Source organism: Nesterenkonia sp. AY15, from assembly GCF_022565855.1.
Classification (GTDB): Bacteria; Actinomycetota; Actinomycetes; order Actinomycetales; family Micrococcaceae; genus Nesterenkonia.
In genome coordinates this window covers 57,672-113,584 of record NZ_JAJOYV010000006.1, presented here as the reverse complement: position 1 = coordinate 113,584, position 55,913 = coordinate 57,672, and the positions used below count along the sequence as shown (strand labels likewise).

At 67.4% G+C, this 55,913-nt stretch carries 55 protein-coding genes and 1 tRNA gene (2 of these 56 cut by a window edge); 31 read left to right on the top strand and 25 right to left on the bottom strand.

Annotation, left to right across the window (positions count from 1 at the left end; genetic code table 11):
* On the top strand, window positions 1-178 hold the 3' portion of the coding sequence (locus tag LSI54_RS10260) for a hypothetical protein (protein WP_241470418.1). It extends 56 nt beyond the left edge of the window; the window shows 178 of its 234 coding nt (coding positions 57-234); the start codon falls outside the window, past its left edge; its stop codon occupies window positions 176-178.
* A gap of 117 nt (window positions 179-295) precedes the next feature.
* Here LSI54_RS10260 and LSI54_RS10255 read toward each other — a convergent pair whose 3' ends face one another.
* A complete protein-coding gene (locus LSI54_RS10255) occupies window positions 296-751 on the bottom strand; it encodes a Fur family transcriptional regulator (protein WP_241478299.1) in 456 nt (151 codons plus the stop codon).
* Window positions 752-915: 164 nt separating this feature from the next.
* On the opposite strand from LSI54_RS10255, the gene glyA reads away from it, so the two are divergent.
* Genes glyA through LSI54_RS10240 form a run of 3 tightly spaced genes read left to right on the top strand, consistent with a single transcriptional unit; the run spans window position 916 to window position 4,193 of the window.
* On the top strand, window positions 916-2,193 hold the full coding sequence (glyA, locus tag LSI54_RS10250) for a serine hydroxymethyltransferase (protein WP_241465203.1): 1,278 nt from the start codon (window positions 916-918) through the stop codon (window positions 2,191-2,193).
* 8 nt (window positions 2,194-2,201) lie between these two features.
* Window positions 2,202-3,119 (top strand): bifunctional methylenetetrahydrofolate dehydrogenase/methenyltetrahydrofolate cyclohydrolase, encoded by a 918-nt coding sequence (locus LSI54_RS10245; RefSeq protein ID WP_241465202.1) that lies wholly within the window; start codon window positions 2,202-2,204, stop codon window positions 3,117-3,119.
* 51 nt (window positions 3,120-3,170) lie between these two features.
* Window positions 3,171-4,193, top strand: coding sequence for an LLM class flavin-dependent oxidoreductase (locus LSI54_RS10240; protein WP_241465201.1), 1,023 nt, complete (start codon window positions 3,171-3,173; stop codon window positions 4,191-4,193).
* A 95-nt stretch (window positions 4,194-4,288) separates the two neighbouring features.
* Here the strand turns inward: LSI54_RS10240 and LSI54_RS10235 are convergent, their stop codons facing one another.
* Together LSI54_RS10235 and LSI54_RS10230 are read right to left on the bottom strand one after the other, a co-directional pair.
* Window positions 4,289-5,296, bottom strand: a complete 1,008-nt coding sequence (locus LSI54_RS10235; RefSeq protein ID WP_241476540.1) for a PDR/VanB family oxidoreductase — start codon at window positions 5,294-5,296, stop codon at window positions 4,289-4,291.
* A gap of 6 nt (window positions 5,297-5,302) precedes the next feature.
* Window positions 5,303-6,421, bottom strand: a complete 1,119-nt coding sequence (locus LSI54_RS10230) for an aromatic ring-hydroxylating dioxygenase subunit alpha (protein ID WP_241465199.1) — start codon at window positions 6,419-6,421, stop codon at window positions 5,303-5,305.
* A 158-nt stretch (window positions 6,422-6,579) separates the two neighbouring features.
* Here LSI54_RS10230 and LSI54_RS10225 point away from each other — a divergent pair, with 158 nt between their 5' ends.
* On the top strand, window positions 6,580-7,215 hold the full coding sequence (locus LSI54_RS10225) for a PadR family transcriptional regulator (protein ID WP_241478298.1): 636 nt from the start codon (window positions 6,580-6,582) through the stop codon (window positions 7,213-7,215).
* A gap of 20 nt (window positions 7,216-7,235) precedes the next feature.
* Here the strand turns inward: LSI54_RS10225 and LSI54_RS10220 are convergent, their stop codons facing one another.
* The 7 genes from LSI54_RS10220 to LSI54_RS10190 all read right to left on the bottom strand — a co-directional run bounded on the left by LSI54_RS10220 (window position 7,236) and on the right by LSI54_RS10190 (window position 14,784).
* Window positions 7,236-8,792, bottom strand: coding sequence for an acyl-CoA synthetase (locus LSI54_RS10220; protein ID WP_241478297.1), 1,557 nt, complete (start codon window positions 8,790-8,792; stop codon window positions 7,236-7,238).
* Complete coding sequence (locus LSI54_RS10215) at window positions 8,789-9,793, bottom strand: ABC transporter substrate-binding protein (RefSeq protein ID WP_241478296.1); 1,005 nt, start codon at window positions 9,791-9,793, stop codon at window positions 8,789-8,791. Before LSI54_RS10215 ends, LSI54_RS10220 begins: the two co-directional genes overlap by 4 nt.
* 122 nt (window positions 9,794-9,915) lie before the next feature.
* The gene (locus LSI54_RS10210; RefSeq protein WP_241478295.1) at window positions 9,916-10,920 is read right to left on the bottom strand and encodes an ABC transporter substrate-binding protein; all 1,005 of its coding nucleotides are present in this window, start codon (window positions 10,918-10,920) and stop codon (window positions 9,916-9,918) included.
* Window positions 10,921-11,017: 97 nt separating this feature from the next.
* Window positions 11,018-11,491: a MaoC family dehydratase gene (locus LSI54_RS10205; protein WP_241465194.1), complete on the bottom strand. Its 474-nt coding sequence runs from the start codon at window positions 11,489-11,491 to the stop codon at window positions 11,018-11,020.
* A gap of 114 nt (window positions 11,492-11,605) precedes the next feature.
* Complete coding sequence (locus LSI54_RS10200) at window positions 11,606-12,802, bottom strand: acyl-CoA dehydrogenase family protein (protein WP_241478294.1); 1,197 nt, start codon at window positions 12,800-12,802, stop codon at window positions 11,606-11,608.
* On the bottom strand, window positions 12,795-13,769 hold the full coding sequence (locus tag LSI54_RS10195; protein WP_241478293.1) for an amidohydrolase family protein: 975 nt from the start codon (window positions 13,767-13,769) through the stop codon (window positions 12,795-12,797). Before LSI54_RS10195 ends, LSI54_RS10200 begins: the two co-directional genes overlap by 8 nt.
* A gap of 91 nt (window positions 13,770-13,860) precedes the next feature.
* The gene (locus LSI54_RS10190) at window positions 13,861-14,784 is read right to left on the bottom strand and encodes an SDR family NAD(P)-dependent oxidoreductase (RefSeq protein ID WP_241478292.1); all 924 of its coding nucleotides are present in this window, start codon (window positions 14,782-14,784) and stop codon (window positions 13,861-13,863) included.
* 132 nt (window positions 14,785-14,916) lie between these two features.
* Here LSI54_RS10190 and LSI54_RS10185 point away from each other — a divergent pair, with 132 nt between their 5' ends.
* Entirely contained in the window at window positions 14,917-15,417 is a 501-nt protein-coding gene (locus LSI54_RS10185) for a MarR family winged helix-turn-helix transcriptional regulator (protein ID WP_241465190.1), read from the top strand.
* Window positions 15,418-15,445: 28 nt separating this feature from the next.
* Here LSI54_RS10185 and LSI54_RS10180 read toward each other — a convergent pair whose 3' ends face one another.
* The 5 genes from LSI54_RS10180 to LSI54_RS10160 form a co-directional block, all read right to left on the bottom strand.
* Window positions 15,446-16,243, bottom strand: coding sequence for an ABC transporter ATP-binding protein (locus LSI54_RS10180; protein ID WP_241465563.1), 798 nt, complete (start codon window positions 16,241-16,243; stop codon window positions 15,446-15,448).
* A gap of 174 nt (window positions 16,244-16,417) precedes the next feature.
* On the bottom strand, window positions 16,418-17,191 hold the full coding sequence (locus LSI54_RS10175; protein WP_241465189.1) for an ABC transporter permease: 774 nt from the start codon (window positions 17,189-17,191) through the stop codon (window positions 16,418-16,420).
* Window positions 17,188-18,237 (bottom strand): ABC transporter permease, encoded by a 1,050-nt coding sequence (locus LSI54_RS10170; protein ID WP_241465188.1) that lies wholly within the window; start codon window positions 18,235-18,237, stop codon window positions 17,188-17,190. The genes LSI54_RS10175 and LSI54_RS10170 overlap by 4 nt, the downstream gene beginning before the upstream one ends.
* Before the next feature lie 169 nt (window positions 18,238-18,406).
* Window positions 18,407-20,227, bottom strand: coding sequence for an ABC transporter permease (locus LSI54_RS10165; RefSeq protein WP_241478291.1), 1,821 nt, complete (start codon window positions 20,225-20,227; stop codon window positions 18,407-18,409).
* A complete protein-coding gene (locus LSI54_RS10160) occupies window positions 20,217-21,224 on the bottom strand; it encodes an ABC transporter ATP-binding protein (protein WP_241465186.1) in 1,008 nt (335 codons plus the stop codon). The genes LSI54_RS10165 and LSI54_RS10160 overlap by 11 nt, the downstream gene beginning before the upstream one ends.
* 208 nt (window positions 21,225-21,432) lie before the next feature.
* Here LSI54_RS10160 and LSI54_RS10155 point away from each other — a divergent pair, with 208 nt between their 5' ends.
* The 4 genes from LSI54_RS10155 to LSI54_RS10140 all read left to right on the top strand — a co-directional run bounded on the left by LSI54_RS10155 (window position 21,433) and on the right by LSI54_RS10140 (window position 25,790).
* Window positions 21,433-22,140 carry an ABC transporter ATP-binding protein gene (locus LSI54_RS10155; RefSeq protein ID WP_241465185.1) on the top strand — a complete coding sequence of 236 codons (708 nt, stop codon included), beginning with the start codon at window positions 21,433-21,435 and terminating at the stop codon, window positions 22,138-22,140.
* The gene (locus LSI54_RS10150) at window positions 22,137-23,432 is read left to right on the top strand and encodes an ABC transporter permease (RefSeq protein ID WP_241465184.1); all 1,296 of its coding nucleotides are present in this window, start codon (window positions 22,137-22,139) and stop codon (window positions 23,430-23,432) included. Before LSI54_RS10155 ends, LSI54_RS10150 begins: the two co-directional genes overlap by 4 nt.
* 58 nt (window positions 23,433-23,490) lie before the next feature.
* On the top strand, window positions 23,491-24,150 hold the full coding sequence (locus LSI54_RS10145) for a DUF4064 domain-containing protein (RefSeq protein ID WP_241470406.1): 660 nt from the start codon (window positions 23,491-23,493) through the stop codon (window positions 24,148-24,150).
* Between the two features lie 122 nt (window positions 24,151-24,272).
* Entirely contained in the window at window positions 24,273-25,790 is a 1,518-nt protein-coding gene (locus tag LSI54_RS10140) for an MFS transporter (RefSeq protein ID WP_241476549.1), read from the top strand.
* Here the strand turns inward: LSI54_RS10140 and LSI54_RS10135 are convergent.
* The gene (locus LSI54_RS10135; RefSeq protein WP_241465181.1) at window positions 25,774-26,115 is read right to left on the bottom strand and encodes a hypothetical protein; all 342 of its coding nucleotides are present in this window, start codon (window positions 26,113-26,115) and stop codon (window positions 25,774-25,776) included. The genes LSI54_RS10140 and LSI54_RS10135 overlap by 17 nt on opposite strands.
* Window positions 26,116-26,281: 166 nt before the next feature.
* On the opposite strand from LSI54_RS10135, the gene LSI54_RS10130 reads away from it, so the two are divergent.
* The 4 genes from LSI54_RS10130 (at window position 26,282) to LSI54_RS10115 (ending at window position 30,113) form a co-directional block, all read left to right on the top strand.
* A complete protein-coding gene (locus tag LSI54_RS10130; protein ID WP_241465180.1) occupies window positions 26,282-26,917 on the top strand; it encodes a hypothetical protein in 636 nt (211 codons plus the stop codon).
* A 161-nt stretch (window positions 26,918-27,078) separates the two neighbouring features.
* Complete coding sequence (locus tag LSI54_RS10125; RefSeq protein ID WP_241470663.1) at window positions 27,079-27,840, top strand: exodeoxyribonuclease III; 762 nt, start codon at window positions 27,079-27,081, stop codon at window positions 27,838-27,840.
* Window positions 27,841-27,977: 137 nt separating this feature from the next.
* Window positions 27,978-28,985, top strand: coding sequence for a tryptophan--tRNA ligase (gene trpS, locus LSI54_RS10120; RefSeq protein WP_342357815.1), 1,008 nt, complete (start codon window positions 27,978-27,980; stop codon window positions 28,983-28,985).
* 18 nt (window positions 28,986-29,003) lie between these two features.
* A complete protein-coding gene (locus LSI54_RS10115) occupies window positions 29,004-30,113 on the top strand; it encodes a YihY/virulence factor BrkB family protein (protein WP_241465179.1) in 1,110 nt (369 codons plus the stop codon).
* A 17-nt stretch (window positions 30,114-30,130) separates the two neighbouring features.
* Here LSI54_RS10115 and LSI54_RS10110 read toward each other — a convergent pair whose 3' ends face one another.
* From LSI54_RS10110 to sdhC, 5 genes are all read right to left on the bottom strand, one after another.
* Window positions 30,131-31,132 (bottom strand): hypothetical protein, encoded by a 1,002-nt coding sequence (locus LSI54_RS10110; protein WP_241478290.1) that lies wholly within the window; start codon window positions 31,130-31,132, stop codon window positions 30,131-30,133.
* Between the two features lie 97 nt (window positions 31,133-31,229).
* A complete protein-coding gene (locus LSI54_RS10105) occupies window positions 31,230-32,018 on the bottom strand; it encodes a succinate dehydrogenase iron-sulfur subunit (protein WP_241465177.1) in 789 nt (262 codons plus the stop codon).
* Window positions 32,018-33,805, bottom strand: coding sequence for a succinate dehydrogenase flavoprotein subunit (gene sdhA, locus LSI54_RS10100; RefSeq protein ID WP_241465176.1), 1,788 nt, complete (start codon window positions 33,803-33,805; stop codon window positions 32,018-32,020). The genes LSI54_RS10105 and sdhA overlap by 1 nt, the downstream gene beginning before the upstream one ends.
* Window positions 33,806-33,884: 79 nt before the next feature.
* Window positions 33,885-34,391: a succinate dehydrogenase hydrophobic membrane anchor subunit gene (locus LSI54_RS10095; protein ID WP_241465175.1), complete on the bottom strand. Its 507-nt coding sequence runs from the start codon at window positions 34,389-34,391 to the stop codon at window positions 33,885-33,887.
* A 2-nt stretch (window positions 34,392-34,393) separates the two neighbouring features.
* Complete coding sequence (gene sdhC, locus LSI54_RS10090) at window positions 34,394-34,780, bottom strand: succinate dehydrogenase, cytochrome b556 subunit (protein ID WP_342357756.1); 387 nt, start codon at window positions 34,778-34,780, stop codon at window positions 34,394-34,396.
* Window positions 34,781-35,255: 475 nt separating this feature from the next.
* On the opposite strand from sdhC, the gene LSI54_RS10085 reads away from it, so the two are divergent.
* The 14 genes from LSI54_RS10085 to LSI54_RS10020 all read left to right on the top strand — a co-directional run bounded on the left by LSI54_RS10085 (window position 35,256) and on the right by LSI54_RS10020 (window position 49,273).
* Complete coding sequence (locus LSI54_RS10085; RefSeq protein ID WP_241465174.1) at window positions 35,256-36,386, top strand: mannose-1-phosphate guanylyltransferase; 1,131 nt, start codon at window positions 35,256-35,258, stop codon at window positions 36,384-36,386.
* A gap of 19 nt (window positions 36,387-36,405) precedes the next feature.
* Window positions 36,406-37,623: an amidohydrolase gene (locus LSI54_RS10080; RefSeq protein ID WP_241465559.1), complete on the top strand. Its 1,218-nt coding sequence runs from the start codon at window positions 36,406-36,408 to the stop codon at window positions 37,621-37,623.
* A 71-nt stretch (window positions 37,624-37,694) separates the two neighbouring features.
* A complete protein-coding gene (locus tag LSI54_RS10075) occupies window positions 37,695-38,159 on the top strand; it encodes a cytidine deaminase (protein WP_255727359.1) in 465 nt (154 codons plus the stop codon).
* Window positions 38,156-39,505, top strand: a complete 1,350-nt coding sequence (locus tag LSI54_RS10070; RefSeq protein WP_241478289.1) for a thymidine phosphorylase — start codon at window positions 38,156-38,158, stop codon at window positions 39,503-39,505. The genes LSI54_RS10075 and LSI54_RS10070 overlap by 4 nt, the downstream gene beginning before the upstream one ends.
* 10 nt (window positions 39,506-39,515) lie before the next feature.
* Entirely contained in the window at window positions 39,516-40,265 is a 750-nt protein-coding gene (locus tag LSI54_RS10065; RefSeq protein ID WP_241478288.1) for a DedA family protein, read from the top strand.
* Window positions 40,266-40,325: 60 nt separating this feature from the next.
* The gene (locus tag LSI54_RS10060; protein WP_241478287.1) at window positions 40,326-41,477 is read left to right on the top strand and encodes an adenosine deaminase; all 1,152 of its coding nucleotides are present in this window, start codon (window positions 40,326-40,328) and stop codon (window positions 41,475-41,477) included.
* Between the two features lie 2 nt (window positions 41,478-41,479).
* Window positions 41,480-42,268: a MazG nucleotide pyrophosphohydrolase domain-containing protein gene (locus tag LSI54_RS10055; protein ID WP_241478286.1), complete on the top strand. Its 789-nt coding sequence runs from the start codon at window positions 41,480-41,482 to the stop codon at window positions 42,266-42,268.
* 109 nt (window positions 42,269-42,377) lie between these two features.
* Entirely contained in the window at window positions 42,378-43,658 is a 1,281-nt protein-coding gene (eno, locus tag LSI54_RS10050) for a phosphopyruvate hydratase (RefSeq protein WP_241465169.1), read from the top strand.
* A gap of 230 nt (window positions 43,659-43,888) precedes the next feature.
* A complete protein-coding gene (locus LSI54_RS13195) occupies window positions 43,889-44,458 on the top strand; it encodes an FtsB family cell division protein (protein WP_241465168.1) in 570 nt (189 codons plus the stop codon).
* A gap of 53 nt (window positions 44,459-44,511) precedes the next feature.
* The gene (locus LSI54_RS10040) at window positions 44,512-45,162 is read left to right on the top strand and encodes a DUF501 domain-containing protein (RefSeq protein ID WP_241478285.1); all 651 of its coding nucleotides are present in this window, start codon (window positions 44,512-44,514) and stop codon (window positions 45,160-45,162) included.
* A gap of 76 nt (window positions 45,163-45,238) precedes the next feature.
* Entirely contained in the window at window positions 45,239-46,222 is a 984-nt protein-coding gene (locus LSI54_RS10035) for a Ppx/GppA phosphatase family protein (RefSeq protein ID WP_241470404.1), read from the top strand.
* Window positions 46,219-47,676 carry a S8 family serine peptidase gene (locus LSI54_RS10030; protein WP_241478284.1) on the top strand — a complete coding sequence of 486 codons (1,458 nt, stop codon included), beginning with the start codon at window positions 46,219-46,221 and terminating at the stop codon, window positions 47,674-47,676. Before LSI54_RS10035 ends, LSI54_RS10030 begins: the two co-directional genes overlap by 4 nt.
* Before the next feature lie 72 nt (window positions 47,677-47,748).
* Window positions 47,749-49,140, top strand: a complete 1,392-nt coding sequence (locus tag LSI54_RS10025) for an NAD(P)/FAD-dependent oxidoreductase (RefSeq protein WP_241478283.1) — start codon at window positions 47,749-47,751, stop codon at window positions 49,138-49,140.
* A 59-nt stretch (window positions 49,141-49,199) separates the two neighbouring features.
* Window positions 49,200-49,273: transfer RNA gene (locus LSI54_RS10020), tRNA-Leu, on the top strand.
* Between the two features lie 320 nt (window positions 49,274-49,593).
* Here LSI54_RS10020 and LSI54_RS10015 read toward each other — a convergent pair.
* On the bottom strand, window positions 49,594-50,202 hold the full coding sequence (locus tag LSI54_RS10015) for an energy-coupling factor transporter transmembrane protein EcfT (RefSeq protein WP_241478282.1): 609 nt from the start codon (window positions 50,200-50,202) through the stop codon (window positions 49,594-49,596).
* Window positions 50,203-50,257: 55 nt separating this feature from the next.
* Window positions 50,258-50,887: a biotin transporter BioY gene (locus LSI54_RS10010; protein WP_241478281.1), complete on the bottom strand. Its 630-nt coding sequence runs from the start codon at window positions 50,885-50,887 to the stop codon at window positions 50,258-50,260.
* Between the two features lie 191 nt (window positions 50,888-51,078).
* Here LSI54_RS10010 and LSI54_RS10005 point away from each other — a divergent pair, with 191 nt between their 5' ends.
* The 3 genes from LSI54_RS10005 (at window position 51,079) to ilvA (ending at window position 54,879) form a co-directional block, all read left to right on the top strand.
* The gene (locus LSI54_RS10005; RefSeq protein WP_241470400.1) at window positions 51,079-51,996 is read left to right on the top strand and encodes a Bax inhibitor-1/YccA family protein; all 918 of its coding nucleotides are present in this window, start codon (window positions 51,079-51,081) and stop codon (window positions 51,994-51,996) included.
* Window positions 51,997-52,141: 145 nt separating this feature from the next.
* Window positions 52,142-53,596: an AI-2E family transporter gene (locus LSI54_RS10000; protein WP_241465160.1), complete on the top strand. Its 1,455-nt coding sequence runs from the start codon at window positions 52,142-52,144 to the stop codon at window positions 53,594-53,596.
* Window positions 53,593-54,879, top strand: a complete 1,287-nt coding sequence (gene ilvA / locus LSI54_RS09995; RefSeq protein WP_241465159.1) for a threonine ammonia-lyase — start codon at window positions 53,593-53,595, stop codon at window positions 54,877-54,879. The genes LSI54_RS10000 and ilvA overlap by 4 nt, the downstream gene beginning before the upstream one ends.
* Window positions 54,880-55,006: 127 nt before the next feature.
* On the opposite strand, the gene greA is transcribed toward ilvA, so the two are convergent.
* Both greA and LSI54_RS09985 read right to left on the bottom strand, forming a co-directional pair.
* On the bottom strand, window positions 55,007-55,507 hold the full coding sequence (greA, locus tag LSI54_RS09990; protein ID WP_241465158.1) for a transcription elongation factor GreA: 501 nt from the start codon (window positions 55,505-55,507) through the stop codon (window positions 55,007-55,009).
* A 145-nt stretch (window positions 55,508-55,652) separates the two neighbouring features.
* A protein-coding gene (locus LSI54_RS09985) for a molybdate ABC transporter substrate-binding protein (RefSeq protein ID WP_241478280.1) crosses the window boundary here: on the bottom strand, window positions 55,653-55,913 show its final stretch. The gene runs 597 nt beyond the window's last position; the window shows 261 of its 858 coding nt (coding positions 598-858); its start codon lies beyond the right edge, outside the window; the stop codon is at window positions 55,653-55,655.

Sequence of the window (55,913 nt, the reverse complement as noted above, 5' to 3'; positions counted from 1 at the left end):
CTCCCTGGCACTCTTCGGTGCCACCGCCTGCGACGATGGCGGAACCGACACTGAAGAGCCGGCAGAGAACGGCGAAGTCGAGGATCCGGGCACAGAGGAAGACACCACAGAGGAAGACACCATGGAAGAAGAGCCCATGGAAGAAGAGACGATGGAGGAAGAAGAAGACGACGTCTGATCGACTTCTTCTCTTCAAAGACACCCCCGCGAGGAACCCCGGTTCCCTGCGGGGGTTTCTTGTGCGTGGGCAGGACGCGTCAGGGGCCGGGGGAGCGGTCGGGCCGGGCGGGAGATGTCAGGCTCCAGCGGAGCCGGAGCCGACGAGCTCCTCCGAGCCTTCCGTGCAGGTGCGGCACACGCCGCGGAAGACGACGTCGGCGACCTGGATCTGCATTCCCAGGCTTGCAGGCGCCTGCAGGCAGGGTGCCTCTCCATGGACGCATTCGACATCTTCGATCCGGCCGCAGCGGGTGCAGATCGCGTGGTGATGGTTGTCGTGGGTGCGGGTCTCGTAACAGGCCGGTGAACCCGGCGGGTCGAACCTGCGCAGCAGCTCGCGCGCGGTGAGATCATGCAGCACGGTGTAGACCGACTGCACCGTGATCTCGGGCAGCTGTTCGCGGACGGCGGCGTGGACCGCGTCGGCCGGTCTGTGCGGCTGGGCGGACACTGCCTCCAGGACTGCGAGGCGCTGGCGCGTCACGCGGAGTCCGCGTTCGCGCAGCCGGGCAGGCCAGTCGGAGGAGGTCATGCTCCCAGTGTGCCGCACATATGAGTCATTCACAATAAACCGGGTGCGTGTCACATCCCCGTTCTGGCGGGAGTCCAGCGCGGCCATCCGGCGTGGGCCGACCCGGCTGAGCGATAGACTGGCTCACGCTGCCACGTATTCATCCGCAAGGAGAGCTTCAGAGCATGAGCACATCGGATATCAACAACGCCCCATTGGCCGAGGTCGATCCAGAGATCGCTCAGGCGATCTCGGATGAGCTGGGACGCCAGCGCGACACCCTCGAGATGATCGCCAGCGAGAACTTCGTCCCGCGCGCCGTCCTCGAGGCCCAAGGCTCGGTGCTGACGAACAAGTACGCCGAGGGCTACCCGGGACGGCGCTACTACGGCGGCTGTGAATTCGTCGACGTCGCAGAGAACCTCGCGATCGAACGCGCCAAGGCGCTCTTCGGGGCTGACCACGCCAACGTCCAGCCGCACGCGGGCGCCCAGGCCAATGTGGCCGTGATGACCGCCTTCCTGAAGCCGGGCGACAAGCTGATGGGCCTCTCCCTGGCCCACGGCGGGCACCTCACCCACGGCATGAAGCTGAACTTCTCCGGCAAGTTCTACGAGATCGCCGCCTATGAGGTCGACGCCGAGACCGGCATCATCGACATGGACAAGGTCCGCGAGCAGGCCATCGCCGAGAAGCCCGACATGATCGTCGCCGGCTGGTCCGCCTACCCGCGCCAGCTCGACTTCGCACGCTTCCGCGAGATCGCCGACGAGGTCGGAGCGATCCTCTGGGTGGACATGGCTCACTTCGCCGGCCTGGTGGCCGCCGGACTGCACCCGAACCCGGTGCCCTACGCCGACGTCGTCACCACCACCGTGCACAAGACCCTCGCCGGCCCGCGGTCAGGCATCATCCTGACCAAGGAAGAGCACAAGAAGAAGATCAACTCCGCAGTCTTCCCCGGCCAGCAGGGCGGCCCGCTGATGCACGCCATCGCGGCCAAGGCCATCGCCTTCAAGATCGCCGGCACCGAGGAGTTCGCCGAGCGGCAGAAGCGCACCATCGAAGGCGCCCAGATCCTGGCCAAGCGACTGATCGCCCCGGATGTGACCGAGCATGGCGTCTCGGTGCTCACCGGCGGCACCGACGTGCACCTGGTGCTGGTGGACCTGCGCGACTCCGAGCTCGACGGGAAGCAGGCCGAGGACACGCTCCACGAGGTCGGCATCACGGTCAACCGCAATGCCGTGCCGAACGACCCGCGCCCACCGATGACCACCTCCGGCCTGCGCATCGGCACCCCCGCCCTGGCCACCCGCGGCTTCGCGGCGAAGGAATTCAGCGAGGTCGCCGACATCATCGCCGAGGCGCTCAAGCCTGACGCGGACCTGCACGGGCTGAAGTCCCGGGTCGCCGCGCTTACCAAGGACTTCCCGCTCTACGAAGGCCTCGAGGACTGGTGAACCCGCCGATGAGCGACGCCCCGCAGCAGGCCCGGGTTCCGCAGCAGGCGCAGATCCTCGACGGCAGGGCCACCGCCAAGGCGCTCAAGGCCGACCTCGCCGAACGGGTCGCGAAGCTGAAGGCCCGCGGGGTCACCCCCGGGCTGGGCACGGTGCTGGTCGGCGCCGATGCCGGCAGCCAGTCCTATGTGGCGGGCAAGCACCGCGACTGCGCCGAGGTGGGGATCAACTCCATCCAGGTGGAGCTCGACGCCGACACCACCCAGGAGCAGCTGCTCGCCGAGCTGGAGAAGCTCAACGAGGACCCGGCCTGCACCGGCTACATCGTCCAGCTGCCGCTGCCCAAACAGCTGAACACCCAGCAGGTGCTCGAGGCGATCTCCCCGGAGAAGGACGCCGACGGCCTGCACCCGATGAACCTGGGCCGGCTGGTCGCCAACGTCAACGAGGAGATCACCACCCCGCTGCCGTGCACGCCCAAGGGCTGTGTGGATCTCCTGGACCGCTACGGCCTGGACCTGCGCGGCAAGCACGTCGTCGTCGTGGGACGCGGGGTCACCATCGGTCGGCCGATCGGGCTGCTGCTGACCCGGCGCGACGTCAACGCCACCGTGACCCTGTGCCACACCGGGACCAGAGATCTCGCCGCGCACCTGGCCGGCGCCGACGTCGTCGTCGCCGCCGCCGGGGTCAAGCACATGATCGATCCGGCGGACCTGAAGCCCGGCGTGATCGCGCTCGACGTCGGAGTCACCCGTGAGGTGAACCCGGAGACCGGCAAGGCGAAGATCTACGGTGACCTCGCTCCGGGCATCGAGTCGGTGGCCTCCTGGTATTCACCGAACCCCGGCGGCGTCGGCCCGATGACCCGCGCGGAGCTGCTGGCCAACGTGGTGCTCACCGCGGAGCGTCAGCTCGCGGAGTAGTCCGCGCAGCAGGCCAGGAATAGTGGTGCCGCCGAGGGTGTTCCTTCAAATGTGAAGAACATCGGATTTCTCTCCTTCGGACACTGGACGCCCTCACCGCATTCGCAGACCCGTTCTGCCTCTGATGTGTTGCTGCAGTCCATCGACCTTGCCGTTGCGGCTGAGGAGCTGGGCGTCGACGGCGCCTACTACCGGGTGCACCACTTCGCCCGGCAGCTGGCCTCGCCGTTCCCGCTGCTCGCCGCCGTCGGCGCGAAGACCGATCGCATCGAGATCGGCACCGGCGTGATCGACATGCGCTACGAGAACCCGCTCTACTTCGCCGAAGATGCCGGCGCCGCGGATCTCATCGCCGAGGGCAGGCTGCAGCTCGGCATCTCCCGAGGCTCACCGGAGCAGGCCGTGGAAGGCTGGCGGCACTTCGGCTACCAGCCCGCCGAGGGCGAGTCCGACGCCGACATGGGGCGCCGGCATACCGAGGTGGCGCTGCAGGTGCTCTCCGGCCAGGGCTTCGCCGAGCCCAGCCCGCGACCGATGTTCCCCAACCCGCCGGGGCTGCTGCGCCTGGAGCCACACTCCGAGGGTCTGCGTCAGCGCATCTGGTGGGGTGCCGGTTCCGATGCCACCGCGCGCTGGGCGGCCTCACGCGGGATGAACCTGATGAGCTCCACGCTGAAGGATGACGAGACCGGCGAGCCGTTCCACATCCAGCAGGCCAAGCAGATCCAGGCCTTCCGTGATGAATGGGCCAAGCACGACCACGGCTTCGCTCCCAGGGTCTCGGTCTCGCGTTCGATCCTGCCCATCGTCTCGGACCAGGACCGGGCCTACTTCCTGGGCCAGCGCGACTCCAAGGACCAGATCGGCATGATCGACGAGAAGACCCGCGCGATCTTCGGACGCAGCTTCACTGCGGAACCCGAGGTGCTCGTCGAGGAGCTCGCCAAGGACGAGGCAGTCCAGGCCGCGGACACGGTGCTGGTGACCGTGCCCAATCAGCTCGGCGTGGACTACAACGCCCACATCCTTGAATCCCTGGTCGAGCACGTGGCCAAGCCGCTGGGCTGGAAGTAAGACCCACCTGACGCGTCGAGCGGCGGATTCTCCGAACAGCTGCGGCCTCTCGGCCCATGAGACGTCCGGGGAAGCCGCCCCTCAACGGTGGGGGATCAGGGAAAGTCGAGGGTCAGCGTAGCCCGCGTCGAGGCTGAATCCTCGGCACCGGCTCCCGCTGAGTTCGCGCAGGAGGCCACCCGGGAGACGCAGACGCAGAGCTTGGTGTCGGTGCTCTTCTCCGCCTCGCTGAAGAACACATCACGGTGGTCGATGACGCCGTTCAGCTGCTCGGCCTTGACCACGCACAGCCCGCATTCGCCCTTGCGGCAGTCGTACATGGCCTCCACGCCGACCCGCTCCAGCGCCTCCAGGATGGACTCGTCCGGAGAGACGACCGTGTGGCGCTCGGAGCCGCGGATCCGCAGCTCGAACTCCTCCGGGTCGAACCAGCCGCTGTTGCCGAAGGTCTCGTAGCGAAGGTTCGGCATCGGCAGCTCGCGCTCGATCCAGGCCCTCCGCACGGCGTCCATCAGTCGGATGGGACCACACATGTAGAACTCGGTGGAGTGATCCACCTGCCCGAGGAGCCCCTTGACGTCGAGGACGTCGCCCTCGTCATCGACCGAGAGCCTCAGCCGCGGTCCGTGCTCGCGATGCAGCTCGTCGAGGAAGGCCATGGCCGGGCGGGAGCGTCCGACGAAGATCAGCTGGTAGTCCGCGCCGAGCCGCTTGAGCACCCGGGCCATCGAGTGGATCGCCGTGATGCCCACTCCGCCGGCGAGGAGCACGTAGCGCGGCGCGCCCACTCGCAGCGGGAAGTTCTGCAGCGGCGAGGTGACCTCGAGGGGATCACCGGGTTCAAGGGCGTGCATGAACCGTGATCCGCCGCGCGAGGTGGGGGAGCGGCGCACCCCGATCTTCACCCAGCTTCCGTCCACCGCACCCTCGACCACCGAGTAGGAGCGGACCATGTCCGGGGCGATGCGCACGTCGATATGCGCGCCAGGCTCGGTGAACAGCGGTCGTTCCCCGGCGAGGACGATCTCGGCGATCTCATCGGCGGCGGCGCGGCGCGACTTCACCACGGCTCGCTGCCAGTGCAGCTGGGTTCCCTGTGACACCTGGCATCAGCCCTTGGCGTCGGAGAGGTCGGCGTCGGAGGCGAGCATCGTGCGCTCGGCCTCCACGGCGCGCTGGATCAGCCGGCGCACCCACATGCCGCCGGCGTCGATGTTGAGGTTGTAGAACTCGTGGTCCGGGTTGTCCACGATCGCCTGCTGCTGGGCGGTGAGCATCTCCTCGTCCTCGGCGAAGACCCCGTGCACGCCGTCGCGCAGCTCGGTGGTGATCCGCTGGCTCTCCAGCCGGTAGTTGCGCATGAAGGCCCAGTAGTACATCGCGTTGGCCTGATCGACCGGGGAGATCGTGTTCATCACGTACCCGTTCACACCCTGGCTGCGATCACCGGTGAGCCCGCCCGTGCCCGCCTTGGCCACCCCGACATCGATGCAGATCGTGGAGGGCATCTGGAACTCGATGATCTGCCAGCGGTCGACCTTGCCTTCGAAGTCTGGGAACTTGTCTCGCATGTTCTTCAGCCAGAACGGTGGGGCGTCGATGTTCTCCATGAACCGGGTCACGGTGACCGTGCGGTCGTCGTGGGTGACCTCGATATCGGACTCGCTGAGCTCCTTCTGCCCGATCGAGGAGGAGTGCAGGAACTCCTCATGGGTGAGGTCCATCAGGTTGTCCAGCACCAGCTGATAGTTCGCGCGCACATCGATGGTCTTGCCGTCGCCGGCCCACTCGTCGGAGCCCATCTGGTGCATGTCCGGGATCAGGGCGGCGTCGGCGAGCATCGGGTCTCCGGGCCAGACCCAGATGAAGCGGTGCCGCTCCACCACGGGGAAGGAGTTCACCATCGCCGAGGGGTTGATCGTCTTCTGCGCCGGCATGAAGGTGCAACGACCAGCGGAGTTGTACTGCAGGCCGTGATACGGACACTGGACTCCGTCCGGACCCACCAGGGAGCCCATGGAGAGGGGGGCGAGTCGGTGCCAGCAGGCGTCGGTCAGCGCGACGGGCCGGCCCTCCTCGGTGCGGTAGAGCGCCATGGGGCGGTCGGCGATCTTCCGGGAGAGGATCTTCTTCCGATTGACCTCATGATCCCATCCGGCCACATACCAGGCGTTGAGCGGATAGGCCATGTTCTTCGCGGTGGCGCCGCTCGGGCTGAGATCTGTCATGTCCGCCTCCTGGGACTCGAGGACGCCGTGGAGACCGGTCTCGGTCCGCTCGTCGACGCCACTAGCTATCTACATAGTTATATGTGCTGTGGGTCACAGAATAGCTCTGGATATAGTGGAGGGCAAGCACCTGCCCCTTTTCGAGAGGTTCCAACGCCTTGAGCCTGCGCTACGCCATCCTGGCGATCCTCACCGCGGCCCCGCTGACCGGTTATGAGACCGCCAAGCGCTTCGAGGGTTCGGTGGGGCACGTCTGGCACGCCCCGGATTCGCAGATCTATCCCGAGCTCCGGCGGATGGAGACGGAGGTGCTGGTGGAGGGCCGTGAGGAGCGCTGGGGCCCGAACAGCACCAAGACCAGGTACTACATCACTGCGGCCGGGGAAGCGGCGTTCCGTGAGTGGATGGCCACTCCGTTGAAGTACGCGCCCTGGCGCGATGTGGCCCATATGCAGGCCGCGTATTTCGAATGGACCGATCCTGAGAATGTGCGGATGCACCTGCAGAAGCACGCCGTGCACTACAACGAGCAGATCGCGCAGTGGAGCAGCCAGATCCAGGCGATCGAATCCCACGAGCACCCGATGATCGCCGCCCGGCTGGAGCGCTATCCCGCCGAGCAGCATGAGCGCATCGTCGCCTTCAAGGCGTTCGCCTACGACGGACTGATCCGGCTGGCCCAGGCCGAGGTGGACTGGGCGCACAGCGGCCTGGAGCTGCTCGAGCAGCTCGAGCAGCACGACGACGCCGCGCCGACCCCCGACGTCGACGCCGCCCCCGACCTCCAGGGCTGAACGGCTCCGATGTTCAGCGCCTAGGCATATTGTCGGCGCAGGTCGGGTTTGCGGATCTTGCCCGAGGCGGTGCGCGGCATCGATTCCACGAAGACCACCGACTTCGGGATCTTGTACCGGGCGAGCTTGCCGTGGAGGTGGTGCAGCACCTGCTCCTCGGTCAGCGCGTGGCCATCGCGCACCACGATGACCGCGCGCGGGACCTCGCCCCAGCGGGCATCCTCTACCCCGATGACAGCCACGGCGGCGACGGCCTCCAACGCTGCGATCTGCTGCTCCACCTGCGCCGGGTAGATGTTCTCCCCGCCGGAGATGATCATGTCCTTGAGCCGGTCGGAGATGAACAGGAAGCCGTCCTCATCGAAGTAGCCCATATCCCCGGTCTTGAGCCAGAGGCCATCTTCTTCGTGCACGAAGGAGCCGGCGGTGGCCTCGGGCCGGTTCCAGTATTCGGCGATCACGTTTGGTCCGTGCACCTGGATCTCACCCACCTCGCCCATCGGGCAGGGCCGGTCCGCCGGGTCCACCACTCTGACGTCGGTGTGGAAGTGCGGGAGCCCCCCGGAGCCCTGCTTTGTCCGTGAATAGGCCGGAGGCAGGGTCGTGGCGCCCGGTGAGGTCTCCGTCATCCCGTATCCCATGGTGAACGCGAGCCCGCGGCTCTCATAGGCGTCGAGGACCCGCATCGGCACCGCGGAGCCGCCGCAGGTGAGGTTGCGCAGCGAGGAGATGTCGGTGCTCTCCCACTGTGGATGCTCACAGATCAGCTGGAACGTGGTGGGCACCCCGGAGATGTTGGTGACCCGGTGTTCCTCGATCAGCGACAGCACCCGCCCCGGCTCGAAACGCTGCTCCAGGAGGATGCTCCCGCCCTTGAGCAGCACCGGCAGTGCACCCTGTCCCAGGGCGGCGACGTGGAACAGCGGCGCGATCATCAGCGCGACGTCCTTGCTGGAGAGGTCGAAGTCGGTGAGCACGTTGATGGCGTTCCAGGTCAGGTTCCCGTGGCTGAGCATGGCGCCCTTGGGGCTCCCGGTGGTGCCGGAGGTGTAGAGGATCACCGCGAGATCCTCCAGCTCCACCGCGACGTCCGGCCGCTGCTCGGCTCCTGAGGCCAGAACCGCTTCGAACGTCTCCGTGGGCACCGGAAATGCTGCAGGCTCCTCGGGTGGAGCCGCTCCCTCGACCACGATCAGCACCTGCTCCACCGCGGTGTCCCGGCAGGCCGGCGCGGCGACCGGTGTCAGCGGATGTGAGGTGACCAGCAGCCGGGCCCCCGAGTCCTGCAGCGCGAACTGGACCTCGGGCGGTGCCAGCCGGGTGTTCAGCGGGACGAACACCGCGCCGAGACTTCCCGCGGCGAAGAGCGTCTCGAGAAACGCCGCGGAGTTCTCGCCCAGATACGCCACTCGGTCACCGGAGCTGATCCCGCGGTCGGCCAGGGCGTTGGCGAGCTTGTCGATGCGCTGTGCCAGCTGGTCATAGGTCTGTTCTCCACCGGCGCTGATCAGCGCGGTCTGGCCGCAGGATCGCACCCGTCGTCGGTGGATCCAGTCGCCCAGTCCGTGATTCTTCATCGAGCGCCCTCCCAGACCAGGTCCTCGACGTTCGGGACCTCACCGATGAGTCCGTGGCGTTCAGAGATCTCCGCGACCTGCTGGAGCGAGTCCATATTGACCTCCTCAGGGAATGCGGGGATCGTGATCTCGCTCAGCAGAGATTCATCGATGGTCGTGTACTCGAGCAGCACCTCGCGCACCGCCTCGGGGTTCTCCTCGGCGTAGGCCTGAGACTCCTGGACCGCGGCGTGGAAGCTCTCCACCAGTTCCGGGTCCTCGTCGACCAGCTGCTGCGAGGCGAAGTAGGTGCCCACACCCAGCTCGTCGACCACATCGGCGAAGGGCGCGAAGACCCGGTCGTAACCCTCGTTGTCGGCGATGCTCGCGAAGGGGTCCACGGCGAAGATGGCGTCGACATTGTCCGCTTCGAGCTGGGCGAGCATGTCGGGGAAGGCGACCTCCACGAAGTCGACGTTCGACGGCTCGCCACCGGCTTCGAGCACGCCTTCGGAGATCATCGAGTCGGAGATGTTGTTGAGCGTGTTGACGGCCACACGCTGGCCTTCGAGGTCCGCGACGGTTTCGATGCCGGAGTCCGGTTTGACCAGGATCGCTGAGAAGTCATTCTCGGAGTCGCCCGTGGTCTGCGGACCTGCGGCCACGGTCTGCAGCGGCAGCCCGCTGTCGGCCGCGACGAGCAGGGAGGTCACGTTGGAGAAGCCGAAGTCGAAGTCTCCTGTGGACACGGCGGGGATGATGGCGGCGCCGCCCTGGGCCAGAGTCAGCGTCAGGTCAAGCCCGTGTTCTTCAAAGATCCCCTCCTGGTCCCCGAGGTAGATCGAGGCGACGTCGACGATCGGAATCAGGCCGACCTCGACCTCGGTGAGCTCGCCGCCCTCGGCTTGGGCGTCATCGTCGGCCGGTTCGCCATCGGCGTCGCCGGAGGGGGAGCCGCTTCCGCAGGCTGAGAGGGCAAGGACGGCGCAGAGGGCGAAGGTCCCGCGAGACAGGTGTTTCATGGTGGTTCTCCGATGTGTATAGGAATGAAGTCAGGGATGTCAAGAGTCAGGGTGTGAGTCAGCGGTGGTGGGCGGAAGGGGTGCTCCGCTCCCGCCCACCGGCGCAGTCGGCTGCGTGAGGCTCACTCGCCTTCGAAGTACAGCGTGGAGGTGTCCGGCTCGTCGCTGATGAAGTCGAACTTCACCATCAGCGCCCCGGCCTCCTCGATCTGCTCGGTGCGGATCTCGCCGTCGAGCTCCTCCATGCGGAGGTTCTCGGCTGCCTCTTCGGGCAGGTCGATGAACTCGGGAAGGAGTGCGCGCACGCCTTCCTCGTCCTCCTCGGCCGCCTGCAGCGACTCGTTCATCGCGTCGCTGAAGGCCTGGGCCACCTCCGGGTTCTCGTCGACGTACTCTCCGGAGCTGAAGCTCACCATGGTGGGCATTCCGGCGATGGCGTCCTGGAAGGAGTATCCGACCAGCTGGTTCGCCTCATCGGCCAGCGCGTTGCTCAGGAAGGGCTCGGGCACCCAGATGGCGTCGGTGTTGCCCTGCTCCAGCTGGGCCTGCATGTCGGGGAAGGGCATCTCGGAGAATTCGACGGCTTCGGGGTCGCCGCCGGCCTGCTCCACGGCCTCCATGATGGTCAGATCGCCCTGGGTCTGCAGCGCATTGACCGAGACGGTGTTGCCCTCGAGTCCGGCCCAGTCATCGATGCCGCTCTCCACGGTGGAGACCACGCCGGCGATGTCGTCGCCCTCGGCCAGCGAGTTGGAGTACCCGGTGACGATCCGCATGTCCAGGCCGCGGTCGTTGGCGTTGAGCACCGAGTTGGGGTTGCCGATGCCGAACTCGAGCTGCTGGGTGTTCACGGCGGGGAGCATGGCGGCGCCGGCGTTGGAGGTGGAGAGCTCGACGTCGAGCCCGTGCTCCTCGAAGATGCCGTTCTCGATGCCGTAGTAGATCCCGACCGAGGGGGCGATGGGGAGCACGCCGACGGTGATCTCGGTCAGCTCGCCGTTCTCGCTCGCGGTGTCGGCGCCATTGCCGTCTTCCTCATCCCCGGCCGGGGACCCCGAGCCGCAGGCGCTCAGTGCCAGGATGCTGACCGCGGCGAGTCCGGTGATGGATGCGATGTTCTTCTTCATGACTGCTCCTTGAGGTGCGGGGTCGCAGAACGGCGGCCCTCGGTGGGTGTGGCGTGACGGTGGAGGAGTGGGTTCAACAGCAGCTGCTCGGCTCGGGTCAGGGGTAGAAGCGGGCCAGGAAGGTGGCCACGACGGCGGGTCGCTCCTGTCCCTCGACCTCGAAGGTCGCGTCCACGACCAGGTGGAGGCCTCCGCCCTTGACCTCTTCGACGGCGCTGATGGTGCCGCGCATCCGTACCTTGGATCCGACCTTCACCGGTGCCGTGAAGCGGACCTTGTCCAGGCCGTAGTTGAGCTTCGTGCTGACATCGGTGACGTCGAAGAGCTCGCCCCAGAACGGAATGATCAGGGACAGGGTCAGGAAGCCGTGCGCGATGGGCGCTCCGAAGGGTCCGTCCTTGGCCCGCTCGGGGTCCACGTGGATCCACTGGTGATCATCGGTGGCATCGGCGAAGGTGTTGATCATCTCCTGGGTGATCTCGCGCCAGGCGGTCTCGCCCAGGTCGGTGCCGGCCATCGTGCGTGCGTCCTCGAACGAGACGACGGTGCGGGCGGTGTCGGTGTCGGTCATGCTGCTCCTTGAGGTGGCGGGTGATTCTGAGTGCGCGGGTCGTCGGGTGTGGTCTGCGTCACATCTGTTTTTTGATAGGCGTCTGCCCGGGTGAAGAGTCATGGGTGAGAAGGGCTAGGTGAAGGCTCCCACCCCGGTGACGGCCCGTCCGACGATGAGCGCATTGATCTCGTGGGTGCCTTCGTAGGAGTAGATCGCCTCGGCGTCGGCGTGGAACCGGGCCACGTCGGTGTCCAGCGTGATTCCGTTGCCGCCGCAGACCTCGCGGGCCAGCGCCACGGTCTCGCGCAGCCGCAGCGAGGTGTACATCTTCGCCAGCGCGGAGTTCTCATCCCGGTAGATCCCGGCGGCCTGCTGCTCGGTGAGCTGGACGACCATGCCCAGCGAGGCGGTGAGGTTGCCCAGCATCATCGCGAGCTTCTCCTGGACCAGTTGGAATCCGGCGATGGGGCGGCCGAACTGCTCCCGGTGCCGGACGTAGGCCAGGGCGGCCTCGTAGGCGCCGGCCATGGCTCCGGTGGCCATCCAGGCCACATCGGAACGCATCCGGCGCAGGCAGCCGGCGACGTCGGAGAAGCTGTTGATCTGCTGCAGTCGGGCGCTCTCCGGGACGCGGACCTGCCGGTAGGTGATGTCGGCGTTCTGCATGATCCGCAGCGAGGCTTTGCGCGGAATGACCTCCATGGAGACACCCGGGGCCGAAGTAGGGACCAGGAAGCACTTCACCTGACCGTCCGCGGTGTCGCGAGCGAAGGTCGCCACGACGTCGGCCGCGGTGGCGCCGCCGATCCAGCGTTTGGCGCCGTCGATGATCCAGTCCCCGGTCTGCGGATCCTGGGTTGCTGCGGTGGCGAGGCCTCCGGCGACGTCGGAGCCGTGCTCGGGTTCGGTCAGTCCGAAGACTCCGGTGAGTTCATGGGAGACGATCTTCGCGTCGAGCTCACGCGCCTGCTCGACGGAGCCGCCCACGGTGCAGACCGTGCGGAACAGGCTGGCCTGGGCGTTGTAGTAGGTGGCCACGTTGATGTCGCAGCGGGTGAGTTCGAAGTTCCGGAAGCCGAGGAAGATGTCGCGGATCGGTTCTCCGGCCTCGCGCAGGGCAGGCGGGTCCATCAGGTTCAGGCTGCGCAGCGGGGCGATGATCTCCTCCGGGAAGCGCGCCTCATCCCAGGCGGCATTGAGGTGGGGGTGGACCTGTGCGGCGAGCACCTCGCGCAGTCCGGTGATCACGCTGCGCTCGGCCGTGGTGAGCCGCTCCGCGAAGCCGTAGAGGTCCGAGGGGATGACCGTGCCGGTGGCTGGTTCACGCATCGTGGGCTCCGGGTGTCACGGGGTCGGATGTCGTGGGGTCTGTGGTCGTGGGGTCTGTGGTCGTGGCACCGGGGACCGGTGAAGGCGCCTCGAGTCCGAGCAGCGCGACCGCGTTGTGCTTGAGGATCCTGGGCCGGACCTCGTCCTTGATCGGCAGATCCGCGAAGGCGTCCAACCACTTCTCCGGGGTGATCAGCGGATAGTCGGTGCCGAAGAGCAGCTTGGCCGAGAGGATGTTGTTCGCGCTGCGGACCAGATTGTCAGGGAAGTACTTCGGGGACCACCCGGAGAGGTCGATGTAGACGTTGGACTTGTGCGTGGCGATGGAGATCGCCTCGTCCTGCCAGGGCACCGAGGGGTGCGCCATGATGATCGGCAGCCCGGGGAAGTCTGCGGCGACGTCGTCGAGGAGCAGCGGATTGGAGTACTTCAGCTTCAACCCTGCTCCGCCGGGGGTGCCGGCCCCCATGCCGTTCTGTCCGGTGTGGAAGATCAGCGGCAGGCCGATCTCCTGCAGGGTCTCCCACAGCGGGTAGAACTGCTGATCCGAGGGGTCGAAGCCCTGCACGGTGGGGTGGAACTTGAAGCCGCGGACGCCCAGCTCCTCGGCCTGCCGCCGAGCCTCCACGAGGGCCGCGGGTCCGGTGCGAGGATCCACCGAGCCGAAGGGCAGCAGCACGTCGTTGTTGCGCAGGCACCCCGCCACCAGATCATCGATGGAGTTCGGCGCGTGCTGCATCTGGGTCCGGGCATCCACGGTGAAGACCACCGCCGCCATCCGGTGCGCCCGGTACACCTCCGCGATGCGATCGATCGAGGGTGTGCGCTCGGTGGTCTTGAAGTACTTCGCCGAGGCGTCGAAGAACAGCTCGGGCAGCGCGCGGTGTCCGTGCGAGTCCAGCTCCAGGTGGACGTGGGTGTCCACTGCCTCGATGGCATGTACGTCGATGGCAGATCGGTATCGCATCGGGGGATCCTCTCCTGCTCGGGCTGTCCGGGCTGTCCTGGGCATGTGTTCTGTGCGGCCTAGGCGGCGCTGACCGGTGGGTCGGCGCGGCCTAGGCGGTGGGCTGCAGCTCGGCGGGAAGCTCCGGCATGGACTCGCCCACCGACTGCAGGTGGGCGCCGAGGATGTCGCGGCCCTGGGTCTGCAGCGTCGCGTAGTCCCAGCCGCCGTCGTGGAACTCTGCGACCACCGGCTCGGGGTGGCTCCAGACCTGCAGCCGGTCTCCGCCCGCGCCGATGACCTGTCCGGTGATGCCTTCCACGGCGTCGGAGGAGAGGAAGGCGACGACGCCGGCGGCGTCCTGCGCGGTGCCGAAGCCGAGCCCCTTGCGGAAGAAGTCGGGCATGGGCTGCCCCTGCTCGTCGGCCTCCACGGCCTTCTGGAAGTAGGGCACGGTCTTGGTCATCGCGGTGGCGGCCACCGGGATCACGGCGTTGACGCTGACTCCGGCGCGCTTGAACTCCAGCGCCCAGGTCCGCACCATGCCCACGATGCCAGCCTTGGCGGCGGCGTAGTTGGTCTGCCCGAAGTTTCCGCGCTGACCGGTGGGGGAGCCGATGCAGACGATCCGCCCGGCCACGCCTTCGGTCTTGAAGTGCTTGAACGCGGCCCGGACACAGGTGAAGGTGCCCTTGAGGTGGACGTTGATCACGGCGTCGAAGTCGTCGTCGGACATCTTCAGCAGCGACTTGTCGCGCAGGATCCCCGCGTTGGTGACCAGGATGTCGAGACCTCCGAAGCTGGTCACGGCGGTCTCGACGAGCTGTTCTGCGGTCTCGGTGGACCCCACCGGGGCCACCACGGCGACTGCTCGGCCGCCGGCGGCTTCGATGGCCGCCACGGCGGCATCAGCGTGGGCCTGATCCACGTCGTTGATGACGACGGCGGCGCCCTGGGCGGCGAGCTCCTGGGCATACGCCAGTCCCAAGCCCGCTCCGGAGCCTGTCACGATGGCAACCTTGCCTTGCAACGACATAGTCTCTCCTTCTGTAGGGCCACGCGGCCTATGCTTACTGTGATACATCTCACTTGATAATATTGAGAAAGTCAATGATTTGTCTTCTCATCCGTTCAATCCCGCACTCGGGAACCGCTGCTAGGAGAATCCATGCCCCCCTCGACCCCCGCCGCCGCGGCGAGCGCACCGTCTCCCGCGAAGCAGGCGAGAAGTGAGGAAAGCGAGGAGCGCTTCCAGGACTCCGCCCTGGCACGTGAAGTCGCCTTCCTCACCGCGCGTGCCCGAGGCCGGGGCAATGCCCTGGCCAATCAGCTGCTGGCCGACCTGGACCTCAAGGTGCGCCATTTCTCCGTGCTGGCCATGGCGTGCTCCGGGACCAACCCCTCGCAGCGCGAGCTGGGCGGATTCCTGGACCTCGACCCCAGCCAGGTCGTCGCCCTCGTCGACATCCTCGAAGACCGCGGCGCGATCCGGCGGGAGCCCGATCCGCGGGACCGTCGCTCCAAGATCCTGGTCGCCACCGAAGCCGGCCACGAGCTCTACGCCCAGGCGGCGCAGCGCACCCGCGAGGCCGAGGAGCAGACCCTGCAGGCGCTGAGTCCCGCGGAGCGGGATCAGCTGCGCGTGCTGCTCGCCAAGATCGTCTTCTGAGGCGCGCAGCTCCACACCCGCTGCGGGCCTACTTCATCGCCACGGCGTCCTCGGGTCGGAAGCCCTTCTTCGCCAGCTGGATCTGCTCGTAGACGTGGTGACGCAGCTCGGCGAAGCGTTGCGAGGATCGGGTCTCAAGCTGATCGCGGTCCGCCGGAAGGTCCACCAGCACGTCCTCCTGGATGATCGTCGGTGAGGAGGACAGGATGATGACCCGCTCGCCCAGGTAGACGGACTCATCGATGTCGTGGGTCACGAAGAGCACCGAGACGCCCAGCTTCTTCCAGATGCCGCGGACCAGGTCCTCGAGATCGGCGCGGGTCTGCGCGTCCACGGCGGCAAAGGGCTCATCCATCAGCAGGACCTCCGGCTGGTACGCCACGGCGCGGGCGATCGCCACACGCTGCTGCATGCCGCCGGAGAGCTGCCAGGGGTATGACTTCGGCACGTGGGCCAGGCCCACGGCCTCCAGCGCCTGTTCCACCGCATCCTTGCGGGCGGACTTGTCCATCCCCTGGTTCTTCAGCGGAAGCTCGACGTTCTCTGCCACCCGCAGCCAGGGGAACAGTGAGCGGCCGTACTCCTGGAAGACCACGGCCATCGACTTCGGCGGCCCGGTGACCTTCTGCCCGTGCAGGGTGACCTCGCCGGCGCTGGGCGCCATGAGCCCTGAGATGCACTTGAGCAGCGTGGTCTTGCCCGATCCGGAAGGTCCCACCAGGCAGGCCAGCTGACCCTTGGGAAGGTCGAAGGTCAGGTTCCTGACCGCTTCGATGTCTCCGCCGTCGGTGTGATAGACCTTCTTCAGATTCTGCACCGAGAGCATCGGCTGTTCATCGGGCATGGTCCGCCCGACGGGGATCCTGCCGTCCGGTGTGTCCTGGATGCTGGACTGGCTGATCACGGGGTTTGTGGGCTGTGAGTGTGCGGAGGTCATCTCCGGGTCCCTTCTCTGGAAGTCGCGCGTGTGAAGTGGTGTGGTGGCCGGGGTGCGGCCGGCTCAGGCTGACTGCTCGATCTCGCGCAGCCCGTGGTACCAGCCCAGGATCCAGCGCTCGGCGAGCTGGAAGATGAACGAGAGCACCACGCCGATGAGTCCCAGCAGGACGATCCCCGACCACATCTCTGGGATGGCGAAGGAGCGCTGGAACTGCACGATGGTGAAGCCCAGCCCTTCGGTGGAGGCGAACATCTCCGAGATCACCATCAGGATCAGCGCGATCGAGAGCGACTGGCGGATGCCGGCCATGATCTGCGGCATGGCCGACGGCAGGATCAGATACCGGACGGTGTTGACCTTGTTCATCCCGTAGGTGCGGCTGGTGTCGGCGAGCACCTCGTCCATCGAACGCACACCTTCGATGGTGTTGAGCAGGATCGGCCAGACGGCGCCGAGCACGATCACCGAGACCTTCATCTCGTCGCCGATGCCGACCAGCAGCATCAGCACCGGGATCAGCACCGTGGGCGGGATCGCGCGGAAGAACTCCAGGGTGGGTTCCAGCAGGGCGCGCAGCCAGCGGAACGAGCCGATCAGCAGGCCGCCCACGATGCCGATCACGATGGAGAGCGCGATGCCCACCATGAGCCGTCCCAGCGAGGGGAAGACGTCGCCGGCGAAGCGTTCCGCGGTCCAGGTGTTGATGAAGGTCTCGACCAGCAGCTGCGGGGTGGGGACGAAGAAGCTCGCCTCCCCGAGTGTGGCCAGGAACCAGATGAACAGCAGGATCAGCGGCAGGGCCACGATGTTGAGGAAACTCCGGATATAAGTCATGCCGCCACCTCCGTGCGGACCGAGGAGTGCCAGGAGAGGACCTTGCGCTCGATCATCCGCATGACCAGGTTGATCAGAACCCCGAGCAGGCCGGTTGCCAGCACGAGGGCGTACATGGAGACGTAGTTGCCTCCGGACTGGGCCCTGCTGATCTCGGCCCCCAGGCCGGGGGTGCCGATGATCAGCTGGGCGGTGACCGCGAGGATCAGCGCCACAGCTGCGGCCAGGCGCACACCGGTCATGATGTAGGGCAGCGCGGTCGGGAAGGTGACGTAGCGCATCCGCGCCATCGGTCCCAGTCCGTAGGACCGTGCGGTGTTCATCGCGACCGAGTCGACGTCGGCCACCCCGTAGAGCACCTGGATGAGCACCTGCCAGAAGCAGGCGTAGACGATGAGCATCAGCGAGGACTCGATGCCCACGCCGAAGAGCAGCACGGCCAGGGGGATCAGCGCCACCGAGGGGACCGGGCGCAGGAACTCGATCGTGGAGTTCGTGAAGCGGCGCAGGAAGGTCGAGGAGCCGATGATGAAGCCCAGCACCGTGGCCAGCACCACCGCGATGATCATGCCCAGGGCCCAGGCGTGCATGGTGTCGAACACCGCGACCCAGAAGTCGGCCAGTCCGAAGTTCGTGATCAGTCCGCCGATGGCCTCTGAGGCCGGGGGCATGAACCGTTCGTTGACCAGTCCGATGCGTGGAACGATCTCCCAGGTCAGCAACAGGCCCACGACCCCGGCGGCGCCGAGAAGCTTGGTGTCCCAGCCGCGCCGCGGTCGTCGGCGGGCCCGTCCTGGTCCCGAGGTCGTGGCGCGACCGGTGGCGCCGCTCTGCGCGATCGAGGTCAGCGGCGCGGCAGGGTCCGGACGGGTGGCGATGTCCAGGGCAGCCGAGCTGGACACGTCGGTGTGTCGGCGGAGGTCACCGCCTCGGCGGTCCGCGGCGGCGGAGGATTCCCAGCGGTGCAGCCGGTGGACCTCCTCCTCGCGGGTTCTTGGGGCTTTGCCGCGAGGGTCCGGCCCCGGGCGCGAGCTCTCATCAGTCATCTATGACTCCTTGTGCAAGGTTGCTCGGATCACCACAATGAGATCACTCGCACTGTGATGCAGAACACATCACAGTCAGGATAGGCCTCCTACGTCAATAGTTCAAGAAAACAATGATTGAGATTCTCAAGGACGCTGCCTGCCACCCACCGGGCTTTGGGTCAGGAGGTCAGCGGAGGAAGAGCTTCTTCATCCGGTACGTGGTCAGCGCCAGCCCGGCGACGATCATCACCAGGTAGTAGCCGATGTGCACCAGGGTCAGGCCGCTGAAGTCCCAGAAGGCGATGTCGCGCATCAGCTCCACCGCGTGCCACAGCGGCAGCGCCTGGATGAACGCCTGGACCCCGACGGGGTAGACGCTGATCGGAAACAGCGTGGCCGAGAAGAGGAACATCGGCATCAGCACCATCATCATCCAGTCCATCTGCTGGAACCGGGTCATGAACGAGGTCACCGCCATCCCGACCGAGGCGAAGCCCAGGGCGACGAAGAGCGCGGTGAACCACATCAGCACCGCGGCCAGCGGGTCCACCAGTCCGCCGACCAGCAGCACGCCGAGGAAGCCCAGCGCGTAGAGCCCGCCGCGGAAGAGCGCCAGGCAGATCTCGCCCACTGCCACATCCACCGGGCCCAGCGAGGTGGACATCATGGTGCGGTAGAGCTTGGTGATCTTGAGCTTGAAGAACACGTTCCAGGTGGAGTCGAAGATCGCGCCGTTCATCGCCGAGACCGCAAGCAGCGCCGGGGCGATGAACGCGGCATAGCTGATCGTCCCGCCGCCGCTGAGTCCCACCTGCTCGGCGTCGACCCCGGCGATCATCGGGGAGATCCCCAGGCCGAAGGAGGTCAGGAACAGCACCGGCTCGAGCAGGCCGGAGAGGAAGATGACCCCGCGGTTGTTCCGGATCGCGGTCAGGCCGCGGCCGAACACCGCGCGGATGTTGCCGGAGTAGTAGTTCGCGCCGAACCCGCCGCGAAACGAGATCCGCGGCAGCTCGCCGCGTGACGCAGGAGCGGTCTCAGCGGCAGCCGAGCGTGCGACGTCGGACGCGTCCTTCACAGCGAGCCGGTCCTGGCGCCTGGCGTCGGCCTTGGCACCGGGGGTCCGGCCCCGCCACTCTTCCAGGCCCAGCCGGCGGGTGAAGATCCGCACCGTCACCAGCCAGGCTGTCACGGTGATGCCCAGCAGGTAGAGCACATGGACCACGATCAGCCAGGCCGGCGTGGGCTGGCCGAAGGCGAGCACCCGGCCCAGCTCATTGGCGTGCCAGATGGGGGAGAACCAGCCGAGGACCTGCAGGAAGCCCGGAAGGTTCGTCAGCGGATAGAAGGTGCCGGAGAACAGGAAGAGCGGCATGATGACGAACCGCTGGATCAGCGACATCTGCCCCTTCTCATCGCGCAGCGTGGACACGTACGCCATGATCGGCAGCCCGATCGCCAGCCCGCCCAGCATCGCGCTGACGATCATCAGCACTCCCAGCGGGGAGCTGATGGCGCCGAAGAGGTAGAGCACCACCGTGAAGACCGCCGCGTGGATGCCGAAGCGCACGCTGACCGCCAGGATGTGGCCCGAGGCGATCTGGCCCGGGCTCAACGGGGAGGCCTGGGCGCCGTAGTAGAGGCGCCGCCATTTGAACCCTTCCATCACCGGGAAGGTGAACTCGATGCCTGCGGCCATGGCCACGGTGGAGGCGAGGATCGCCGGGGCGATGTACATCAGGTAGCTGCTCGCGCCGTACTCGGCGAAGTCGCCGCCCTCGCCCACCAGCACGCCGAGGCCCAGGCCCATGGCCAGGATGTACATGATCGGCTGGCTCACCGAGGAGAAGATGATCACGGTGCCATAGGCCCGCATGCTGCGCAGCGTGCGCTCGGCCTGGTGCAGCGCGCCGAAGCGGCGGGCTCTGCCGGCCATCGCCTGCTTGTCCGCGGCGGGGCTGGCTGGGCCCTTCAGCGCGGGGTCCGCGGTCAGGGGATCAGTCGACAAGGGTCCTCCCGGTCAGTCGCAGGAAGACATCCTCCAGGGAGGAGCGGCGCACCAGAGACGTCATCGGACGCAGACCTGCGGCGTGGATCTGCTCCAGCGCAGATTCGGCGGAGCCGGCGTAGACGAGCAGCCGGTCGGGCAGCACCTCCACATGGCTGAAGCCGACGTCGCGACCCGCGGTCGCGGATCCATTCGAAGACACCGGGTCGTTCGAAGACGCAGGACCGGGGGAGCCGAGCAGCGTGGTGAGCTGCTGGGCCTGCTCCTGGTTACGGTCCATGCCGAAGCGCAGCTCGAGCACCTCACGGGTCGAATGGTCACGGATCAGCCCAGCGGGGGAGCCCTCCGCCATGATCCGTCCCTCATCCACCACGATCAGGCGCTCGCAGAGCTGTTCGGCCTCATCCATATGGTGGGTGGTGAGCACCAGCGTGGTCCCGGATTCGCGCAGCCGGAAGAGCCGGTCCCAGAGGATGTGCCGCGCCTGCGGGTCCAGTCCGGTGGTGGGCTCATCGAGCAGCAGGATCTCCGGCTCGTTGACCAGCGCGCGGGCGATGGTCAACCGGCGCTTCATGCCGCCGGAGAGGTCCTCCACCCGGGAGGTCGCCTTATGGGTGAGCTGGGCGAACTCGAGCAGCTCTTCGGTCTTGGCGCTGAGCCAGCGGCGCGGCAGCCCGAAATAGCGGCCATACATGATGATGTTCTCCCGGACGCTGAGCTCCTCGTCCAGGTTGTCCTGCTGCGGGATCACCCCCAGTCGTGCCCGGACCTCAGGTCCGTTCTTCTCCGGATCCAGCCCGGCCACGGACATCGTGCCAGCGCTGCGCGAGGCCACGGCGGCGATCATCCGCATGGTGGTGGACTTGCCTGCGCCGTTGGGTCCGAGCAGGCCGAAGGACTCCCCCCGATTCACCGTGAAATCGATGCCGTCCACGGCGGTGAAATCGCCGTAACGTTTGGTCAGACCTGTGGCGCGGATCGCATGTTCGACGGGCATGAAAGGCAGTGTACTCGTGGTGAAGATCCCTGGTGAGAGCGCGATCGGCGCATTGTCGCAGAGTCTGTGCCCCGGAGAGGTTCATCCTTTGGGCCGATGTCTCGGGCAGTGTCATCCGCGAGAATGAACAGGTAGTTCCAACTTCTCGCGGCAGGTCCTCTTCGCGGCAGGTCTGCCCAGCACCTCTGAGCACGATGAAAGGCCATCAATGTCCACCCCAGTTCTCGAGACCGAGAACCTCGTCAAGGTCTACGGCAAGGGCGCAACCCGTTTCGACGCGCTCAAGGGCCTGACCTTCGAGATCCACGAGGGCGAATCTGTTGCCATCGTGGGCAAGTCAGGTTCCGGCAAGTCCACTCTCATGCATCTGCTGGCGCTTCTCGATGAGCCCACCTCCGGAGTCGTCGCGCTGGGCGGTGAGCCGGTGACCGCGCTGAAGCCCAAGAAGGTCTCCCAGCTGCGCAACGAGTCCTTCGGGTTCGTGTTCCAGCAGTTCTTCCTCAACCCCAACCAGACGGTGCTGGAGAACATCACCCTGCCGCTGAAGATCGCCGGGATGGGCAAGTCTGAGCGCAACCGTCGCGGCATGGAGGTGCTGGAGCAGCTGGACATGGCCGACAAGGCCAAGAACAAGGCGACCAACCTCTCCGGCGGCCAGAAGCAGCGGGCCTGCATCGCCCGCGCCCTGGTCAACAGGCCCGCGGTGCTCTTCGCCGATGAGCCAACCGGCAACCTGGACACCGTCACCTCGGAGATCGTCGAAGACATCCTCTTCGGGCTGCACCGTGATCACGGCATCACCCTGGTGGTCGTCACCCACGATGAGGACCTGGCCGCGAAGTGCCAGCGCCGGCTCATGATGCAGGACGGCGAGATCGTCGCCGAAGAGCACGGCGCCACGGGGGTGCACGCATGAGGTCAGTCGACGTCGCACGCACCGCGCTGGGCAACACCTTCCGCTCGAAGCTGCGCACCGCCCTGACGGTGGTCGCCATCGTCATCGGCTCCTTCACCCTGACCCTGACCTCGGGGCTGGGCGCGGGAGTCAACAAGTATGTGGACACGGTGGTCGCCGGCTTCGGCGGCTCTTCGCAGATGTTCGTCATGAGCACCGGCGCCTCTGACGCCGCGCCGACCGATGGTCCGGCCGAATACGACCCGGAGGCCGCAGCAAGTTCCGGCGGCATGTTCGGACCGGGTTCCGGCGGTGGTGTGCTCACCGACTCTGACATCGAGTCGATCGAGGAGATCGACAACGTCTCAGCCGTCGACCCGATGGTCTTCGTCTCACCTGACTACCTCGAGACGCCCGACGGTGCGCAGTACGCCATGGAGCTCGACGTGCCGGCGAATGCGCTGGGACTCGAGCTTGAAGCCGGCGAGGCGCCCGGTGAGGACGGGATGGAGCTCAGCATCCCGGCCGAGTGGCTCACCATCTTCGACACCGAGGACGCCGAACAGGTCCTTGGCGAGACAGTGCAGATCGGCATCAGCAATGTGACCGGTGAGCAGACCGCGGTGGAGGCCGAGATCGTCGGAGTCTCCGAGGAGGCGCTCTCCGGGATCGGAGCCACCCCCATGCCCTCACGGGAGCTGAACCAGGAGCTCAACGACCTCTCCATGGAGGGCTACGAGGGCCAGGCCCAGAACGCCTACACGATGGCGGTGGTCGACGTGGACGACCTCGAGGCCAATGAGCAGGGCATCAAGGACGCGCTCACCGAGCAGGACCTCCTCGGACTGACCGTGGAGGACCAGATCGGCGCCGTCCAGGGCGTGATCGACGCCGTCTCCTGGGTGCTCTCCGGATTCGGCCTGATCGCGCTGCTCGCGGCAAGCTTCGGCATCGTGAACACGCTGCTGATGTCGGTGCAGGAACGCACCCGCGAGATCGGTCTGATGAAGGCGATGGGCATGTCCAGCGGAAAGGTCTTCGGGCTCTTCTCCATGGAGGCCGTGGTCATCGGCATCCTGGGTTCGATCATCGGCGTGGTGCTCGGACTCGGGGCCGGGATTCTCGGCAACGCCTGGCTCACCGGTGACGGCGGCCCGCTGGGAGCAGTGGCCGGACTGACGCTCTTCGCGGTGGATCCGCTGGCCATCGCCGGGATCATCGCGCTGATCGTCTTCATCGCCTTCCTGGCAGGCACGCTTCCCGCCGCGAGGGCGGCGAAGAAGGACCCGATCGAGGCGCTTCGGTACGAGTGACGACGGCCCGCTGGGCCTAAGGTGAGTCGTGAACACAAACTGTGAACAAGGAGCAGATATGAGCAACCCTCCCTACGGAGACCAGCCCGCCGGCTTCCCCGGCAATGAGCCGGGCAGCCAGCCGGGCAGCCAGCCCGGCGGTTACGGCGGCAACCAGCCCGGCGGCTACGGCGGCAACCAGCCCGGCGGCTTCCCCGGTGGTGAGCCCACCTCGAAGTACGGCACCGACCCCTATGCGCCCGGCGCCTACGGCGGGCCGATCGCGGAGCCCAGGAAGTACAGCCTGCTCAAGACCCTGACCCTGGTCTCGCTCGCGATCTATGTGCTGAGCGCGCTGCCGGGGCTGTTCATGAGCGACGACCTGCTCCGGCAGGAACTGATGAACACCGCCGAGCAGCAGGGGGCGACCGGGCAGGAAGCCGCGGACTTGGCCGAGATGATGCTGGGCCTCACCACGGCCCTCGTCTGGGTCACACTGATCATCGGCGTCGGGCTGTACCTGCTGGTGTTCTTCGGACTCAGGAAGAACAAGAACTGGGCACGGATCACCGGCATCGTCTTCGCGATCCTCGGCATCCTGTTCACCCTGTTCGGCGTCATCGGCGCCGACCTGCTGACACTGGTGCTCGTGCTGGTCCACGTGGGCGTCGCCGTCTACTGGCTGGTGCTGGCCTTCAGCACCGAGGTCAAGACCTACCTGGCACAGTTCCGCCGGTAGTCATCACTTCTCGCTCTGCGGGGGCGCTCCTTCACGGGGGCGCCCCCGCTCTGCGTCAGCGGGCATGTCACGGGACACCTCGAGGGCGAGTCGCGAGAGTGTTGCGGCGATAGGGTGAACGGGTGAATCAGACCTCTGCCACGGGCAGCTCGCGCCGCATGATGACGGCGATGTTCCTGCCGCTCTTCGCGGCGCTGCTGAGCATCAGCATCGTCAACGTCGCCCTGCCCGCCATCGAGGAGAGCCTCAGCGCCACCTCGGCGGATCTGCAGTGGGTGCTCTCCGGCTACGCGCTGGCCTTCGGCATGGCGCTGGTCCCTGCAGGCCGCGCGGGAGACATCTGGGGCCGACGCGGCCTCTTCATGTTCGGCGTGGTGCTCTTCGGGGCCGCCTCCCTGGGCGCCGCGCTGGCGATGAACCCGCTGGTGCTCAACCTTGCCCGGGTCTTCATGGGGTTCGCAGCCGGCATCCTGACCCCGCAGATCATCGGGATGATCCAACGTCTCTTCACCGGACCCGCGCGCGGGCGGGCCTACGGGATGATGGGCACCATCATCGGGGTCGCAGTAGCTGCGGGGCCCGCGCTGGGCGGACTGATCATCGACACCACCGGGTCAGACCTCGGCTGGCGGATGACCTTCCTGATCAACGTCCCGGTCACCGTCATCGCGCTGATCGCCATCGTGCGCTGGCTCCCGAAGACCCTGGACGACGCCGAGGCGCTCAGCCCCGCTGATCTCCCCGATCCTGCCGAGCGACCTGGGCCCGCCGCGCCGGGGGCCGCCAGCCCCGTGTCGGCCGCCCGAGGCATCGCACGGCTGGACCCGCTAGGAGTGGTGCTGCTCAGCATCGCGGTGCTGCTGCTGATGCTGCCCTTCATCGCGTTCCGCAGCCTGCTCGGCGGGCTTCTGGCCGTGGCCGGCCTCGGCGTGCTGGTGCTGTGGGCGCTCTGGGAGCGCAGGCTCGGCCGCCGCGACGCAGCAGCCCCGATGGTCAATCTGTCGCTGTTCACCCTGCCCAGCTACACGCTGAACTCGCTGGTGCTGGGCCTGTACTTCGCGGGCATGCCGGCCACCTGGGCGGTGGTCGCGGTCTACGTGCAGCAGGGCCGCGGGGAGGGTGCGCTGATCGCCGGGCTGGTCACGCTGCCCAGCGCCGTGATGGTCATGCTGCTCTCCTCGCGGGTGGGCCAGGCGGTGGACCGCAAGGGCCCCCGCATGCTGGTCAGCGGGACCATCTCCGGCGTCGTCGCGATGCTCTCACTGGCGGGCGCCGCCGCACTGATGGTGACCCCCTACGGGTCGCTGTGGCTGATCGGGGCAGCGCTGGCGGTCGTCGGGCTCTCCCAGGCGCTGATCATCCCCAGTGCACAGACGCTCTCGATGCGGGAGGTTCCAGAGTCCATGGCGGGAGCCGCCGGGGGCGTGGCGCAGACGGCGCAGCGGGTGTCCACCGCGATCGGCATCGCGGTGGTCACCGGCGTCTACTTCTCGGTCAGCGCCGAGCAGGGCCACCAGTCAGCAATCGTCACCAGCTCCCTGGTGATCGCCGGACTGATGCTGACCTCGGTGGCGGCTGCGCTCTTCGCCGCCCGGCGGGCCCGGCAGGCGCTGGAGAACCCGGTCAGCGCAGGCGGGTGACCGGGCGCAGATCCTTGCCGGTCACATAGGCCGGGGCGCCCGCGAAGATCTCGGCGCGCTCGGGGGAGTCCTCCCAGGCCTGCTCCGCCTGCGCGAACTCCTCACGATCACCGAAGCGGCTGACGAACCAGGTCAGCTCGTCCATGCCGTCGGAGAGCCAGATCGACTCCACCGTGAACCCGCGCTCCTCCCGCGCCGGAATGACCTTCTTGGTCAGGAAGCTGACGAACTCCTGCGCCAGCGCCGGGTCCAGCGCGTAGCGGCGCATGTATGTGGTGCGCTCGGGTGCATCCGCGGGGCGGGAAGTCTCGGGTTGTGCGGCCATCAGGTCCTCCTGGATCGTTGGGACAGCTCTGGGCGACGTTCCTGACCATCATTTCAGACGTGAGCGACGCTCGGATGATCAGGTTTCACCCGGTCTGCGGCAGGAAACCTGTGCCAGGACGAGGGCGATTCGCCATGACGCCGTGATCGCAGGGATAATCAGGCGCATGAGTTCTCAGCAGTCACTGCCCACAGGCGGCGCATCTGGCGCGCAGGAAACCCTCAAAAACTTCGGCCGGCGCACCTCCGGCATCAGCTTCGCGGTGATGATCACCGTGCTGCTGGTGGCGCTGGTCTTCGCCGCGAACCAGAACGACGTGATCGGCTGGATCATCGCCGTCATCGCCGGAGGCTGGCTGCTTCTGGCCACCGTGCTGGTGATCTCGGTGCGCACCGGAGCCAAGAAGTTCGGCCAGACGCTGGACTCGGCGCGCGCCGACGCGGCCTCCCGCCGTGCCGACACGCTCGGCGGCACCGCCGTGGTCGACGAGGACACCCACGCGCGGAACCTGAAGCTCGATCACTCCTTCAAGATCGTCCAGGTGCAGAAGCGGGTCATCACCCAGGAGCTCGCCAAGGGTGGCGAGGCTGACCTGGCGATGGTGGACCGGGCGCTGGACACCATCGAGATGACCGCCGGCAACGGCCGAGACATGCTCTCCGAACACGTCGGCCGCGGCGCAGGCGACACCGGGCAGGATCACCGCGGCGGGTCCAGTCAGCATCGCGAAGGCGACGCACGCCGCGCGAAGAACCGCAACAACGACGACGACCGGCCCATCACCGGCGAGATCGTCAACTGAAAGGACCCGACGTGACCGAGACTTCCAACGGCGCAGCGACTTCCGCAGAAGCACCAGACTTCGGTGAGCACCCGCACCGCATCGTCGATCCCAAGCCCGACCAGCAGACCCGGATCGCCTCGGTCAACGTCAACGGGATCCGCGCGGCGCACCGCAAGGGCATGGGTGAATGGCTGGCAGAGCGCGAGATCGACATCCTCGCGCTCCAAGAGGTCCGGGCCGACGAGGAGATCCTCACCAAACTCGTCACCGACATGACCGAGCCCCTGGGGGAGACCTGGCACGTCCACGAATATGAGGCCGCCGACAAGGGTCGGGCCGGCGTCGCGATCATCTCGCGCAACGCACCGATCGCCACCCGCAACGGCATCGGCGAGGGGCATCCCGAGGACGACGGCCGCTGGATCGAAGCCGACTATGAGCTCGGCGACGGCTCCACGCTGACCGTGGTCAGCGTCTACGTGCACTCCGGCGAGGTGGGCACCACCAAGCAGGAGCACAAGATGCGGTTCCTGCAGTACATGACCGAGTACCTGCCGAAGCTGGCCCAGCGCACCGATCACCTGCTGGTGATGGGAGACCTCAACGTGGGCCACCGTGAGCTGGACATCAGGAACTGGAAGGGCAACGTGAAGAACTCCGGCTTCCTGCCCGAGGAGCGCGCCTACTTCGATGCCTATTTCGGTGAGCTCGGCTTCTGCGACGTCGCCCGTTCCCTGGCCGGCGAGGTCGAGGGGCCCTACACCTGGTGGTCCTACCGCGGGAAGGCCTTCGACAACGACACCGGATGGCGGATCGATTACCACATGGCCACCCCGGGCCTCGCCGAGCTGGCCGGCAACCTGCAGGTCGACCGGGCGCAGGACTACTCGCTGCGCTGGTCCGACCATGCCCCGCTGGTGGTGGACTACAAGCTGCCCTGACGCCGGGCTGCACGATCCAGGGCTCTTCCGGCCACGGTGAGCCCGCTTCCCGCATTGCGGCGGACAAGCCGCTAGCCTGACTCGTGACCCGACACTCTGCGGCACGACACTCTTCCCGACGACACGAAGGAACTGCTGTGACTGAGCGCGTACTCTCCGGGATGCAGCCCTCGGCTGACTCCCTGCACCTGGGAAACTATCTGGGAGCGCTGGTCAACTGGGTGAAGATGCAGGAGCGCTACGACGCCTTCTTCTTCATCCCGGACATGCACGCGATCACCGTGCACCAGGACCCGGCCGAGCTGCGCACCCGGGTGCGCCGGACCGCGGCCCAGTACATCGCCGGGGGCCTCGACGTCGAGCGCTCCACGGTCTTCGTGCAGTCCCATGTTCCCGAACACGCCCAGCTGGGCTGGATCATGACCTGCCTGACCGGAATGGGGGAGGCCGCGCGGATGACCCAGTTCAAGGACAAGTCGGCCAGAGAGGGTGCCGACGCGGCCGGCGTCGGGCTCTTCACCTACCCGATGCTGCAGGCGGCAGACATCCTGCTCTACCAGCCCCACGGGGTGCCGGTCGGGCAGGACCAGAAGCAGCATGTGGAGCTCTCGCGGAACCTGGCCCAGCGCTTCAACCACCGCTATGGGGAGACCTTCCGGGTGCCGGAGCCGCTGATCCCGGACGCCGGGGCGCGGATCTATGACCTGCAGAATCCCACTGCGAAGATGTCCAAGTCCGCCGCCTCGCCCGCCGGGCTGCTGAACCTCATGGACACCGACAAGCAGATCGCGAAGAAGATCAAGTCAGCAGTGACCGACGACGGCACCGAGATCCGTTTCGACCAGGCCGAGAAGCCGGGGGTCTCGAATCTGTTGAGCATCTATTCTGCGCTCACCGACCGCCCGGTGCTTGAGATCGTCGAGGAGTATCAGGGCCGGATGTACGGCCATCTGAAGGTGGAGCTGGCCGAGGTGGTCGTGGCGAAGCTCGGCCCGATCCGTGACCGCACCGAGGAGCTGCTCGAAGATCCGGCGCAGCTCGACGCGCTGCTGGCCACCGGCGCGGCGAAGGCGCGGGCCGTGGCGGGGGAGACCCTCGCCGAGGTGTACGACAAGGTCGGCTTCCTCCCGGCGAGCCCGCAGTGAGCCGACAGTGAGCCTGCGGTGAACGAGGACCCCTCCAGGCTGCGACCACGGACCGGCGGGCACGGTCTGATCGCCGGACACGCGCGAGCCGCCGCGAAGGCGATGAATGATCGCGAGGAGGTCTCGGGGATGGTCAACCCGCTGGACCTCGAGGCTCTGCGGCGTCGCGAGGTCAAGGCCCGACGCGCCCGGGGCCACGCCCGCAGGGAGGGTCGCGGCCGCGCATCCATGTTCGGGCCGACCGTGTTCTGGGGGCTCACCCGACTCGACACCACCCGCGGGATGCGGATCCTGAACCTCTTCCTGTTCCACTACGGAACGGTGATGGCCGCCGGTGCGGCGTACATGATGTTCTTCTCCGTCTCGGCCGCGCTGGTGGCCGGGTTCTCCGTGGCGGGCCTCGTCATCGGCGGGAACAAGGAGCTGCAGAACACGATCGTGGATCTGACCAATGATGCGTTGCCCGGGCTGATCGGCGAAGACGGGCTTGCCACGCAGGAACAGCTCTTCGACACCGGGGGCTTCGGCCTCACCCTGGTGGTCTCGCTGCTGGTGGCTATGGTGGCCTCGCTGAGCTGGATCAACGGGCTGCGTTCCGGGATCCGAAGCATCTTCGACCGTCCGCTCATGGATGAGAACGTGCTGGTGGTCAAGTCTCGGGACCTCGGGGTGATGCTGCTGCTGGGCACGATGCTGTTGGCCGCCACAGCCACCAGCCTGATCTCAGAATCGGTGCTGGAGTTCAGCGAGCGGGTGCTGGGCTGGAACCTGAACGTGCTTCAAGGACTGGTCGGCACCGTGATCACACTGGCCGTGCCGCTGATCCTCGACGTGCTGGTCGCGATCCTGATCTTCCGCGTGGCCTCACGAGTGGTGATGCCGGTCTCGGTGCTCTGGCGGGCGGCGCTGCTCGCCGCCGTCGGCTCCTCGATGCTGCGCCAGCTCTCCACGTTCCTGCTCAGCGGGGTCGAAGGCGGAAACCTGATCGTGTCATCCTTCGCCACCGTGCTGGGCTTCTTCATCTACTTCTTCCTGCTCAGTCTGATCTACCTGCTCTGCGCGTCCTGGGCGGCGCTGGCCACCGATGCCCGCAGCCGCCGTCTCGGACCCGTCGCGGCCGCCCGCTGAGGCGGCGCAGGGGTGCTTCAGCGCCGGACGGTGCGCGGGAAGAGTGAATCGACCACGTGGCGAGCCGCGTCCCGGGGCTCACCGGACCAGGGGAAGTGGTGCATCGAGACCATCGGGCTGGCGTTGATCTCGAGCACCGAGGCTGCGTGGACGTCGCCGTCACCGCGGGGCAGCAGCACGTCGAATCCGACGATGCGGAGTCCGCGCAGAGCCCGCGCCGCGCGCTCCACGAGTTCACGCTCCTCGTCGCGAATCTCGTCCGTGGCGTCGACCGCGTCTCCTCCCGTATGCAGGTTAGAGGTGCTTCTCAGGTAGACGCGCTCCGCCGCCCTCGGGACCGTGTCGGGCCGGTAGCCGTGGCGGTCCAGGTACTCGCGCGCGACGGAGTCGATGACCAGGTCCTTGTGGATCGGGCCGCGGTCGCGGTTCTTCGCCCTGACCAGGTCGCTGATGCTGGTGCGCCCGTCGCCGAGGACGCTTGCGGGCCGGCGCTGGGTCGCCGCCACCAGGCTGCCCTCGACCACCAGGCAGCGGTGCTCCACTCCGGTGTAGAACTCCTCCACCAGGATCTGGCTGCTCGCTGCGGCGACCCGGTGGAAGGCCGTGTGAAACTCGTCCTCGGTCGCGATGCCGGCGTGGACGTTCTGGCCCTGCCGACCGTTGTGCGGCTTGATCACGCTCCTGGTGAAGGGCGACGCCCAGGCCCAGGCGCGCGCAGACTCCGAGACGCCGAAGACCGCGTTCTCCGGGGCGCTGATCTTGAGGTCGCGGAAGAGACGGCTGGACACGTCCTTGTAGGAGGCGATCTTCTTGAGCAGGTCATCGTTGTGGTTCGTGCTTCCGCCGGCCCAGGTGCGCATGCGCCCCTGGTGCTCCAGCACCATCCGGCTGCTGCTGGTGGCCCTGCGCACGGTGATGCCACGGTCCAGCGCCTCCGCGGCCACGACGATGTTCGTGAAGTTCGTCCGGCCCACTCCGACATCGATCAGATGTCGGGCGGCCTCGTCGTATCTGTCCATGAGCTCACCTAACCGGTTCCGGGAGGGGGATGCAAAAAGAGGTGGGGCGGAGGGCGCATCGACCGCGCCCGCCACCCCACCTCTTGATGAGCGGGTACTACATGCTGCGGGTCAGCACCGCACGCTTGACCTCTTGGATGGCCTTGGTGACCTCGATGCCGCGGGGGCAGGCGTCGGTGCAGTTGAAGGTGGTGCGGCAGCGCCACACGCCCTCTTTGTCGTTGAGGACCTCCAGGCGCATGTCGCCGGCGTCGTCGCGGGAGTCGAAGATGAACCGGTGTGCGTTGACGATGGCCGCCGGACCGAAGTACTGTCCATCGGTCCAGAAGACCGGGCAGGAGGAGGTGCAGGCGGCGCAGAGGATGCACTTGGTGGTGTCGTCGAAGCGCTCGCGCTCCTCCGGGGACTGGATCCGCTCGCCGGTCGGGGCCGGGGAGTTGTTCACCATGAAGGGCATGATCTCGCGGTAGGACTGGAAGAAGGGCTCCATGTCCACGATCAGGTCCTTCTCCACGGGCAGGCCCTTGATCGGCTCGACCAGGATCGGCTTGGAGGTGTCCAGGTCCTTGAGCAGCACCTTGCAGGCCAGCCGGTTGCGACCGTTGATGCGCATGGCATCGGAGCCGCAGACGCCGTGGGCGCAGGACCGGCGGAACGTCAGGGATCCGTCGATCTCCCACTTGACCTTGTGCAGGGCGTCCAGCACACGGTCGGTGCCGTACATGGTGATCGTCCATTCGTCCCAGCGGGCGTCGTCGGAGAACTCCGGGTCATAGCGGCGCACCTGCAGAGTCACGTCAAAGCTGGGGACCTCCCCGCCGCCGGTGCTCTGGGCCAGGTCGATCTTGGAAGCGGGCTCTGCGGCTTCTGTGGTGGGGGTGCTCATCAGTACTTACGCTCCATCGGCTCGTAACGGGTGAAGACGACCGGCTTGGTGTCGGCGCGGATCCCGTGCGTGCCCTCAGTCGAGGACTCGGTATCCAGGTACATCATCGAGTGGAGCATGAAGTTCTCGTCATCACGCTCCGGGAAGTCCTCGCGGTAGTGTCCGCCGCGGGATTCCTTGCGGTGCAGGGCTGCCACGGTCATGACCTCGGCCATGTCCAGCAGGAAGCCGAGCTCCACGGCCTCGAGCAGGTCGAGGTTGAATCGCTTGCCCTTGTCCTGGATCTGCACGCCCTTATAGCGTTCGCGCAGGTCAGCGATGACCGCGAGGGCTTCCTTGATGGTGTCCTCGGAGCGGAACACCTGCATGTTCGCGTCCATGGTCTCCTGCAGCTCCGAGCGCAGGGTGGAGACGCGCTCTCCGCCGGTGCTGGCACGCATCGCGTTGAGCTGGTTCTCGGTGAACGCCGTCGGGTTCTCCGGCAGCTCCACGAACTCAGCGGTGGCGGCGTACTCGGCGGCGGCCAGGCCGGCGCGCTTGCCGAACACGTTGATGTCCAGCAGCGAGTTGGTGCCCAGGCGGTTGGAGCCATGCACCGAGACGCAGGCGACCTCGCCGGCGGCGAAGAGGCCGGGCACGATGGTGTCGTTGTCCTGCAGGACCTCAGACTTCACCGTGGTGGGCACACCGCCCATGGCGTAGTGGCAGGTCGGGAAGACCGGCACCGGCTCGGTGTAGGGCTCCACGCCGAGGTAGGTGCGGGCGAACTCGGTGATGTCGGGAAGCTTCGCATCGATGTGCGCCGGCTCCAGGTGGGTCAGGTCCAGCAGCACGTAGTCCTTGTTCGGACCGGCGCCGCGGCCTTCACGCACCTCGTTGGCCATCGACCGGGCGACGATGTCACGCGGAGCGAGGTCCTTGATCGTGGGGGCGTAGCGCTCCATGAAGCGCTCACCCTCGGAGTTGCGCAGGATGCCTCCCTCGCCGCGAGCGGCTTCGGAGAGCAGGATCCCCAGCCCGGCGAGCCCGGTCGGGTGGAACTGCACGAACTCCATGTCCTCCAGCGGGATGCCTGCGCGGTAGGCCAGGGCCATGCCGTCGGCGGTCAGCGTGTGCGCGTTGGAGGTGGTCTTGAAGATCTTGCCCAGACCGCCGGTGGCGAAGACCACGGACTTGGCCTGGAAGACGTGGATCTCACCGTTGGCCAGATCATAGGAGACGACGCCGGCCGTCTTCTTCTGCGTGTAGGTGGTGCCGTCTTCACGGGTCACCTCTTCGTCCACGGTGAGCAGATCGAGCACGTAGTACTCGTTGTAGAACTCGACGTTGTGCTTCACGCAGTTCTGATACAGCGTCTGCAGGATCATGTGACCGGTGCGGTCAGCGGCGTAGCAGGCGCGGCGCACGGCGGCTTTGCCGTGGTCGCGGGTGTGCCCGCCGAAGCGGCGCTGGTCGATCTTGCCCTCGGGGGTGCGGTTGAAGGGCAGGCCCATCTTCTCCAGGTCGAGCACGGCGTCGATGGCCTCTTTGGCCATGACCTCGGCTGCATCCTGGTCCACCAGATAGTCCCCGCCCTTGACGGTGTCAAAGGTGTGCCACTCCCAGTTGTCCTCTTCGACGTTGGCCAGTGCGGCGCACATGCCGCCCTGTGCCGCGCCGGTGTGGGACCGGGTGGGGTAGAGCTTGGTCAGCACGGCAGTGTGGGCGCGCTGGCCGGACTCGATGGCCGCGCGCATTCCGGCGCCGCCGGCGCCGACGATGACGACGTCGTACTTGTGAACCTGCATCAGCTTGTGGCTCTCTTTTCTTGGTGTTCGGAAGCATGAGAACGCGCAGAGGTGCGCACCGGGGTGGACCCGGTCGGCATCAGACGTTCTGGCAGAAGGAGGGTGACGACTCGAGGAGCTGGCCGGAGTTGTCGAGCAGGCAGGGCTCGAAGGTGAAGATGACCATGGTGCCCAGCACGATGATGACGATCACCGAGAGGTAGAGGATGGACTTCAGCCACATCCGCGTGGAGTCCTTCTCGGCATAGTCATTGATGATGGTGCGCATGCCGTTGCCGCCATGGAGCATCGCCAGCCAGAGCATGGCCAGGTCCCAGAACTGCCAGACCGGGTTTGCCCACTTGCCCGCGACGAAGCCGAAGTCGATCTGGTGGATGCCCTCGCCGACCAGCAGGTTCACTGCAAGGTGGACGAAGATCAACACCACGAGAGCGGCGCCGGAGACGCGCATGAAGACCCAAGCGGCCATCTCGAAGCTGCCGGACTTCGAGGACCCGCTGCGCAGGTACTTGGGGTCGATCCGCCCGGAGCGGGGAGCCTCGATGCCCTGGGCGGGCAGGAGGGCGTCAGATTTAGTGGTGGTCATTTTCAGAACCCTCCCCAGCCTTCGAAGAACAGCATCAAGTGGCGGACGGTGAATCCGATCATCGTGATGACCCAGAGGCCCATCACGGTCCACAGCATCTGGCGGTGGTAGCGGGTGCCCTGGGACCAGAAGTCGACCAGGATGATCCGCAGACCGTTGAAAGCGTGGAAGACGATCGCGCCGACGAGGCCGATCTCACCGACGATCATGATCGGGTTCTTATACGCGCCGATCACCGCGTCGTAGGCCTCTGGCGATACTCGCACGAGAGACGTGTCGAGTACGTGGACCAGGAGGAAGAAGAAGATCCCGACACCCGTGATCCGGTGTCCTACCCAGGACCACATACCTTCCCGGCCTTTATAGAGGGTGCCCTTTGTCTGCGTCACCTGTCATTACCTCCCTGCATCGTTGCATGGCGTTCCGCGCCGCACAGTTACGTACGTATGTTCTTCGCTGCGGCGGTGCGGAAACCGTGACGCCGGCGCGAGTCTGTTGTCAGTTACCAGACTAGAGCACCGCGGCAGCCGATGCGGCTCGTGGTGCGCTCCAGGAGGCTTTGTTGCGCGGCTCGGCGCACACCTGATCCAGGCTCGGAGGCGAAATGACAGTCCGATCCAAATGACTTCTACAACGTGTAGAAAAGCCGCAATGTGAGGACGCAATTCCGAAATGAGCTCTCAGGCCAGCCGACGCGAGTCTCGTCGCCCTGACCGCATGCCGTCTCGCAGCTCGTCTCGCGGCTCCCCGCGCAGCTTCTCTCGCAGGCTCCGCGGGCGGGCCGACGCGCACCCGACGCGCACCCGACGCGCACCCGCTGCGCGGCTGGCCTGGCTGAGCGGCCGATGGGTCTACCCTGGGGAGGTGACTTCACAGGCAGCTTTGGACAAGTTCTACACGGTGATCCCCGCCGGCGGAGTGGGCACGCGACTGTGGCCGCTCTCGCGGGCCAGCGCCCCGAAATTCCTCCACGACCTCACGGGCTCGGGCACCACGCTGATCCGCGGGACCTACGAGCGGCTCGCGCCGCTGACCGGCAGGCGCGTGATGGTGGTCACCGGAGAGTCACACCGTGAAGCCGTGCGGGTGCAGATCCCCGAGCTCGATGAGAACGACCTCGTGCTCGAATCCGAGCCCAAGGACTCCGCCGCCGCCATCGGGCTGGCCGCGGCCATCCTGCACCTGCGTGACCCCGAGATCATCATGGGCTCCTTCGCCGCCGACCAGGTCATCGCCCCGGTGGAGATCTTCCAGGAGGCTGTGCGCGAGGCCGTGGCCACCGCTGCGACAGGCAAGATCGTCACCATCGGCATCGCCCCCACCCACCCCTCCACCGGCTTCGGCTATATCCGCCGCGGCGCCGCTCTGAAGGTCGACGGCGCCCCGATCCAGGACGCACCGAACGCCCGGGACGTCGCGGAGTTCGTCGAGAAGCCCGGCCAGGAGCTCGCCGAGAAGTATGTCGACTCCGGAGAGTACCTGTGGAACGCCGGGATGTTCGTGGCCCCGGTTGCGCTGCTGCTGGACCACCTCGCTCGGGCGGAGCCGACTCTCTACGCGGGCCTCATCGAGATCGCCGCCGCCTGGGGAACACCGCAGCAGACCGAGGTCACCGCGCGGGTCTGGCCCGAGCTTCCCAAGATCGCCATCGACTACGCCGTGGCCGAGCCCGCCGCGGCCGCCGGCGATGTCGCCGTGATCCCCGGGAACTTCACCTGGGACGACGTCGGGGACTTCGCCGCCATCGCCCGGCTGAACCCGGCACGGGAGCAGGAGTCGATGACCGTGCTGGGGGAGAAGGCCCGGGTCTACTCGGACCAGTCCTCCGGCGTCGTCGTCTCTGACACCCAGCGCGTGGTGGCCCTGATCGGAGTCGAGAACATCGTCGTGGTGGACACCCCCGACGCGCTGCTGGTGACCACCACCGACCACGCGCAGTCGGTCAAGCAGGCCGTGGAGGCGCTCAGAGCGCAGGGAGAATCCGATGTCCTCTGAGCCTGCTCGCCGCACGGTGATGCTCAAAGCCGCCCACGCCTCGGCCGCCGAGGTCGTCGATGATCTCGAAGCGACGCTGGTCGCGATGCGTCGGGACCTGCACGCCCATCCCGAGCTGTCCTGGAAGGAAGAGCGCACCACGGAGAAGCTCGCCGCCGCGCTGCGCGCCGTCGGGCTGGAGCCGGAGCTGATGCCAGAGACCACCGGGCTCTACGTGGACGTCGGCGCCGGCGAGTTCGCTGCCGGATTCCGCGGGGACATCGACGCGCTGCCGGTCGGCGAGCTCACCGACCTGCCCTTCGCCTCCACCCACCCGGGCGTCACCCACGCCTGCGGCCACGACATCCACACCACCGTCGCACTCGGCGTCGCGCTGAGCCTGCAGCAGCTGCACCAGCACCGGATCACCGACGGCGACCCGGCGGGTCTGGGCGCCAAGGTCCGCGTCATCTTCCAGCCCGCCGAAGAGACCATGCCCGGAGGTGCTCTGGAGATGGTGCGCCAAGGCGTGCTGGAACCGCTGCCCCGGATCTTCGCGCTGCACTGCGACCCGCGCATCGAGGTCGGCATGATCGGGACCCGCATCGGCGCGATCACCTCCGCTGCCGACGTGGTCCGGATCAACGTCACCGGCCGCGGGGGTCACACCTCCCGGCCCCACCTGACCGAGGACATGGTCTCCGCCCTGGCGCACATCGCCTCCACCGTCCCCGCCGTGCTCTCCCGCCGCGTGGACGTGCGCTCCGCGGTCTCGCTGGTCTGGGGCCAGATCGAGGCCGGCAGCGCGCACAACGCGATCCCCTCCAGCGGCACCCTGGTCGGGACCATGCGGATCCTCGACGCCGAGGCCTGGCGCGACGCCGGCAAGCTCCTCGATGAGATCGTCGAGCAGGTCGCCGCCCCCTGGGGGGTGGACGTGGAGCTGGAGCACATCCGCGGCGTGCCTCCGGTGATCAACAATGAGCGCGAGACCACACTGCTGGAGCACGCCGGCCGCGAGGTGCTGGGCTCCGAGGGACTGGAGCTGGCCCCGCAGTCCATGGGCGGGGAGGACTTCGCCTGGATGACCCAGGAGCTTCCCGGGGCGATGTTCCGGCTCGGGACGAAGACCCCGGGCGGCATCGACTTCGATCTGCACCGCGGCGACTACGTCCCGGACGAGCGATGCATCGGCTACGGCACCAAGATCATGGTCACCACGGCGCTCAGCGCGATCAACGAGCTCCGCCGGGACTAGCCTCCTCCCGACTCGCCTGCGCCTGCGACATTGGCACCCGCGCATGCGGGTGGCCTCGTAGGATGGCCCCTATGACTCAGGACGATGACTTTCTGACCGGACGGATCGCACGGATCCCCGTTCCGGACCACGATGCCGACTGGGAGCGTCTCACCACCCAGGCCAGGATCGCGATGACTCGGGCCTACGTGCCCTACTCGGACTATCCGGTCGGCGCCGCCGCGCTGCTCGAGGATGGATCGATCATCTCCGGGTGCAACGTGGAGAACGCCTCCTATGGGCTCACCCTCTGCGCGGAGTGCACCATGATCGGGGCGCTGCAGATGGCCGGCGGAGGCAAGATCGTCGCGTTCACCTGCGTGAATCGGCAGGGCGAGTACATCACCCCCTGCGGCCGCTGCCGGCAGCTGCTGCTGGAGTTCTCCGCCCCCACCATGCACGTGCGCACCGCCCGGGGCGCCACCACCCTGGCCGCCCTGCTGCCGGAAGCCTTCGGCCCCCGCGATCTTGAGATCAACGACTTGGAGAAGCGATGACCGCTGCCGGTGCGACCTATGACCGCTCGGCCCACGACGCCGTCGAGCTGATCCGGATCAAGCGAGACCACGGACGACTCTCCCAGGAGCAGATCCGATGGCTGATCGCCGCCTACACCGACGGGTTCGTCGGCGACGAGCAGATGGCTGCACTGGCGATGGCGATCCTGCTCAACGGGATGACCCGAGAGGAGATCGGTCACTGGACCGCGGCGATGATCGCCTCGGGCGAGCGGATGGACTTCTCCTCCCTGCGCACGCCCGAGGGCGGGCGCCGGCTCACCGCAGACAAGCACTCCACCGGGGGAGTCGGAGACAAGATCACCCTCCCACTGGCACCGCTCGTCGCGAGCTTCGGCGTGCCCGTCCCGCAGCTCTCCGGCCGTGGACTCGGCCATACCGGCGGCACCCTGGACAAGCTTGAAGCCGTTGAAGGCTGGCAGGCGGATCTGAGCAATGACGCCCTGCTGCGCCAGCTCGATGAGGTCAACGCCGTGATCTGCGCGGCCGGCCCCGGGCTGGCCCCGGCGGACAAGAAGCTCTACGCGCTGCGTGACGTCACCGGCACGGTGGAGGCGATCCCGCTGATCGCCTCCTCGATCATGTCCAAGAAGATCGCCGAGGGCACCGACGCGCTGGTCCTGGATGTGAAGGCAGGTTCCGGCGCCTTCATGAAGTCCCGGGCCGACGCCGCGGAGCTGGCCCGCACCATGGTCGCCCTGGGCACCGACGCCGGTGTGAAGACCTCGGCGCTGCTCACCGATATGGACACCCCGCTGGGACTCACCGCGGGCAACGCCATCGAGGTCCAGGAGTCGGTGGAGGTCCTCGCCGGAGGTGGGCCGGCCGACGTCGTCGAGCTCACCGTGGCGCTGGCGGCTGAGATGCTCACCGCCGTGGGCATCAGCGGAGTCGACCCGGCCGAGAACCTGCGCAACGGACGCGCGATGGACTCCTGGCGTCGCATGATCGCCGCGCAGCGCGGGAACCCGGATGCGGCCCTGCCGCAGGCGGCGCACAGCCATACGATCAGCGCCGGGGTCTCCGGCACCGTGACCCGGATGGACGCCATGGCTGTGGGGCTCGCCGCCTGGCGGCTCGGCGCCGGGCGGGCGCGGAAGCAGGACTCCGTGCAGGCCGGAGCCGGGGTGCGCATGCACGCCAAACCGGGTGACTTCATCACCGCAGGTCAGCCCCTGTTCACCCTGCTCACCGATGATGAGCACCGGATCACCCGGGCGCAACAGTCGTTGGAGCGCGCCGTGGACGTCGACGTCGAGGGCGGCCCGCATGAGACTCCTGATCTGGTCTTTGACCGCATCAGCGCTGCAGACCTGACCGACTGAGGCCACGCGGATGAGTCCCGGGCAGATCCTTGACGCCATCAACCAGACCATCCTGGAGGCGGCCTCCGGATGGTGGACCTTGGTGGGCCTCTTCGTGCTCTGCATGGTCGATGGGTTCTTCCCGATCGTGCCCTCGGACTCGCTGGTGGTCGGCCTGGGTTCGCTCTCGGGAGAGCCGGGCACTCCGTTCCTGCTCTGGGTGGTCCTGGTCGCCGCCTCCGGGGCGCTGCTCGGGGACTTCATCGCCTACCGGATCGGCCGGGCGATCGGTCCGATGCGCTTCGGCTGGATGCGCCGACCCGCGCCCCAGCGCACGCTGATCTGGGCTCGTCATGAGCTGGACAAGCGCGGGGTGCTGCTGATCTTCGTGGGACGGTTCATCCCCGGAGCTCGAGTGGCGATCAACTTCGTCGCCGGCACCACCGGGTTCTCCATCCGCCGGTTCCTGGTGATCGACGCGTTCGCCTCGCTCGTCTGGGCCTCGTACTCGGTGGGGATCGGCGCGATCAGCGCGAACATCTTCGACTCGGTCCTGGTGGCGATGACCGTCTCGATCACCGGGGCGGTGCTGCTGGGCTGGATCTTCGACCGGCTCTTCAGGCTCTTCGCCTCGTGGCTGGACCGCAGGGGCGTGCACATCGACCCGAAGGGCTACCGGGACACCGCGGCGCTGCCCGTGGAGCCCCCGCTGCGGCTGCACCGCGACCGCGGAGATCATGACGCAGACCAGGACGGAGATCACGAACACCCCACGCGCTGAGGTGCGCGGGCGCGACGACCTCGGGCGACTTCCTCCCCGGTCCTGGATAGACTCGCTCCTATGACTTCTACTGCTGCTGATGTCCGCACCGCCGCCGCAAAGCTCGAAGAGCAGCTGCGCAATCTGCCCAAGGTCTCCCTGCACGATCACCTGGACGGCTCGCTCCGCCCAGAGACCCTGATCGAGCTTGCCGCGGAGATCGGCCACGAACTTCCCAGCCAGGACTCCGAGGAGCTCGCCGAGCGCTTCCGGCAGAACGCGAACTCCGGATCCCTGGAGAAGTACCTGGAGGCCTTCGCGCACACCACCGCCGTGATGCAGACCCCGCAGAACCTGCGCCGGGTCGCCAAGGAATACGTCGAGGACCTCGCCGCCGACGGGATCATCTACTCCGAGGTCCGCTGGGCGCCTGAGCAGCATCAGGAGCAGGGCCTGAGCCTGGACGAGGCCGTCGAGGCCGTCCAGGAAGGACTGAACCAGGGCATGGAGACCGTCGCGGAGCAGGACGGCGTCATCGTCGTCGGCCAGCTGGTCTCCGCCATGCGGCAGTCCGACCGTGCCGATGAGATCGTCGAGGTCGCGCTGCGCCACCGGGACAAGGGCGTCGTCGGCTTCGACATCGCCGGACCCGAGGCCGGCTTCCCGCCGAGCCGCTTCGCCGATGCCTTCACCCGGCTCGCCACCGAGATGTTCCCCACCACGGTCCACGCCGGTGAGGGCGACGGCATCGAATCCGTCCGCGACGCGCTGGTCTCCGGCCGCGCCCAGCGCCTGGGCCACGGCGTCCGCGTCGCCGAGGACATCAGCGTCATCGAGGGCGATGTGGACTCCGAGGCCGGGGAAGAGGTCTTCCAGGTGGAGCTCGGCCCCGTGGCCCGCTGGGTCCGCGACCGCCAGATCCACCTCGAGGTCAGCCCCACCTCGAACGTGCAGACCGGCGCGATCGCCGGATTCGCCCAGGGCCAGCCGCCGGAACTCAGCGACCACCCCTTCGACATGCTCTACCAGCTGGGCTTCAACGTCGGCGTCAACACCGACAACCGACTGGTCTCCGGGGTGACCCTCTCCGGAGAGCTCGCGCTGATCGCCAGCACCTTCGACTACGGCCTCGGTGAGCTCGCCGACTTCCAGATCAACGCGCTGGAGTCCTCGTTCCTCGGTCATGAGGAGCGCGAGGCCCTGGCAGGGATGATCCTCGAAGCCTGGCAGTGAAGATGAGCCGCGGCCAACAGGTCAGCGCTGGTCCGTCCCACTCCGGTCTGACCAGGGTTGATCCCGCGGGCAATGACCAGATCGCGATGCTGCGCTGGGTCATCGCGCGGCTGCGCGAGCACTGCCCCTGGACCTCTCAGCTGACTCACGGCGATCTCACCGAATACCTCGTCGAAGAGGCCTACGAGGTGCTCGAAGAGATCGAGGCCGGCAGCCTCGACGAGGGGCTGCGCAAGGAGATGGGGGATCTGCTCTTCCAGGTCGCCCTGCACGCCCAGCTGGCCCAGGAGCGCGGCAGCTTCGACCTCGACGGGGTGGCCCAGGCCATCACCGCGAAGCTGGTGCGCCGCAGCCCGCATGTCTTCACCGCAGAGGGCCGCCTGGCCGTGGATGCGAACGCGACCATCGAGCAGGTGGAGGCCGCCTGGACCCGGATCAAGGCCGAGGAGAAGGCCGCTGACAACGCAGCGGCTGAGATCGGAACGGCTGAGCTCGGAACGGCTGGAAACGGAACGGCCGTGAACGCAGCCGACGGCGGCGGCGGCACACACCTGGCCGGCGTCGTCGGCTCGCTTCCGGCTCACCTGCCAGCGCTCGCGAAGGCCGCCAAGGTCATCGACCGGCTCGGCCGGGAGCGCGGTGAACATCTCCCCAACACTGAATCGGCCACGCTGGCGGCGGCTGACGAGGAGGAGCTCGGTGAACTACTCTTTGCTGTGGTGCGCACCGCACGCGGGAACGGGCAGGACCCGGAGCGGGCGCTGCGCCGCCACCTGAACCGCATGACCTGAGCCTGACCAGCAGGAGCGCTGAACAGCTCGTCGATGCACCGGCGCAAGGGCGCGCTCGGCACACCCGAAAAGTTTCCCACCGAATGAACAACAAGGAGCCGAGAAGAATATGTCTCTCATCGTCAGTGTGTACGGCCGCGAAATCCTCGACTCGCGAGGCAACCCGACCGTGGAGGTCGATGTCCTCCTCGAGGACGGCAGCTTCGGCCAGGCCGCAGTCCCCTCCGGCGCCTCCACCGGCGCCTTCGAAGCCGCGGAACGTCGCGACGGTGACAAGGACCGGTACCTCGGCAAGGGCGTCACCGGCGCCGTGGGCGCAGTCAACGACGTCATCGCCGCCGCCCTGGAAGGACAGGACGCCACCGAGCAGCGCATCATCGACCAGATCCTGCTCGACCTCGACGGCACCGAGAACAAGAACTCGCTGGGCGCCAACGCGATCCTCGGTGTCTCCCTGGCCGTGGCCAAGGCCGCCGCCGACGCCTCGGACCTGCCGCTGTACAAGTACCTCGGCGGCCCCAACGCGCACCTGCTGCCCGTGCCGATGATGAACATCCTCAACGGCGGCTCCCACGCGGACTCCAACGTCGACATCCAGGAGTTCATGATCGCCCCCATCGGTGCGGCCACCTTCTCCGAGGCGCTGCGCGCCGGCGTGGAGGTCTACCACTCGCTGAAGGCCCTGCTCAAGGAGAAGGGCCTGGCCACCGGGCTGGGCGACGAGGGCGGCTTCGCGCCGGACCTCCCCTCCAACCGGGCGGCACTGGATCTGATCACCGAGGCCATCAAGCGCGCCAACTACACCCCGGGCAAGGACATCGCCCTGGCCCTGGACGTGGCAGCCAGCGAGTTCTACGCCGACGGGGTCTACACCTTCGAGGGCGAGTCCAAGACTCCCGAGCAGATGAGCGCCTACTACGGCGAGCTCGTCGATGCGTACCCGCTGATCTCCATCGAGGACCCGCTGGACGAGGATGACTGGGCCGGCTGGAAGAACCTGACCGAGCAGATCGGGGACAAGGTGCAGCTGGTCGGCGACGACCTCTTCGTCACCAACCCGGACCGCCTGGCCAAGGGCATCGCCGCCGACACGGCGAACTCGCTGCTGGTCAAGGTCAACCAGATCGGATCGCTCACCGAGACCCTCGACGCGGTCGCGCTGGCCCAGCGCAGCCGCTACACCACGATGATCTCCCACCGCTCCGGCGAGACCGAGGACACCACCATCGCGGACATCGCGGTGGCCACCAACTCGGGCCAGATCAAGACCGGCGCACCGGCTCGGTCCGAGCGCGTGGCCAAGTACAACCAGCTGCTGCGCATCGAAGAAGAGCTCGGCGACGCCGCGCGCTACGCCGGAGCCTCTGTGTTCCCGCGCTTCACCGCGTAGTCTCGGCAGCTCCCCGGGGTACATGAACGCCGGCGGAACGGGGTGTCAGGCTCACCGGTCCTGGTCGCGACCAGAGGCCGAGCTGCCTGGCGCCCCCTCCTGCTCCGGCGGTGAAGCTTCTGCTCACGCTCGGCCTCGTCGCGTGTCAGATCCGAGCCGCGGGGCTCGCGGCAGATATCCTCAGAGGCCACCCCTACTTCCCCTCTTCCCCCTCAAGGCGGTGACATCTCGTGCCGAGCAGACGTGCTTCTTCAGCGGAGGTCAAAGCGCGCGCGGCCCAGGCTCGTCGGCTGGCCGAGCGCGAGCAGGTCTCCGGCGAGATCCGGACTCCCGCCGACATCACCGCCCGGCGCAAGACGCGCAGCTCCAGCCCTTCCGGATCGGCGAAGACCCCGGTCAGTGCCGCCACGACGGTCCCCGAACGGACCTTCCCCGGCCGGATGATCCTGCTGAGCATCGTGGTCCTGGTCGTCATCTCCTTCCTGGTCCCCACCGTGAACAGCTTCTTCCAGCAGCGCTCGGAGATCAACGAGCTTCAGTCTCAGATCGCCGCTGAGCAGGAGGAGCAGGCGCAGCTGCAGTCGGAGCTGGTGCGCTGGGACGATCCAGACTTCGTCCGCCAGCAGGCCCGCGAACGGATCAACCTGGTCATGCCGGGGGAGCGCCGCTACCAGGTCATGGGTGATCCCGAGGGGAACACCGAGGAGATCCAGCCGCTGGACTCCAGCGAGGTCCGCCACGACCTCCCCTGGGCCGAGGCGCTCTGGGACTCCCTGGTCCGCTCCGCCGCCGAAGACTGATCCGACAGCACACGGGGCCGGCTGGCCGCAGCAGTGGAGTAAACTCGGCTCCCGTGAACTCGACTACCCCGCACCCCAGCGATCTGGACACCCTGAGCCTGCAGCTGAGCAGGCCAGTGCGCGACGTCGTCGAGATCCCAGCCCGCTGCGCCTGCGGAAACCCCCTGGTGGCAGCCACGGCGCCACGGCTGAGCAACGGGATTCCCTTCCCGACCACCTTCTACCTCACCCACCCCGCCGCGACCGCAGCCGTCTCTCGGCTGGAGGCCGCAGGTCTCATGGCCGAGATGAGCCGACGGCTCACCACCGACGCCGAGCTCGCCGCGGCCCATCGGAGAGCCCACGAGAACTACCTCGCCGAGCGCGAACGGATCCGCGGCGTCGCCGGGCTTGATCCGGTCTGGGAGATCGAGGGCGTCAGCGCCGGGGGTATGCCCGATCGGGTCAAGTGCCTCCACGTGCTCGTCGGGCACTCGCTTGCGGTCGGACCAGGCATCAACCCGCTCGGCGATGAGACGCTGGAACGCATCGTCGACGAGTTCACCCCGCAGACCTGCATCTGCGCCGCATCCTGGGACCACGACGCCGCGGTTCCGCAGCGTGATCTCAGTCGTCACGTGCGCCGCAAGAACCAGGGGTTCGCCCGGCAGGAGAACGCGGACGCCGAGGGCCCCGTCTCGCAGGACCCCGAAGAGACCGCATAGAGTGCTGGCAAGGACCCCCGCGGGACGGCCAGCCCGTCGCCCGCTCACGAACACCGGCGAGGAGAAGGACACCCCCATGAGAGTTGCTGCCATCGACTGCGGAACCAACTCCATCCGGCTGCTGATCGCCGATGTCGAAGACAGCGGCCGGGTCAACGATGTGGTGCGACAGATGACCGTCGTCCGCCTGGGCGAGGGCGTGGACGAGACCGGCGAGTTCTCGGCCGGAGCGTTGGATCGGACCTTCGCCGCGGTGGACCGCTACGGCGCACTCATCCGCAGGCACCACGTCGAGGCCGTGCGCTTCGTCGCCACCTCGGCGTCCCGGGACGTGGCCAACCGAGATGTGTTCATCGCCGGGGTCAAACACCGGCTCGGTGTGGAGCCCGAGGTCATCCGTGGCAGCGAGGAGGCAGGACTGTCCTTCGCCGGCGCCGCCTCAGTCCTGGACTGGGACGCCGAGCGCAAGATCCTGGTCGTGGATCTCGGCGGCGGATCCACCGAATTCGTGCTCGGCACCTCCGCCGGGGTCGAGCACGCCATCTCCACCGACATGGGATGTGTGCGCTTCACCGAGCGGCATATGCGCAGCGACCCGCCCACCGACACCGAGACCTCGATGACCAGCTTCGAGACGCTGTCCTTCCTGGAGAACGTCTCCGAGGTGATGCCGCTGCACGAGGCAGAGGTGGTCATCGGGGTGGCCGGCACCGTCACCACGGTGGCCGCGCACGCGCTGAAGCTCGAGGACTACGAACCTGACCTGATCCACGGCGCGGAGATCGACCTCGACACCCTGCACCAGTCGGTGGATCAGCTGGTCCACTCCACCCGGGACGCCCGCGCCCAGATGCCGATCATGCACCCCGGCAGGGTGGACGTGATCGGCGCCGGCGCGCTGATCTGGGGCACGATCCTGGACTACCTGAACAAGGTCACCCACGGGCGGATCATCTCGGCGGTCGCCTCCGAGCACGACATCCTCGACGGCATCGCGATGTCCCTGGCACACTCCCAGTCGCGCGAGCATTCACAGCTGGGAGCGGAGCCGCAGAGATGACAGCAGGCTCACGCGCCCTCGGAGCAGGGCTCGCCGCCGGACTGGGTCTGAGCGGCGCGATCCTCGCCGCGCCGGCAGCCCACGCCGATGAGTGGCGCGACCAGCAGTACTGGCTCGAGGACTACGGCATCACCGAGGCCTGGGAGACCACCCGCGGGGAGGGCAAGACCATCGCCGTCATCGACACCGGCGTGGACTCCAGCCACCCCACCCTCTCCGGCGCGGTCGTCGGCGGGACCGACGTGTCCGGCGCCGGTGACGGCGGCGCCCCGGTGGATCAGGTCGCGACCGAGCACGGCACGCTGGTGGCGTCCCTGGCCGTCGGCCGGGGCACCTCCGCGGAGGCTTCAGCGGTCGCCGGACTGGTGGACGAGGACATCCAAGAGCTCGACGACGACGAATGGGAAGACTGGTGGGAGGACTTCGAGACCTCGCTCGAGGACATCTACGGCGAGGACTGGCAGGACGACGTCGACGCTGAGGCTCTCGCGGAGTTCGAGCAGACCCGCACTGCGCCCCGGGAGCTGACCCAGGATGACGATCCCGACGACGGCGTGGTCGGAGTCGCCCCCGAAGCGTCCCTCCTCTCGGTCTCGCTGCTGCTCCAAGACCCCAACCCCTACGGCGGCGGCACCGAGGAACAGATCGCCGAGGCCGTGATCTGGGCGGTGGACAACGGCGCCGACATCATCAACATGTCCCTGGGCTCGGGCTTCCAGGAATGGCCCGAAGCCTGGGACGAGGCCTTCCTCCACGCCGAGAACAACGACGTGCTCGTCGTGGCCGCCTCCGGCAACCGCGCCTCCGGACACCTCTCGGTGGGCGCGCCCGCCACCATCCCGGGAGTGCTCGCCGTGGCCGGGGTCGACCAGGCCCGCAGCATCAGCGCAGACTCCTCCTCCCAGGGCATCGCCATCGGCATCGCCGCCGCCTCCGAACCCCTGGTCGGCGCCATGCCCGGTGGGGGCTACATCCAGTGGAACGGCACTTCGGGAGCCTCCCCGATCGTCGCCGGAGCCGCCGCACTCGTCTGGGCCGCCCACCCGGAGCTCAGCGCCCAAGAGGTCAAGCACCGGATGCTCTCCACCGCGGATTCAGAAGGAGCCGACGGTGTGGACTCTGAGTACGGACATGGGGTGCTCGACGTGGCCGAGGCGGTCGCCGGCGACGCCCCCGCGTTCGACGCCTCGCAGTCTTCGACGCTGGCCGAATGGGTGCGAGTCCATCGGCGGGGCGAGGTCGAAGAGACCGACACGAACGAGATCCCCGAGGACGCCGGGGTCGTGGCCGGCCCCGAAGGTGAGCCCCGCGCCATGCCCGAGGCGGCCCAGCCGGGCACCGCGCAGGACTGGGCCGGGCCCGCAGCAGTCGGCGCCGCCGCGCTGCTCGTGGTGGCCGTGCTCAGCATGGCCGCGATCCACCTGCATCGCGCCCGTCGCCGCGATCGGAGCTGAGCGATCCACTCGGCTCCTCCGGCCCGAGCAGACCTCACCACCCACCATCGAGCACCGTATAGGATGATGCATATGGCTATTCCACAGACGCTTTCCGCGAAACCCCGTATCCTCATCGTCGGCGGCGGCTACGTCGGTCTCACCACCGCACAGCTGCTCCAGAAGAAGGTGAAGGCCGCCGGCGGGATCGTGACCGTCGTCGACCCCATGCCGTACATGACCTACCAGCCCTTCCTCCCCGAGGTCGTCGGCGGCCACATCGAGGCCCGCCACGCGGTGGTCTCGCACCGCCGCCACCTCAAGGACTCCGAGATCATCACGGGCAAGGTCAGCGCCGTGGATCACGACGGCCGCACCGCCACCGTGGAGCTCTCCCAGGGCGAGACCGTCGAGCTGCCCTACCAGGACATCATCATGGCCGCCGGCGCGACCACGAAGACCTTCCCGATCGAGGGCCTCGCCGAGCACGGCATCGGTCTGAAGACCATCGAAGAGGCGCTGACGCTGCGCAACCACATCCTCGAGCGCATCGAGTCCGCCTCGGTGATGACTGACGAAGTGGCCAAGTCCCGCGCCCTGACCTTCACCGTGGTCGGCGGCGGCTTCGCCGGCATCGAGACCGTCGCGGAGATGGAAGACATCATCCGGGCCGCAGTGGCCGTGAACCCGCGCATCGGTCAGACCGATGTGCGCATCGTGATGGTCGAGGCCATGGGCCGGGTCATGCCCGAGGTCACCGAGGACCAGGCCGTCGGCGTCGTCGAGCACCTGCGCGGCCGCGGCATCGAGGTCCTGCTGAACACCTCGCTCGGCTCCGTCGTGGACGGTGAGATGCGACTGATCAATATGAAGGACAAGTCCGAGGCCGACCGCTTCGACTCCGACACCCTGGTCTGGACCGCCGGCGTCGCCGCCAACGTCGTGGCCAAGAAGTCCGGCTTCCCGGTGGACCCGCGTGGCCGCGTCACCGGCACCGCCACCCTGCAGATCGCCGACGAAGACGGCAGGGTGCTGCAGAACGCCTGGACCGCCGGTGACATCTCCGCGATCCCCGACCTCAGCGGCGGCGGACTGCCCGACGGCACCTGCGTGCCCAACGCGCAGCACGCCTCCCGCCAGGCCAAGGTGCTCGCGAAGAACGTGCTGGCGGCCAGCTTCGGCCAGGGCCAGCTCAACGAGTACAAGCACGACTCCCTCGGGGCCGTCGCCGGACTGGGCATGTTCCAGGGCGTCGGCAACCCGCTGAAGATCAAGATCAACGGGTTCCCCGCCTGGATGGCCCACCGCGGCTACCACGCGCTGGCGATCCCCACCGTGGAGCGCAAGGTCCGCGTGATCGGTGGATGGGTCTCCGAGCTCGTGCTGGGCCGCGACTACACTCCGGTGCGCGATCTCGAGAGCCCGTACCGGCAGTTTCAGGAAGCTGCCGGCGGAGTCAAGCCCAAGGAGCCGGCCAAGGGCTGACCTTGGAACATTCGTGAGGCAGAACTAGAGAGCGGGCTGTCAGTGACAGTCCGCTTTCTGCCCCCATAGCCCAATCGGCAGAGGCAACCGACTTAAAATCGGTCCAGTGTGGGTTCGAGTCCCACTGGGGGCACCGATGATCCCGGCGCGCGCCAGCGCAGGTGGCCGGCCCAGGCGCCCGCTGCCCGGCGCGGAGGGGTCCGTGAAACCGGTGATGTCGATCCCGGGAGAAGTCCTCGTCGAAGTCTTCCGGCACGCGCACCCGCACCCAGGAGAGCTCGAGTGCGGGGTCATCGACGGCTGCCGCTCAGGAGCGGGGCCCCTGGAGTCGCGCAGGATCAGCCGACGGGCCGGGATCGGGTCAGACCATGCAGGACCGAGGCGCACCCAGACCAGGCTGAGGCGGGGCGGATCAGGGCCCGACGGTGGGAACCGTGCTGGGTGTATCCCTGCTCAGCGCACCCCGCGCGCCGCCAGAGCCTCGGCGGTCTCCTCCGCGTGGCGCAGACTCATCACCAGCAGCGGAAGCACCGTGGCGCGCGGAGCGGGCCGCATTCCGCGCGCCCGCTGGGCCTCACGGATGTCTGCATAGAAGGACAGGATCACCGGCACCGAGCGGATGGTCAAGGACAGAGCCAGCGAGATCCGTTCGGCGCTGAGCCCCAGGCGCAGCAGCAGCGGATCCAACGGTCGCAGGACCCGCTCGAAGCTGGAGAGGATGTCCGAGGTCGCCGTGGTCAGGGTGAACAGTGCGGCCAGCAGCACGACGGCGAGCACGCGCGCCACGTTGAAGCCCGCCTCGGCGGGGGTCAGGAAGATCAGCTGGGGGATGGTCAGCACCACCACCAGCCATTTCAGCCGCCAGAGCTGAGCGAACAGGCCGCGAAGCCCGATCCCGGAGAACCGGAAGCCGAGGAGGGTCACGGCCCAGATGCCCAGCAGCACCCCGATGTTCTCGCGAAAGATCGAGGCCGCGAGGGCGGCCAGGAAGATCCCGAGGAACTTCGCACCCACCGGCATCCGGTGCAGGTACGAGGTGCCCGGGCGGTAGAGCGGGATCACCGCAGCAGCGTCATCACGTGCGGTGTCCTCACGTGCGGTGTCACGTGGGACGGCATCAGGTGCGTCGGCGCGAGCGGGCGTGGCTGAACGGGGCCGGGTAGGCGCGTGCCAGCGAGTGGGTCAGCGCCACCGCGATGGCCGCCTTGAGGAGATCGCCGGGAAGGAAGGCCAGGTTGATCAGCGCCGCCTGCTCCATGGTGAGTCCCATCTGGAACGCCATGACCGGCATCCCGCAGGCATAGACGACCAGGATCCCGCCGAGCACCGTGCCGGTGATGGTGCGCCAGAGTCGCAGCGGCCAGGAGGCCTGGGTGATGAGTCCCACCACGAAGGCTCCAGGGATCCAGCCCAGCGCGAAACCGGCGCTGGGCCCGGCGAAGGCGCCCAGACCCCCTGAGCCGTGGGCGAGCAGCGGCAGTCCTGCTGCGACGAGCAGATGGAGCAGCACGATGGACCCGGCGCCGCGCCACGGTCCCAGCACTGCGCCGGCGAGCATGACTCCGAGGGTCTGCAGCGTGATCGGCACGCCCCCGGCCAGGGGGATGGCCGGAAGCTGGCCCAGGACTGCGACAAGTGCTGCGAACATCGCCATCTGGGCGATGCTGCGCACTGCGGTGCTGGGAGCGGCGGGTGCGGTGGCGCCTGGCGTCACCGAGGCGGGCGGGGCTGGAGATTTATTGAACACCGTTCAAATATAGCGCCTGAGGCCGCTCGCCGTCCGCCGGTGGCAGATTTCCAGGTAATCTCCAGCTGCGGCGGGGCGAGGACGCTAGAATGTTCAGGGACTCGTCCCTCATGGGATCGGCCGGACGGCCGTGACCTGCGGGGACAGACGATGAGACATCCACCCGAGCACCGATAGGAGTGCGGTCACACATGTCCAACCCGATCTTCAACACCGGTGCCTTCCCTGACCAGTTCAGCGAGAAGAAGCGCGAGCGGCGCCGGTTCTACATGAATGACCAGGGCGGCGTGACCGAGCAGTCGCGCCAGCAGAGCCCCGCGCAGGGCCAGCCCTTCGCCGCCCAGTACGGCATGCCCGGCCAGCAGGCCTCGGCCGCCGGGGCGGATCAGCTGAACCGCCAGTACAACCTTCCCGATGCCGCCGGCTCCCAGGGCGCGGCGATGACCTATGACGATGTCATCCGCAAGACCGTCACCAGCTTCGCCGTCGTGCTGCTCGGCGCGGCCGGCGCCGTCGCCCTCGGCATGGTCATGCCGGGTGCGATCATGGGGCTGGCACTGGTCGCGGCGCTGGCTGGCTTCGGCCTCGGCCTGGTCAACGCCTTCAAGAAGGAGCCGAACCCGGCCCTGATCCTGGCCTACTCCGCCACCCAGGGCTTCTTCCTCGGTGCCTTCACCATGGTCATGGAGATGATGTTCCCCGGCATCGCCGTGCAGGCAGTGCTGGCCACCCTGGCGGTCTTCGGCACCGTCTTGGCGCTGTTCAAGTCCGGCAAGGTCCGCGCGACTCCGAAGCTGAACAAGATGTTCTTCGTCGCGATCATCGCCTACGCCGTGTTCTCGCTGATGAACTTCGGTCTGGTCATGTTCACCGATATGGGCATGTTCGGTCTGCGCTCAGGCTGGATGGGCATCGCCATCGGCGCCTTCGCCATCCTCCTGGCCACCTACTCCCTGGTCATGGACTTCACCAATATCCAGGAAGGCGTGGAGGCCGGCGTGTCACAGAAGTACGGCTGGGCCGCCGCCTTCGGCCTCACCGTCTCCCTGGTGTGGCTCTACATCGAGATCCTGCGCGTGATCGCGATCATACGTTCGATGGCGGATTGATCACGCTCCGAACTGAGAGCTCAGCGCCGGTGAGCACGCCGGTCAGCTGAGACCGTGCAGACCACGACGGGTCCGCCCGATGCTCGCGAGCATCAGGCGGGCCCGTCGTCGATTCACCCCCTTGTTGCCATGGCAGGATGTAGCAATGAACACTGTCGAGAAGCTCGAGCTGATGGAAGAGGACGTCCCTCCCCGGATGGCCGAGGAACAGCGGATCCAGGAAGACGTCCCATGGGGCATCCGGATCGCCGCTGCCTGGTCCTGGCGCGTCATCATCATCCTGCTCTTCGCGGGCGTGATGATCTGGCTGCTCAGCCACATCTCGCTGCTGCTGATCCCGCTGCTCGTGGCCGCCCTGCTGGCCACCCTGCTGCGCCCGCTGCAGAACGTCTTCGTCAAGTGGAAGTTCCCGCGCGTGGTTGCGGCGATCACCACGCTGCTGGTGCTCATCGGCTTCGTGGCGGGACTGCTCTACCTGGTCGGCCAGCAGCTGGTCACCGGCTTCGCCGAGATGGCCACGCAGGTCCAGGAAGGCCTCTTCGAGCTGGTCACCCTCGCCGAGGACACCGCCGCCCGCTTCGGCATCGAGATCTCTGCCGACCAGATCAATCAGGGGCTCGAAGAAGGCCTCGCCTATCTGCAGGAGAACTCTGACGCGATCCTCGGCGGAGCCATGGCGCTGGGCTCCACCGCGGGCAACCTCGTCGTAGGACTGATCCTCGCCCTGTTCACCCTGATCTTCTTCCTGGCCGATGGCCGCAAGATCTGGGACTTCCTGGTGTTCTTCGCCCCCGGCAAGCACCGCCCCGCCATCCACGGCGCAGGCCGTCGCGGCTGGACCGCGCTGGGCTCCTACATGCGCGTCCAGGTCTTCGTGGCCGGAGTCGACGCGGTGGGCATCGGCGTCGGCGCGGCCCTGCTGGGAGTGCCGCTCGCGCTGCCGGTGGCCGTGCTGGTCTTCCTGGGCTCCTTCATCCCGATCGTCGGTGCCGTGGTCACCGGCGCCGTTGCCGTCATCCTTGCACTGGTGGCCAATGGGCTGGGCAATGCGCTGCTGATGGTCGGCGTGGTCCTGCTGGTCCAGCAGATCGAATCCAACATCCTGCAGCCCATCGTGATGGGCAAGGCGGTGCGGCTGCACCCGCTGGCCGTGATCCTCGCCGTGACCGCCGGCACCACCCTGCTGGGCATCGTCGGCGCACTCTTCGCCGTGCCGGTCCTGGCCTTCATCACCCGGGCCGCGAGGTACCTGGTGAAGGAGGAATGGCGCTCAGACCCCGAGGCCAAGGCCATGGAGAAGCTGGAGAAGGAAGAAGCCGTCAAGCGCGCTGCTCAGAAGGAGGTGCAGGAGGCCGAGGAACAGGCCTCGCTGGCGAACATCACCCGCCGGTTCAAGCAGACGATCCCCGGCCTGGACCCCGAGAGGCGCGGATTCGGACGCCGCGTCGACGCCGCGGAAGGGCAGCCGACCCGCACCGAGACGCACACCGCGGCCGGCACCCGTCCACACCCCGATGCCGACTCCGAGGACGCTGGCCACGGCACTGCCGCTCAGACCCGGACCGACACCCATCCAGATGATGAGGGCAAGCGAGAATGACACAGATCCAGCACGGCGCAGAGGCAGTCGCGCGCCCAGGCGCGCACCTGAGCGTCCAGCTCGAAGACATCCAGGCCGCCCAGGAGCTGCTCGCCGACATCATCGTGCGCACTCCCATGGAGCACTCGCGCGCACTGGGGCGCATGGTGGACGCCACCGTGCACCTGAAGGCCGAGAACCTGCAGCGCGCCGGCTCGTTCAAGGTGCGCGGCGCCTACGTGCGCATGGCGCGACTCTCCGAGGAGGAGAAGTCCCGCGGCGTCGTCGCGGCGTCGGCCGGCAACCACGCCCAAGGCGTGGCGCTGGCTGCCAAGAAGCTGGGCATCACCGCGAAGATCTACATGCCGCACGGGGTGGCCCTGCCCAAGCTCGCGGCCACCCGGGACCACGGGGCCGAGGTCATCCTGCACGGCTCCAATGTCGATGAGGCCCTCGCCGAGGCGCAGCGGAATTCGGACGAGACCGGCTCGGTCTTCATCCACCCCTTCAACAACACCGACGTCGTCGCCGGTCAGGGAACCATCGGCCTGGAGATCCTGGAGCAGGAGCCCGCGGTCGACACCGTCATCATGGGCATCGGCGGCGGCGGGCTGCTGGCCGGCTCCGCCGTGGCGATCAAGCAGCAGGCCGCCCGGCTGGGCCGCGAGGTCAAGATCATCGGCGTCCAGGCCGAGAACGCGGCTGCGTATCCACCGTCGCTCGCCGCCGACGCGCTGGTCCCGATCAAGGGGGTGCGCACCATCGCCGACGGCATCGCCGTGGGCCGGCCGGGGGAGATCCCGTTCGAGATCATCAAGGAGCTCGTCGACGAGGTCGTCACGGTCAGCGAGGACGCGATCGCCCGCGCGCTGATCTTCCTGCTGGAGCGTTCCAAGATGGTCGTGGAGCCGGCAGGCGCGGTGCCCGTCGCGGCTCTGATGGAGGGCAAGCTCGCCGACCTGGGGATCAGGCCCAAGAACGTCGTCGCCGTGCTCTCCGGGGGCAACATCGACCCGATGCTGATGCTGCGCGTGATCCAGCACGGCCTCTCCGCCGCGAACCGGTTCCTCACCGTGAAGCTGATGCTCAAGGATCTTCCGGGTGAGCTCGCCACGATCTCCCAGATCATCGCCGACGCCGACGCGAACGTCACCGGGGTGGACCACAGCCGGATCGGTGGGGCGCTGTCCATGGGGGAGGTCTCCATCGTGATCAATATGGAGACCAAGGGCGCCGAGCACTCTGAGCGGGTGCTCAACCGGCTGCGCGCCCAGGGCTACGAACCGATGGTCCCGCAGCACTGAGCAGGCCCCGAAGCTGGGCACTCCAGCGGTGCTGGGATACTCCCCAAGCACCGAGCACCTCCCAGACACGACGACGGCCCCCTCCCAGTGGAGGGGGCCGTCGTCGTCGTGCTGCGGGGTGTGGCTCTCAGCCGCCGAAGGGCTCGGCGGAGAGGATCTCCACCGGGATGTCCTTGCCGTTGGGTGCGGCGTAGCTGAGCTTGTCTCCCGGCTTGGCGCCGTTGATCGCCTCGCCGATGGGGGAGCGCTCGGAGTAGACCTCCAGGTCGGTGTCTCCGGCGATCTCGCGGTTGCCGAAGAGGAACTTCATCGTGTTGCCGGCGATCTTGGCCTCCACGAGCATCCCGGGCACCACGGTGTCGCCGGTGGGAGCATCGCCGACATAGGCGTTCTCCAGCAGGTCCTTGAGGTAGCGGATGCGCGCCTCGGCCTTGCCCTGCTCCTCCTTCGCGGCGTGGTAGCCGCCGTTCTCCTTGAGGTCGCCCTCTTCGCGAGCAGACTCTATGCGGTCAACGATCTCCTGGCGACCGGGTCCGCTGAGGTGCTTGAGCTCGCCCTTCAGCCGATCGTAGGCCTCCTGGGTCAGCCACTGAGCGTTCTCGTCGATCTCGGGGGTGTTCGTTGACACGGTTCAGCTCTCCTTATTCATGCAAAGACCCCGCCGTTGGACGGCATGCGTTCTGGCCCTTGAGCCCGGGACACGCCTCGGCGGGGTGTTGATGCGTTCCACACATGCTAGTGGGGGTGCTCCGGATTCTCAATCAGGACCGTGGCTATTGATCGGAACTGGCCTCAGCTTCCGCGACAGGGGCGGGAAGGAAGCCCGCTTCGCTGAAGGCTGAACGGGCGCGTTCACCGGCAAGGATGCCGAAGAACTCATTCGCCGCGCCGGAGTTCTCCGGGTCTGTGAGCACCCCGGCCCAGACCTGGGTGGTGCTCTGCTGGAACTGCGGGATCTCGAAGGTCTGCAGCGGGACGTCCTGGGCCAGAACGTCGGTGACATACGCCAGGGCGGCGTCGCTGCTGCCCTCGGT

Excerpts from the sequence above, each read along its gene's own strand:
- LSI54_RS10255 (WP_241478299.1), bottom strand. The coding sequence starts at position 751 with ATGACCTCCTCCGACTGGCCTGCCCGGCTGCGCGAACGCGGACTCCGC.
- LSI54_RS10070 (WP_241478289.1), top strand. The coding sequence starts at position 38,156 with ATGACCGCTGCCGGTGCGACCTATGACCGCTCGGCCCACGACGCCGTC.
- LSI54_RS10145 (WP_241470406.1), top strand. The coding sequence starts at position 23,491 with ATGAGCAACCCTCCCTACGGAGACCAGCCCGCCGGCTTCCCCGGCAAT.
- LSI54_RS10080 (WP_241465559.1), top strand. The coding sequence starts at position 36,406 with ATGCTCAAAGCCGCCCACGCCTCGGCCGCCGAGGTCGTCGATGATCTC.
- LSI54_RS10000 (WP_241465160.1), top strand. The coding sequence starts at position 52,142 with ATGAACACTGTCGAGAAGCTCGAGCTGATGGAAGAGGACGTCCCTCCC.
- LSI54_RS10095 (WP_241465175.1), bottom strand. The coding sequence starts at position 34,391 with ATGACCACCACTAAATCTGACGCCCTCCTGCCCGCCCAGGGCATCGAG.
- sdhA (WP_241465176.1), bottom strand. The coding sequence starts at position 33,805 with ATGCAGGTTCACAAGTACGACGTCGTCATCGTCGGCGCCGGCGGCGCC.
- LSI54_RS10180 (WP_241465563.1), bottom strand. The coding sequence starts at position 16,243 with ATGCTCTCGGTGCAGAATCTGAAGAAGGTCTATCACACCGACGGCGGA.
- LSI54_RS10155 (WP_241465185.1), top strand. The coding sequence starts at position 21,433 with ATGTCCACCCCAGTTCTCGAGACCGAGAACCTCGTCAAGGTCTACGGC.
- glyA (WP_241465203.1), top strand. The coding sequence starts at position 916 with ATGAGCACATCGGATATCAACAACGCCCCATTGGCCGAGGTCGATCCA.
- LSI54_RS10245 (WP_241465202.1), top strand. The coding sequence starts at position 2,202 with ATGAGCGACGCCCCGCAGCAGGCCCGGGTTCCGCAGCAGGCGCAGATC.
- LSI54_RS10195 (WP_241478293.1), bottom strand. The coding sequence starts at position 13,769 with ATGCGATACCGATCTGCCATCGACGTACATGCCATCGAGGCAGTGGAC.
- LSI54_RS10130 (WP_241465180.1), top strand. The coding sequence starts at position 26,282 with ATGAGTTCTCAGCAGTCACTGCCCACAGGCGGCGCATCTGGCGCGCAG.
- LSI54_RS10065 (WP_241478288.1), top strand. The coding sequence starts at position 39,516 with ATGAGTCCCGGGCAGATCCTTGACGCCATCAACCAGACCATCCTGGAG.
- LSI54_RS10055 (WP_241478286.1), top strand. The coding sequence starts at position 41,480 with ATGAGCCGCGGCCAACAGGTCAGCGCTGGTCCGTCCCACTCCGGTCTG.
- LSI54_RS10230 (WP_241465199.1), bottom strand. The coding sequence starts at position 6,421 with ATGACAGATCTCAGCCCGAGCGGCGCCACCGCGAAGAACATGGCCTAT.
- LSI54_RS10110 (WP_241478290.1), bottom strand. The coding sequence starts at position 31,132 with ATGGACAGATACGACGAGGCCGCCCGACATCTGATCGATGTCGGAGTG.
- ilvA (WP_241465159.1), top strand. The coding sequence starts at position 53,593 with ATGACACAGATCCAGCACGGCGCAGAGGCAGTCGCGCGCCCAGGCGCG.
- LSI54_RS10175 (WP_241465189.1), bottom strand. The coding sequence starts at position 17,191 with ATGACTTATATCCGGAGTTTCCTCAACATCGTGGCCCTGCCGCTGATC.
- LSI54_RS10200 (WP_241478294.1), bottom strand. The coding sequence starts at position 12,802 with ATGCGTGAACCAGCCACCGGCACGGTCATCCCCTCGGACCTCTACGGC.
- LSI54_RS10030 (WP_241478284.1), top strand. The coding sequence starts at position 46,219 with ATGACAGCAGGCTCACGCGCCCTCGGAGCAGGGCTCGCCGCCGGACTG.
- LSI54_RS10185 (WP_241465190.1), top strand. The coding sequence starts at position 14,917 with ATGCCCCCCTCGACCCCCGCCGCCGCGGCGAGCGCACCGTCTCCCGCG.
- LSI54_RS10125 (WP_241470663.1), top strand. The coding sequence starts at position 27,079 with ATGGGTGAATGGCTGGCAGAGCGCGAGATCGACATCCTCGCGCTCCAA.
- LSI54_RS10060 (WP_241478287.1), top strand. The coding sequence starts at position 40,326 with ATGACTTCTACTGCTGCTGATGTCCGCACCGCCGCCGCAAAGCTCGAA.
- LSI54_RS10205 (WP_241465194.1), bottom strand. The coding sequence starts at position 11,491 with ATGACCGACACCGACACCGCCCGCACCGTCGTCTCGTTCGAGGACGCA.
- LSI54_RS10190 (WP_241478292.1), bottom strand. The coding sequence starts at position 14,784 with ATGTCGTTGCAAGGCAAGGTTGCCATCGTGACAGGCTCCGGAGCGGGC.
- eno (WP_241465169.1), top strand. The coding sequence starts at position 42,378 with ATGTCTCTCATCGTCAGTGTGTACGGCCGCGAAATCCTCGACTCGCGA.
- LSI54_RS10075 (WP_255727359.1), top strand. The coding sequence starts at position 37,695 with ATGACTCAGGACGATGACTTTCTGACCGGACGGATCGCACGGATCCCC.
- LSI54_RS10215 (WP_241478296.1), bottom strand. The coding sequence starts at position 9,793 with ATGAAACACCTGTCTCGCGGGACCTTCGCCCTCTGCGCCGTCCTTGCC.
- LSI54_RS10210 (WP_241478295.1), bottom strand. The coding sequence starts at position 10,920 with ATGAAGAAGAACATCGCATCCATCACCGGACTCGCCGCGGTCAGCATC.
- LSI54_RS10160 (WP_241465186.1), bottom strand. The coding sequence starts at position 21,224 with ATGCCCGTCGAACATGCGATCCGCGCCACAGGTCTGACCAAACGTTAC.
- LSI54_RS10220 (WP_241478297.1), bottom strand. The coding sequence starts at position 8,792 with ATGAAGAATCACGGACTGGGCGACTGGATCCACCGACGACGGGTGCGA.
- LSI54_RS10005 (WP_241470400.1), top strand. The coding sequence starts at position 51,079 with ATGTCCAACCCGATCTTCAACACCGGTGCCTTCCCTGACCAGTTCAGC.
- LSI54_RS10035 (WP_241470404.1), top strand. The coding sequence starts at position 45,239 with ATGAGAGTTGCTGCCATCGACTGCGGAACCAACTCCATCCGGCTGCTG.
- LSI54_RS10135 (WP_241465181.1), bottom strand. The coding sequence starts at position 26,115 with ATGGCCGCACAACCCGAGACTTCCCGCCCCGCGGATGCACCCGAGCGC.
- LSI54_RS10150 (WP_241465184.1), top strand. The coding sequence starts at position 22,137 with ATGAGGTCAGTCGACGTCGCACGCACCGCGCTGGGCAACACCTTCCGC.
- LSI54_RS10105 (WP_241465177.1), bottom strand. The coding sequence starts at position 32,018 with ATGAGCACCCCCACCACAGAAGCCGCAGAGCCCGCTTCCAAGATCGAC.
- LSI54_RS10025 (WP_241478283.1), top strand. The coding sequence starts at position 47,749 with ATGGCTATTCCACAGACGCTTTCCGCGAAACCCCGTATCCTCATCGTC.
- LSI54_RS10170 (WP_241465188.1), bottom strand. The coding sequence starts at position 18,237 with ATGACTGATGAGAGCTCGCGCCCGGGGCCGGACCCTCGCGGCAAAGCC.